The organism is Moritella sp. F3 (assembly GCF_015082335.1).
Taxonomy (GTDB): domain Bacteria; phylum Pseudomonadota; class Gammaproteobacteria; order Enterobacterales; family Moritellaceae; genus Moritella.
Genome location: NZ_BLRL01000003.1, coordinates 461,371 through 518,640, shown reverse-complemented (window position 1 = coordinate 518,640; position 57,270 = coordinate 461,371). Strand labels below are relative to the sequence as shown.

The window sequence follows — 57,270 nt, the reverse complement described above, 5'->3', positions numbered from 1 at the left end:
ATTTTAAATAAAACAATGTTATTTTGGACTTGATTAAGTATACTTGTCATATTAGTGCGAATTAAATTAACAATAAAACAACACGGGGATAATGTATGAAAGTAAGAGATATAATGGCAAGCAATGTAGTTTGTATCAGCCATAAAGCCACGTTAAAAGACGCACACGAACTAATGCAAACACGTGGGGTACGTCACTTACCTGTTATCTCCGAAAATGACGGCACCTTGGTTGGTGTTTTGACGCATAAAAAAATAATCAGCGCTGTCATGTCAATGATTAACAAATACGGCACTGATGCACTTGCGCGCAAAGAACGCGGGCAATTAATCGAAGAGTTAATGGAATCAGACTTTCAAAAGCTCACTGAAGACGAACCGCTTAAAATCGTTGTTGAATACTTTATTGATAATAAGCTCGGCTGTCTTCCGGTGATCGATAATCAAAATAAAGTGATTGGTATTGTCACCTCATCTGATTTTGTAAAATTGTGTGCGCTATTGCTTAATAAATAACGCTACTCAGACAGTCATTAGGCTGATAGTTTATCTAGCAGCCTAATTAACATCATCACATTGCCGAGTGCATTACTAAACATACTACGATTATGTTAACAAGAGTATTAACGAGAATAGCGTCCAGCAAGCACTGCTCCACTCAGGGCGATAACAGACGATAACAGCATTATAATCACCACAGGCAATACCGAACCCATACTAATAAACGCGGATAACGCACTCACCGTACCACCCACTGTATATTGCGTTGCGCCTAAAACAGCTGAAGCCGAACCAGCATTACGCCCAAAGCTTTTCATAAAACAGGCACTCGCATTTGATATAACCGCACCATTCGCTGAAATCGCAATAACAAAGCCAGCAACTGCCACATATAAAGCGTCAGGGATCAACACTGAGGCCGTCACTAATATGATACCGCCAACGACTTGCAAGCTAAGAAAAACTTTTAATAATAGCGCTGGTTCAAATCTCGCCAGCAAAAATGAATTGGCGCGGTTAACAACAACCAAGCCACAAATATTAGCAAAAAACAAGAGTGAAAATTGATGAGCCGTTTGCCCAAAGACTTCCATATACATCATTGATGCATTGGTTAAAAAGATCATCATGACGGAATAAGCAAAAGCTTGCGCGACCATAAAGCCTAACGCTCGTTTTTCACTGAACACCGACAACAAACCAATCTTTGGCTGCGCTTCATCAGCCTGTTTATCGGCAGACTCTTGTACTGAAGAATCTATAGCTGAAGGATCTTTCAGCAATGTGACTTCCACTTTCTTCGTCGCCTTTGGCATAAAGCACGTCACCAAAATAGCCACCAGCACCGCCATGATTGCCAACGTATAAAAAATCCAACGCCAATCCGCCAGTGACATAATGATGGTGCCAACGGTTGGTGCGATCGACGGTGCGATCATCATAATCAGTGCAATCAGTGAGAATAACTTAGCAGCCTCCTTACCACTGCACGTATCGCGGATCGTTGCAGGTACGCCCACCACAGCCATACCACCACCAATAGCCTGAATGACACGCCAAAACCACAAGATTTCAATCTGTGTCGCCGTCGTTAACAACAAGCTCGCTATCGCAAATACAGCCAAACCAGCAATCATGGCATAACTACGGCCTTTTTTGTCAGACAAAGGCCCGCCAATTAATTGCCCTATCGCCAAACCAAAAATATATAAACTGACCGTGACTGACATTAACGAAATATCAACGTCCATTGCTTTTGCCATCGTTGGCATGGCCGGTAAGTAACTATCAATGGTGAATGGGGTTAATGCAAATACAGCAGCCAAGGTTAATATTAGCGTCTTACTCATTTTCCCAGCGGTTTCTTTTTTAGTCTCTGTTTTGCTGTCGCTAATAACCGTATTCATGTCGATTGAGGGGGTATTTTGTTGTGTCATTCTCTCACCTTAATTTATCTTCCTAGAAAGATAATAGCTAGACTTTACCTTTCTAGCAAGATATATTATTGGTTATCTGACAAAACAGGGATTTGTTACCCTGCCACATGGAAATATAAAACATGGCAAATGATATTAGTGACATAGTAAAAATGATGGAAGCTAACTGGCCCGAGTGTGCTGAAACAGTATCACCAGCATTATTACGATTACTGCAAGTGAGTAATCTATGCAATCATCAAATGGAAACATTGGTAGGTAATCATGAATTACAACGTGCTGAATTTGGTGTGTTAGCGACACTAAGACGCAGTCCAGTACCCTACTGCCTATCACCAACTGCATTATATCAATCGATGATATTCAGTTCTGGTGGACTGACTAAGGTACTAAGTCGTTTAAGCCAATCTGAACTGATTGCTAGAATTGATAATCCAGAAGATAAGCGCAGTAAATTGGTACTACTCACCAGTAAAGGCAAGCAGTTGATCGAAACTGTCATGCCCGAGTTGCACCAACAAGAAAAAAGTACTTTCAGTGTATTATCTGCAGATGAGTTACAACAACTCGATTCATTGATGCAACGAGTATTAGCAGGACATAAAAGCGTTTGATAACGATCCTTTCGATCACTGCCGCTTGTTTACAATAAGCGTTACTTAAAAAGCGTTCATCGTCATTGCCACATTTGCATAACTTAATACCTGTAGTGCAGGCAGTGATGGCATTGCCGCTGTGTCGACGTTGTTTTTAACAAACAAAGACACTGGAAACTGTTTTGACGCGGCAAAATAAATCGACAGTAATTGTAAGCCATCATCCTGATGCAATGGCTGGGTTTCTAGCGCTAACGCCTCGAGTTTATCTGCATTTTCTAACCAAGTCAGAAAACCGTTGAAATCATCTTCCAGTACTTCATCACTGGTAAAACTAATGCGTAAAAAATCTAATTCAAGAAAAGACCACAGCGGCTCTATTTCTGATGCATCGCATATATCAACTTCAATATGAATACCATTGATACAATAGCCGTAATGGCTGAGATGACTGATCTGGCTGATATCACAGGCCTGCTTCATATTAGCAATATTAATTTTTGCGTTTGGCGTTTGCTGTAATAGGGTTTCCACTTCTTGGGTGGTTGGCACGTATTCAAACATGACTTCTTTGAGGGGCGATTCCATTGCAATACCTTCTTATCCATTTTAACTGTATTTTATCGTATTTGACTACCTGGACACTCTGTCTCATTTGCCAGACTATTACATATATAAAATACGGTAAATATATCGTTTTCAAGAAACATGAGCTAGACGATATAATAATGGAAATAAAGAGGTAGTTTTGTGATAACCCTTATATATACAGCTATTTACAACGACTAAATGAAATCACTTCACTATTTTACGTAATATTTCCTTCAACCAATTACGCTTTTTCAATACTAATTCAACCTTAATAATTTTCTTCAGCTTTCGCGCATTGATCGTGCCCGCTAATGTCCTGATCTCAGTGCTATCAACAATATCTTCTTTGCTGACTAAAGTGAAACGAGAGTTTCGTGGGAGTAAATATTCAGTGGCCACTTGCTGTCTTGATTCTTGGTATTTCGCGACACAACTGCCTTTTGGACATTTGATAACAACATAATATGCATCTGTATCAGCGCTTTTATGATGCTCATTAAAATACCGACCTAGGCAATTATTTTTGTCCAACGCAGACAGAAACCCTTTATATTCTTCTCCTTGTAACAAAGGCTGTATACCATCACCATAACAAGCTCGATGTAAAATCACTTCCGAGGACAATTTGGCTTTTAAGGTCAGGTTATCGAGGTTGAACAAATGCAGTTGAAACCGTTTTGGGGCCTTTTCATTGTGCTTTAGTTTATGGTTAAGATCGTAAGAAAAGTTGCTGTTATAGCTCGTCCCTGATCGATAAGCTTGAAAAGATTCTTGTTCTTTGTGCGTTAAGCTATTAAAAAATGTCATCCCAACCCCTAAGCAAAAGTTAAATGTTCAGCTTACGAGTATTACAGTATTGAATTTTAAGTACTATATCGTTTTTTAAAAAACGATGCTAAATGATATATTTTACAAAATAAAATAGGTATTTATTAACATGCTTAATAAATACCTATTTAGAGATTGTTAATTTAAGCTAGCCTAAGTAATTAGCCGCCGTGTAAGATCTGCTCCATAACCCAGCTTGTGTGCAAGGCGGTTTTACCACTGGATGGATGCACTACATCATTCAGCAGTTGTTCGCGTATATTAGCGACATGATGTAATTGAATGTTTTCAGGATTATCGATGGTGAATTCTTGACGTTGATTTAATGTTTGCAAAACAATCGCGGCCTCGTCAAACACTGAGAAGCTTATTTCACCTTTACTGCCTGTAATAACAACACGGTCTTCACGTGTGCAGCCTCCAAAATTCCAGCTGCCGATGCCAGTTACACCACTTTTATGCTGCCAGCATGCTGTTACGGCATCCAGAGATGAGTACAAACCTTGTTGATTAGTACCTAGGCCTTTGACAACATCAAACTCACCGAGTAAATAAGCAAACAGGTCAAGTCCATGGCTCGCCAGATCGTCAAAATAACCACCTGCAGCGACAGTTTTATCTGTTCGCCAGTTCAGTTCTCCGGATAAATCTAATGCATTAGCGGGTTTATTTAGAAATGCATTAATCGTTCTTATTTCACCCATTTCACCAGACTCAAGTAACGCTTTTACTTTGTTAAAACGCGGTAATGAACGACGATAATAAGCCACAAATAACGGTACACCCTGTGCTTCAAAGGCATTGACGATTGCCAGACTATCGGCGTAACTCGGTGCAAGGGGTTTTTCAATACAACAGGGTTTACCTGCTGCTGCAACTTGTAACGCATACAATTTGTGACTATCAGGTGGTGTGGCGATATACACAGCATCAATATCATCGTTGTTAATAATATCGGCCGCGTTAGAAGAATACGCCTTCACCTTGTGTCTTTTCGCATAGTCTGCTGCGAGGCTAAGATCACGGCGCATAACAGCGGAGAGTTCGAAGCATGCTGTTTTTTGATAAGCAGGACCACTTTTGAGTTCGGTTACCGAACCACAACCAATAATACCCCAGCGAATAAGCGCTGACTCCGTGTTTTTATTCTGCATAATCTATCCATTACATCGAATGATAAAAATCAGATAGCAATATAGGTGATTAATATAGATAAGAAAAGCACATACACGTGAAAATAAGGTTTTAAAGAGGTTGCTAGGAGTAAGTGGAGTATTAGAGATTAATATTCAATGCTGAATGCTGAAATAGGCTGCATACATAAGTTCATGTATACAACCTCAGCGATGTTATTCGAGCTGCTTAGAAAAAGCTAAACCGTTAATGTTTGTAAACGTTTCAGTGCAGCGTCAACACCAACATCAATTTGCTTAGTGCCAGCCAAATAACGTTCACGGAATACATCAAACCAACAAGAAAGAATATCAGCATTAGCGGCTTCACCATGATGCCCTAGTACTAAGGATGCAACTTCTGCTGTCGCGAGTTGATTTTCTTTTGCTGCTTTACGGATCTGATACTGCGATACGACTTCAGGATCAAATGAGATAACCGGAATATCATGTAACCATGGGCTCTTTTTAAACATTTTCTTCGCTTCGCGCCAGCTACCATCAAGTAAGATGTATAACGGTCGCTTACCCGACTCTATCGTTAATGGGCCAGTTTCTACTCGCTCACGCTCTAACACATACTCTTCAGGGAAGATAATGAACGGCTGCCAACAATCAGCTTTGATAATATCAATCATCTCTTGACTAGGCGCTGTACGCGACCATTGATAAGCAAACGTATCTTCAATAACGTCGGCGATCAAACGGCCTGTATTACTTGGCTTAATCATTTCATAATCAAACATCACCAGCATAAAGCCAGCAGTAGACTCTACCAGCGGTCGATGTTCACAAATACAAAATTGCTTGCCAAGCATGCAGTAATCACAACGAATTAATCGACCACCACGGGCATTAAAAGGCTTAGTACTGTCTGCGAGGCGTTGTATTGCTAATCGATGAACATTATGAATGCGCATAAAGTGATCCACGTTATAAATAATTGCTAAATTGCAGATAAAAAAATGACCCAGTACCAAGACCTATCACCACCGTCGTGGGACAATCCTTGCTACTGGGTCATTTACATAATTAGGTACGCGTCAAGCGTCACTTAATTATGGTGCTTACGATCTTCCAATTCAGATTTAGTCGCTCGAACCTGACGCATAAAGAAATTAGCCATAGATGCAGCAGCAGGTTTCTTTTCTGGTGCTGGTGCTTTTGACGTAATTACACGTGGTTTCGGTGGCGCAACAGGGGCAGCAGCAACAACAGGTCTTGCAACTTCAGGCTTAATAGCCGGTGTTGCAGTCGCATGTACAGGACGAACCTGGTTAGTCGCAAATTGTGACGATGCTACATGCTGTCTTTGTTGTACTTGCTGTGCTTGTTGGTGCACACTTTGTCCATCCGTTTGCGGACGAGTTCGAATAACTTCTATCGAGTAAAGTTTACTTGATACGGAATTTGTTGACTGTGACACTTGTTCACGACGTAAACGCTCACCCGTTGATTTGAATTCTTGGTATTGTACTGCTAACCAATTCTTCAAATGCATTAACATACCCGCTTCAACTAATTCGAGACAAGTTCTGTTATTGTACTCGACTAGCTTCGTTTCTGAAAAATATGTCTTGGCTTCTGCTTCTGAGCCGATGCGTTCGACTAGTTCGAACCATGTTGATAAACCTAAAACTGTGTAATGACTCATTGTCTACCTTGCAGATAACCGGCTACATTTTAGTAGCTTTCTGTAAAAATTAGGAGGCGGATTCTATACCTTTGTCGCCGAAATTAAAAGCATATTTACGAAAAAAACATAAAAATAATGTCACAACTCATAAATATGCACTTTCAACTTCATTTAGACTAGACTAAATAAAATTTTTAGTGTTCTGAGTCCTCAAAAAAATAACATTATTTTTAACCTTGGTGAATACAAATAAATGAGCAACACTATTGTAGCCCTGTCATTGGATGTAAATACTGAATGCAGGTCACTGAATGGAAAATGGAAATTATGGCGCTAGAATTTTTAGTACTGAGTATTATTTGAGTTCCGAGTATTAATAATGAAATGTTAAGTACGGGATGTTGATTACTGATTGCGATTGTTATTTAATTTTGCTTGTGTAGAATCCTGCAAACTAAATGCTTATCTATAAGGAAATACCTATATGTCTGATTGTCCATCCCCACTTATTCCGCAACAATACGCGGTTGAAATATATATAGGTCGAATTAAGCAAAGTTTTGGTTTCGAGACCGCTATTGATAAGCAGCCGGTGAGCAGCTGCATCTACCTTTCTGAACATGGACTTGAAGGTGACGAGACCGCAGATAAAAAATATCACGGTGGTCTAGAGCGTGCTTTACATCAATATCCTGCCGAACATTACACATTTTGGCAGCAAGTATTTTCCTCGCGAACTAACAAGCAGCCACTATTTTCAGCACCAGGCATGGGCGAAAATATAAGTGCACTAGGTATGACGGAAGAAAATGTCTGCATTGGCGATCAATACCAATGGGGTGAAGCCATTATCGAAGTGAGTCAACCTCGCCTGCCTTGCTTTAACCTTAATACCCGCTGGGATGTCGCTGATATTTCAGTGCAAATGCAAGCGCTAAGTCGTTGTGGCTGGTTATATCGTGTCATTAAACCGGGTATGGTGAATCAAGATGATGCGCTAATCCGTATTAAACGGTTAATTCCAGCAACCACGGTAAAACAAGTCTGTGACTTATTCTTCAATAAGCCATCGGACAAAGATAGCTTGAATGCATTAATAGAGATGCCTGCGTTGTCACCATACTGGAGCGAAACAGCTAAGACTCGATTAGCAACCAATACGGTAGAGAATTGGAACTTTAGATTATTAGATCACGCTTAATACCGCGTTGATAAAGTTATGAGCAGTCGTATTTTTTAATCAAATATTGCTGCTCAACTATCTGCCGTTACTCTTTATATGGCCAAGCTAAGCATCTACTTTTAATAATTCCATCACCATTAATTTGCGGATCACGCTAACATACATCACATTAATACCTGCTAGTTTTGCAACGGCAGTTAAGGCATGACCTTCACGTAATAATTGTACTGTGTGCTCTACTTGTTCTTTTCTCATTATATTTCCTAACTCGGTTACGACTAAACTATATAAAAACAGTGCAATAAAATGAAATATAAAATCACAGCCTGTTTATACATAGTTTTATCAAATGACATTGCCGACTAATATAAAGATCAATTAAAAATTAAACTGTCCACTATGGGACACTTGTATTCAATTTTTATAAATCGCGCAAAATAACAGCATATCAAGGGTGCATGAATGGCATGAAAATAACCACCCAGATTGGCCGTTAGCACTTGCCATATTTCCACGCTTAGCTTACCCTCTGACTATCGTTTAACAGTATATTTAATGATTTTTCAAGGCATTAAATATACTGTGTATTCTGTGATGCAAACAGGCTGGTTTATAACCACTAGCAACACCGAAGAACAACCATCTAATTAGATAAAATGAACAAGAACAAGGCGTAGTATGGATAACAATTCTAATAAAGCAGCTGCTGACCAAGCCACTTTTTACTGGCACGATTATGAGACTTTCGGGTTAAGCCCATCACTTGATCGCCCTTCTCAATTTGCTGGTATTCGCACCGACATGGACTTTAACGTGATCGGCGAACCCGATATGTTTTATTGCCGTCAATCCGATGATTATCTGCCTTCGCCAGAAGCTGCCATGATCACGGGTATTACGCCGCAAAAAACCCAAGCTGAAGGTGTCACTGAAGCTGAATTCAGTAAACGTATTGAAGCGCAGTTCAGCCAGAAAAACACCTGTATTATCGGTTACAACAACATCCGCTTTGATGATGAAGTCACGCGTAATATCTTCTATCGTAACTTCCACGACCCGTATGCACATACGTGGAAAGACGGTAACTCACGTTGGGATATCATCGACTTAATGCGCGCTTGTTATGCATTACGCCCAGAAGGGATTGCCTGGCCAGAAAATGATGATGGTCTGCCAAGTATGCGCCTTGAACTGTTAACTAAAGCCAATGGTATCGAACATGCCAATGCCCACGATGCAACATCAGACGTATACGCGACGATTGCAATGGCCAAATTGGTTAAAGATAAGCAGCCAAAATTATTCGATTTCTTATTTAACTTACGCAACAAACGTAAAGTTGAATCACTGATTGATATCATCAACATGACACCATTAGTACACGTGAGCGGCATGTTTGGTGCTGATCGCGGCTTTACAAGCTGGGTTGTGCCACTCGCTTGGCATCCGACGAACAATAACGCCGTGATAGTGGCAGACTTAGCGCAAGACATTACTCCGTTATTAGAGTTAAGCGCTGATGAATTGCGTGAACGTCTGTATACACCAAGAAAAGAACTGGGTGATTTAGCGCCTATTCCATTAAAGCTGATCCATATTAATAAATGCCCAGTACTGGCGCCAGCGAAAACATTATTACCTGAAAATGCCGAACGCCTGGGTATAGATCGTAGCGCCTGTTTAGCAAATCTAAAACGTTTGAAAGAGAGTAAAACACTGCGTGAAAACGTGGTTGGCGTGTATCAGGTAGAACGTGAATATCCAAAAACAAATAATGTTGATGCGATGATTTATGATGGTTTCTTTAGCGCGGGTGACAAAGCCAACTTTGAGATCTTGCGTGAAACTGCGCCAGAGCAATTAGCAGGACTGAAGCTTAAAATCAGTGATGAACGTTTTAACGAATTGTTTTTCCGTTATCGCGCACGCAACTTCCCACATTTACTATCAATGCCAGAGCAACAAAAGTGGCTTAATCATTGCCGTACCGTGCTAGAAGACAGCGCTCCGGCTTATTTTGCTCGTTTAGATGCACTCGCCATTGAAAACAGTCATGACGAACGTAAAATGAAACTATTGCAACAGTTATACCTTTACGGTCAGAAGATTATTGGTGCCTAACGATAGATAAAGGTAAACATCGAAATTAAACACGGTGTAAAAATAGATGAAAAAAAAGCCTGTTAGTTACTTTAATAAGTTAACTAACAGGCTTTTTTATTGTGACGAACAATTAGATATTAAAAGAGTCTATTAAACTCTTTGAATATCTTGTTCTTAAGTTCATCTTTTTTCTCATCTGAACCAAGATACTTATCCATCAGTTTATCTTTTTCCTTTTCAGCAAGTTGTTTGGTAATAGCACCAAAATCAACCTTAATACTTGGCGCTGCAAAACTGCCTTTTACATCAATTGGCAATCGCAAGTCACGTACTTCTTTCATTGTTGAGCTCGACTGACCACCGATATTTTCAGCAACCGCGGCATTAAATGTAAAATCAAGGTTTTCACGAATCAAGTTAGCAGAACCTTTACCATCGACCTTGATCGCAGGAGATGCGAGATCAATCTTAGTCGATGTTAACTTACCACCGCCTAATTTAAAGTTTGCCACCATTGCACTAAAGTCTGTTTGTTCACCTTCATCAGCAGTTGTCTCTGATTTTTTGCTGAACATTGCAATCGCTTTACGCACTTCTTGCGCGACGTTCATACCTAACACTGCGCCATCGGTGAAGCTGGTATTGATTGTACCCTTGGTCGCCGATTTAAGTTTAGTCGTCGTCAGACCCTTACCGCTGATGCGCACATCGACATCGACCAAGCCAGTGAGCATTTTCTTACCCGCTGCGATAGTAACAAGTTGCTCTGATTGTACTTTTTCCAATGTGCTGTTCATATTGAATGTCGCAGGCTGCTTGTTACTATCTAATAATGCTTTCACCATTAACTTACCCTCATACAGATCTGAAGATAGTTTAGTGAGTTGCAATACCCCATCTTTAAGCTCACTTTGTAGCTTAATATTATCTAGGACATATTCGCCCTGTTTAATCTGCGTGATGGTTAACGACCCTTTTTGATTAACACTTGATAAAGCACTTAGATCTGGTTCAACTTCAGGTGCTGGTTTAGTAGCCGTCTGTTTAGCCGTGCCGCTTGTTGCTGCTGAGCCATCTTTTGCTTTAACTGCGGCGCTCTTCGGTAACCAGTCATCAACAACCAGAGTATTCATTGCTAGATTATATTCTAAGCTTGGTTTAGCAAATACATCCACAGCCAAGTCACCCGTGATAGTCAGTTCATCAACATCGAGTTTAAGCCCTGCTAACTTCATTGTTTTATAAGCATTGTCGTATGTCATGTCACCTTGCAATGAAATATTCATTTCTGGACGAGGTAACATAGAGCCCGTTAGTGCAAGTTTATTATCGAGTTTTGCTAATTTTATCTCGCTAAATTGCTCATCAATAGTCAGTACCATGCTGGTGTTTAATTTAGCAGTTAACTCATTAGTACGGTAATTAGCTGCTAATGTAATGGCAACAGGCTTGGCGAAAGCAAACTCCCCGACGGTTAAACTGCTGTCAGACAATTTATGATATGTACCGTCTTGACGATTATTCAATGATAATTGAGCGTTAGTGATACTCACGCCTTGCACTATAAATTGATATTCGCTTTTAGCGAGTTCACCTTCAGGCGTAACCTTGATCGCTTGAATATCTTCATTGGTTATTACTGGTAATTCTGTTTCAGCAGATGCTGCTGGCGGTGTTAATGTAGCCAGTAATTCATCCATATTATTACGACCATCAGCTAACGTTTCCACGTTAACCGTTAAGCCATCCACTTGCACATTCGTGACCACAATCGTTTTAGTCAATAGCGACATCAGCTCAACAGCCGCATGCACATTATTCACTTCAATTTGTTTAGAGTCTGCATATTCATGTTTGTTAAATAAGGTAACTTTGCCTAATTCAAATCCAATTTGTGGATAAAAAGTGAGATTCAAATCACCTTCAATCGTCACATCTTGCTTTGTGAATTGCTTTGCTTGCTTAACCAAATTATCCTTAATTAACTCTTCATTAACGAAAAATTTAATGGCAATAAAACCAGCGATAAAAATTATCGCAATGAGTCCGCCAATACCAAGCAGTACTTTTTTCATCCTGAAACCACCTTATAAAAATACATCTTAATCCATAATGATAGCCTATTGACTATAATACCAATGCTATCTTGCTTAATAATATCATGTAATTAGCAGAACGCTGAAAGATTCACAATAAAATACCTTAACGCATTAAATAATGACTAAGCAGCCATTTCATATTGCGGCCCGTTCACCCTAATGTGAGGAAACACAATCTTTCGCTTAACATTCACCTGACATTTGCTTAAAAAATAAACTTTAAATAAACATTCAAACAACCGCGCAGTTCCATCTTTATTCATAAATATAACCAAAACACGATTACTCAATCATAATTACTGCATATCCATTAAATATCAAAATATAAAACTAGAAAAAACATACTACTCAATATAAAAACCACGCTTTAAAACCTATTTATGTGACCTCGAGCACCTAAAATATCATAAAAAATTTTATTTCCATGACAGCTGACACAGTGTGTTAATAATATGTTTCTAAGATGTATGTTCGCAGTTACTATCTCCAGCAATTGAGTAAATGACAGCTATTAATGCCATTACTTAGCGCAATACAAATGGAATATGGGTGCAACACTGTATATCAACCTGGTTTTCAGTGTCAGCCCTATAAAGGGAAATATTTGATGAAAGATAATAATATTTACGCTGAATCATCGCGTGAGCTAAAAAATACAAACTCAGGTAATAAATCATTACTGCGATTTCTAATACCCTCACTAATCGGTTTGTTTTTATTCATGACGCCGATGAGCTATGAAGGCCAAATGACGATCCCAGTGGCAATTCTAGCCAAAGCGCTATTGTCGTTATTGGACGGCTACCTACTTAACATCATCACCGTGATCATTTCGTTCATGGCTGTGGCCTCTATGTTGGCTGTGCTGCTCAAACCAACATTTATCACTGAGCGTGCATTTCTAAAAGAACTATTCATGCCAACACCGCTTTGGCTAATAGTAAGACTGGTCAGCTGCGTGTTTACTATCGCAACCGTTTTTCAAGTCGGTCCTGAATATATTTGGAATGCCAATACCGGTGGCCTAGTGCTTAATGACTTACTGCCGACGCTGTTCGCAGTATTCATCTTTGCCGGTTTGTTATTACCGCTATTACTTAACTTTGGTTTATTGGAATTATGTGGCGCGTTATGTACTAAAATCATGCGCCCTATTTTCAACCTACCAGGTCGCTCTGCGGTTGACTGTATTGCCTCTTGGTTAGGTGATGGCAGTGTCGGTATCTTGTTAACGGATAAACAATACCAAGAGAAGTTTTATACTCAACGTGAAGCAGCTGTTATTGGCACCACCTTCTCTGCTGTATCAATTACGTTTAGCTTAGTTGTTATCGCTCAGGTTAACTTAGAGCAGTACTTCTTGCCTTACTACATGGCGATCACGTTATCAGGTATCGTGGCAGCTATTATCGTACCTAAGCTACCACCACTATGTTGGAAAAAAGATATCTACATTGATGGCACACCAAAAAAACATGATTTAGAGGCTATCCCGACTGGCCATAGTGTTTTCTCATGGGGTATTGAACAAGCCGTTGACCGTGCATCAAAAGTAACGTCATACAAAACAGTATTTATCGAAGGTCTGAAAAACGCCACGCATATGGTATTTGGTATCTTACCTGTCGTCATGGCAATCGGTACTGTCGGCTTGCTTATCGCTGAATACACATCAGTATTTACCGTGCTTGGTAAACCGTTTATGTATTACCTTGAGTTCATGAACGTACCAGAAGCGGCACTTGCATCTGAATCGTTAGTGGTTGGTTTTGCCGATATGTTTGTACCAAGTATTCTGGCTACATCGATGGAAAGCGACATGACACGTTTCATCATTGCCGGTGTATCTGTATCGCAACTTATCTATATGTCTGAAGTTGGCGCATTATTATTGGGCAGTAAAATCCCGGTAAACATCGTCGATTTATTTATTATTTTCGTACTACGTACTATCATCACATTGCCTATCATCACAGGTGTGGCACATCTTATCTTTTAAGTTGAAATATTGATGTACTAAAACGCAATAGAAAGAAACGTAAGATAAAAAAATGCCCATCACTATCACAGTGATGGGCATTTTTGTATTTTGATTAACGCGATATTAGCATTGGTTGAAGACAATGCCTAAAGACGACTAAGCGTTTTTACTGTCGTTATCGTCTTGGTTAATACGACTTGAATCTGCACCGTGTTGGTTTTTATACTTCGCATCTTTACGTTGATTGTAAGGACGCGCTGCAGGTGCTGTCAGTGTTTCAAAGTTTAACGCTGCAATCGTCATTTTCGGACGTAACGCTAGCGGTAATTTACCACTGTTATAGAATTCCAGAACGATACGACCAGACCAGCCTGGATCAATTCGATGCGCAGTAACATGCACCATCAGACCCAAACGCGCTAATGACGAGCGTCCATCTAACCAACCAACGATATCTGCTGGTAACGTTACTTTTTCAAAAGTCACAGATAAAGCGAATTCGCCTGGGTGTAAAATAAATGCTTCACCCTCAGGTATAACAATTTCATCACTCATTACTTTATCAAGTTGGATAGCCACTTCTTCTTTAGGGCCACTCAAATCAATATAAGGCGCATTGTGTGCTTGAAATACTCGGAATTCATGACCTAAAGTAACATCAACGCTTACGCCGCTAATTTTACTTTGCTCAGGTTTTGGCTCAATCGTAATTCGGCCATCATCTAAGTATTTTTCAATATCTGTATCGCACAGGCGCATTTTTTCTCTCTTTAATAGATGCTGTATTAGTTATAATGCTGTTAGTGTTGATACTTATATACTCAAGTAATATCAGATCTTTAAATCTAAGATTAACCTGAATATAAACTATTACATTAATCGTTTAATAACTGACAAATTTTTGCTTTTAATGTATCAATCGCAAAACGATTTTTACCACCACGTGGCACAATAAGATCTGCGTATTGTTTTGATGGTTCAATGAACTGTAGGAACATTGGACGCACCGTATCATTATATTGTTCAATAACCGATTCCATCGTTCTGCCACGTTCAGCAACATCACGTTGTAAACGACGAACAAAACAAATGTCTAACGGGGTATCCATAAATACACTTGCGTGAATAATGTTACGGATAGCTGGATCTGTCAGTAATAAAATACCTTCTAAAATGATCACTTTTTTCGGTGTCAATTTAGTCGTTTCAGGCATACGCGTATGCTCAGTGTAGCTGTACGTTGGTATTTCTACTGCATTGCCGTCACTCAAACCCTGTAAATGACTGCACAATAATTTATGGTCCATCGCTTGTGGATGGTCATAATTTGTTTTAACTCGGTCTTCCATCTCGAGGTGACTTTGATCACGGTAATAACAATCTTCAGTAATTACTGCAATTTGTGATTCACCAAACTCAGCAACAAGCTCGTTATAGATTGTTGAAGAAAGAAGGCTTTTTCCAGATGCAGAAGCACCTGCGATTGCGATGATCACACAAGAGTTAGATGTATTATTCATTTATTAAATGATCCGTTAGGGCTTAAGACCCCGTTATTATAGAAATTTATAGTCCGTCATTCTAGAGCAAACCGAAAAATACCTATATTAACTTATAAAATAGCGGTATTAAGTTGAAAAATACCTACAATAAGTTAGTAAATTCCACAGTCCGCTATAAAATTAACAAGGTTAAGCGAGCTTAATCGGGATCTCTGTTGATATAGTGTGCGTTTGAAAAAACATTTTACTGACAATATCATTTGCGAGTTGCGCATATACAGCTGAAAATGCGGAATCAGGTCGAGCAGCTACCGTTGGAATACCCGCATCGATATCTGCACGTAAATCGATATGTAACGGTAATTGCGCCACGCATTCGGTATCAAAACGAGCCGCCATTTTAGTCACCCCACCCGTACCAAAAATAGCTTCTTCATGACCACAATTATTACAGATATGGGTACTCATATTTTCGACGACACCCAATACCGGTACTTTCACTTGCCTGAACATGCTGATGCCTTTTGCTGCATCGGCAAGCGCCACGTCTTGCGGTGTTGATACAATTAATGCACCTGTCACCGGAATATTTTGACTTAGCGTTAATTGGATATCACCCGTACCTGGTGGCATATCGATAAACAAATAATCCAGTTCACCCCAATGGGTTTCGCCCAGTAACTGCATTAATGCTTTACTCGCCATTGGTCCACGCCAAATCATAGCCTGATCATTTAAGGCAATAAAACCAATACTATTTACCGCTAAACCATGCGCGTTAATCGCTTGCATGGTATTACCATCATAAGCCTCTGGGCGAGATTCGCTCACCCCCAGCATCAGTGGAATTGATGGTCCGTAAATGTCAGCATCCATGATACCCACTTTGGCGCCCATTTTCGCTAATGCGAGCGCTGTATTAACCGTTGTTGTTGACTTGCCTACCCCACCTTTACCCGATGCAATGGCAATCACATTCTTAACGCCCTTAATCGCAGGCGCATCATTGCAGCGCGCAAGTGTGGCAACGTCTAATTTAATGATCCAGTTAACGCGCTCAACCCCTTTAATTAATAGCACTTTCGCTTCTAGTTTAGTTTTTACTTCTTCTTCAAAATCTAATGATGGAAACGGTAGGCGTATCTGAATTTCAACACAACCATCCTTGTTGCTAATTGTCTCTAATACATTCGTGTCGGCAATATTTTGTAACCAATTTTTAGGTTGAAAAATACCAACAAGCTGAGTGATCTTTGTAATATCCATAACCGCCTCTTAAATTAAGTACGTAAGTGTTTAGCTTTTAAGCATTTATACTTTATTAATCTACTATATCAATCATAAAGTAAAGATTCACAAATAAATACGCTAAAAATAGCAGGGTTTTTAGCCTAACATCTATGCTTTAAAGGCCGTATCAGGTAACATCGGACAACTTTATTTTTAACCACAAGATGAGTCAGAATTTTATGACATCAGAACGCAAGATTTTAGTAACAAGCGCATTACCTTATGCCAATGGTCCTATTCACTTAGGTCATATGCTTGAGTACATCCAGACAGATATCTGGGTTCGTTTCCAAAAGCAACGTGGTCACACATGTACTTATGTATGTGCTGATGATGCCCACGGCACACCAATCATGCTTAAAGCGCAAGAACGTGGCATTACGCCGGAAGCAATGATCGCGCAAACTAAAATTGAGCATATGGCAGATTTTGCTGATTTCAATGTTGGTTTTGATAACTATCATTCAACTCACAGCGATGAAAACCGTGAACTTGCAAGTATGATCTACACGCGTCTACGCGACAATGGTCATATCAAAACACGTGTAATTTCACAGTTGTTTGATCCAGAAAAACAAATGTTCCTACCAGATCGCTTTGTTAAAGGTATCTGCCCTGAATGTAAGAGCGAAGATCAAAATGGCGATAACTGCGACAACTGTGGCGCAACTTATTCTCCTACCGATCTAATCGAACCACGTTCTGTTGTATCAGGTGCTGAACCTGTACTTAAAGATTCTGAGCATTACTTCTTCGACCTACCTGCTTTTGGCGACATGCTAAAAGAATGGACACGTTCTGGTACATTACAAGAAGAAATCGCAAATAAACTAGCAGAATGGTTTGAAGCGGGTCTACAACAGTGGGACATCAGTCGTGATGCTCCTTACTTTGGTTTTGAGATCCCTGATGCACCAGGTAAATTCTTCTACGTTTGGTTAGACGCGCCTATCGGCTACATGGGTAGCTTCAAAAATCTTTGTGATCGCAGCGATGATCTAGACTTTGATGAATACTTCAAGAAAGATTCAACGACTGAGCTTTATCATTTCATTGGTAAAGACATTGTTAACTTCCACAGCCTATTCTGGCCTGCAATGCTTGAAGGTACGGGGTTCCGTAAACCAACAGGCGTATTTGCACACGGTTTTGTTACTGTTAACGGTAAGAAAATGTCTAAATCACGCGGTACATTTATCATGGCGCGTACTTATTTAGATAACTTAAACCCAGAATACCTACGTTATTACTACGCAGCAAAACTAAGCAACAAGATTGTTGATTTAGATTTAAATCTAGAAGATTTTGCACAGCGCGTAAACTCTGACGTTGTTGGTAAAGTTGTGAACCTTGCAAGCCGTACTGCAGGTTTCATCTACAAGCGTTTTGATGCAAAACTAGCAAGCGAAATTTCAGAACCAGCACTACTGGCTGAATTTGTTGCTGCTGGCGATACCATTGCGCAATATTACGAAACACGTGATTTCAGCAAAGCAATTAAAGAAATCATGGCACTGGCTGATAAAGCCAATGCTTATATTGCAGACAAAGCACCGTGGCAATTAATCAAACAAGAAGGCTGTGAAGCTGAAGCACATCTTGTTTGTACTATGGGTATCAATTTATTCCGTATCCTATCGGTTTACTTGAAACCTGTATTACCAGAGATGGTTGCTGAAGTTGAAAAATTCTTAAACGATGAATTCAACTGGGAAAGCTACAAAACAGTATTAACAGACCACGAAATCAACAAGTTCAAACCGTTAATGCAACGTGTTGAAATGGACAAAGTTGAAACAATGGTTGAAGCATCTAAGCAAAACTTAGTGGTTGCTGAAGAAGAAGCGGAAGAAAACGTTGTTGAAGAAACGGCTATCGACCTTGCTTCTGACAAGCACCTTAAAGAAGAGCCAATTGGTGAAATGATCGCATTTGATGATTTCGCAAAAGTTGACTTACGCATTGCTAAAATAGTTAAAGCTGAACATGTTGAAGGCGCTAAGAAATTACTTAAGCTAACCTTAGACGTAGGCGGCGAAACGCGTCAAGTATTTGCTGGTATCAAGTCAGCTTACGAACCAGAGCAACTGCAAGGTCGCTTAACGGTTATGGTTGCTAACTTAGCACCCCGTAAGATGAAGTTTGGTATGTCAGAAGGTATGGTACTTGCTGCGGGCCCTGGTGGCAGCGATATCTTCGTACTAAACCCGGATGAAGGTTCTGAACCTGGCATGCGCGTAATGTAATTAAGTTCGGTTATCAGAAACGTTAATTGAAGCGATTCTAATACTGATTTTTAAAGGGACTCAGCTTGAGTCCCTTTACTATTATATAACGTATGATTTATAACTAAATTAAAAACGATAAGAGATTGAAATGACAGCTCAAATTATTCTTGCTAAAGGCAAAGAAAAAGCACTTAAACGTAGACACCCGTGGATCTTTTCTGGCGCAGTACAGAAAGTAAAAGGCGAAGTAGAAGTTGGCGGCACTGTGGATATCATGAGTGCTGGCGGCGAATGGCTAGCATCTGGCAGCTACTCTCCAGAGTCTCAAATCCGTGTACGTGTATGGCATTACGACCGTGGCGTAGAAATCGACCAAGCATTCTTTGAAAAACGCATCAAACAAGCGCAATCGCTACGTGATGAATTAATCGAAGAGAAAGGTCTTACTGGCTATCGTTTAATCGCAGCTGAATCTGATAGCCTTCCTGGTATCACGATTGACCGTTACAACGATTTCTTAGTATGTCAGCTATTATCAGCGGGTGCAGATTTCCACCGTGAGACATTAGTAGCAGCACTAAGCGTTCTTTACCCAGAATGTAGCATCTACGAACGTTCAGACGTAGCTGTACGTAAAAAAGAAGGCCTAGAGTTAGTACAAGGCGTTCTTAAAGGTGAAGAGCCACCTGAATCAGTTATCATCGAAGAAAACGGTGTTAAAATTGAAGTTGATATTAAAGGTGGCCACAAAACTGGTTTCTATCTTGATCAACGTGATAACCGTAAAGCGGCAGCAAAATACGCGAAAGGCAAAGACGTACTTAACTGCTTCAGCTACACGGGCGGTTTTGGTGTTTACGCACTACAAGCAGGTGCTAAATCAATCACGAACGTTGATTTATCACAACCTGCATTAGACATTGCTAAACGTAATGCTGAGCACAATGGTCTTGACCTATCAAACGCATCTTTCGAACGTGCTGACGTATTCAAAATCTTACGCCAATACCGTGAAGAAGGTCGTACGTTTGATACTATCATTCTTGATCCGCCTAAATTTGCTGAAAGCAAAGCACAAATGAAAGGCGCTTGTCGTGGTTACAAAGATATTAACTTCGTAGCTATGCAAGTACTTAAGCCTGGCGGCACGCTGTTAACATTCTCATGTTCAGGCCTAATGGAAGATGGTTTATTCCAAAAGATCGTTGCTGATGCAGCACTTGATGCAGGCCGTGACGCTTACATCGTAGAGCGTTTATCACAAGCTGGCGATCACCCAACGGCTAGCTTCTACCCAGAAGGTTATTATCTAAACGGTTTAGTACTAAAAGTTTTATAATTTAGAGCTGTAACCTTGTAATAAGTTGGTTTTAGTTGCAAAGTGGCACCCAGATAGAATTTTATTCTCTATTCAGTGCCACTTTTTAACAAGGCCAATTTTTATGAAAACAAACCTCCTTAAAGCACTTACTAGCTTACCAGAATCACTTCAATGCCATGTTCTACCTATAATTTCTAAACCTGATTTTAAAGGTGTTATTCATGCTGGCGATGTTGACTTATTACAACTGCATTCTGCACTAGAAACCCCAGAATTATTACTCAGTTTATTACCGTTAGCCGCAGCCTACTCTGTTGCCCCTATCTCTAATTTTAATGTCGGCGCAATCGCACGAGCTGGATCAGGTAACCTGTATTTTGGTGCCAATTACGAATTTATCAATCAAGCGTTATTCAACAGTGTCCATGCTGAACAAGCCGCGATTAATAATGCCTTTAGCCATCATGAGTCTGCTATTTTAGATGTCACAGTGACAGATAGCCCTTGTGGTCACTGCCGTCAGTTCATGAATGAATTACACTGTGCGCCAACGTTAAGTGTCAACTTAAAAGCAACAGGTGTAAAAAGCCTAGCAACCTTGCTGCCTGATTCTTTCGGTCCAATTGATCTGGGCATTAGCGAATCACTATTAGCCGCTCAGCCTGTTAATTTGAGCTTGCAACAAGAAAACGATTCATCGCTAGTACAAGCTGCATTACAGGCTGCAAATACTAGCTATGCGCCTTACAGCCATTGCCATGCAGGTATTGCCTTAGAAACAACAACAGGTATAGTCATTACTGGTCGTTATATTGAAAATGCAGCCTTTAATCCGTCATTATCTCCACTACAGTCAGTGCTGATTAATTTAAATTTAGCCGGATATGCATTGACAGATATAGCAGCATTGATCTTGGTTGAAAAAGCAGAAACTAAGATGAGCCATGCACAAGCAACGCAAGTGCTTGTATCAGAAATGGGAATTGAACATTATCAGCATGAATATGCTAACTAATGGATTGATAACTAAGGTTATTTAAACAGTTCGTGCTCAGTGACATAATCAATATTGTGCAAGTGTGCAATTATTTTAAAGTTTGTCACCGAGTTTCGTCCTGACTCTTTCGAGTGATAAAGCGCTAAATCGGCTTGCTGGACAAGCTTTGGTATTAAGGTACAACTCTTTAATTCTGTAAAGCCGATACTCATTGTCATACTTTTCGCTTGTGGAAAGTCATAGCCTGCAATCGTCTCTCTTAAACGCTCTAATATGTGTTCAGCGGTGTCTTCATCGGCGCATTTAAACAGTACGCTAAACTCTTCACCGCCATAGCGGAAAATATAATCTTCACTACGAAAATTACATTTCATTAAGCCCGCCATTAATATTAATACCTCATCACCAATGACATGACCAAACCGATCATTCACCTGTTTGAAGTTATCAATATCTAGCATGGCGAGGTACCAAGCACAATGTTCATCAATCTGATCACGGCGCTCATTATGATCATGACCAGTGATGACTTCCATCATTTTATTATTAAAGGTTTGTCTATTTAGTAGTTCAGTCAGTGGATCAAGTCTGTTCTTAAATAAGATATGCTGCTGGTTAGCATAAATGTGTAATAAATTTATCGCTGTATTGAGTTGCTTAGTACTCGCTATATCCCCCAAATCATGAGCGGCAACCACAAAACCAATAACTGACTCTCCATGGCAGATAGGAATGTAACTCACCCTTTCTTCCAACGATTCTGAGATATGGATCTTATTATCCTGCAACTTTTGGTAGAGATCATCGATGGCTTGTGAGGAAAAATCTAAACCAGATAAATTATCACATATTAACGCGGCGCTCTGCTCTTTCAGTACCTTCTTTACAGCAAATACAGCAATACGTGATGTGGCCAAAATAGCCTGCATAGACGCCAACAGAGTGACATCGAGTTTTGCTTCATCTTCCGATTCAGTTAAAGCGATAAACCACTCATGTGCACACCCATTAAATGTTCTTAACATCCACTCATATCCTTTGCGCCCTATTAATAAATGAGTTTAGTTAACAAAACATAAAATTGAGAACAAAAAAAGCGTATAAATGCGCTTCAAGCAGTATGTACATTTATAACAAGAGGTTATTCGTGCTATTTATGATGTTTCACTTTCACTCATCCGACCCCTTAGTATCATTATTTGATTAAACCAATTTAGCACTAAGTATTATAACTACCCTTAACTGGTTATAAAATATGCATGATTACGCTAAAGTCTAATCATTTAAACATAATCATGAGTCTACACCTGCTACTTTCGTCTCATATTATTTTGATCTTGCTCACATAAAAGCTAAAGCTCATTGTGTTTTACGCAAAGCAGTTAACATAAACGAAACAACCTGTTCACTTTGCATATACACGACCGCATTACTATTTCTATAATGTTATTTCTTTATGTTGATTATAAAAAATAAGGTTGGACAGGATGCCAAGAAAAACAATACTTGCCTCGTTAATAATCTCAAGCTTAGCCCTCACAGCTTGCGATTCAGATACTGAAGTATTAGACGTTAAGGAAAACAAACTTTATACCAGCAGCCGCATACAGTTTGATCCATCAAATGGAGTTGTGTCTTTACCTAACGACTTGCTATTTAGCGGCACTACCGACGGTACTTTGCAGCTACCAGATGAATTAACCGCAATCGCAGCAGCTTCAGCGGCTGGTGAAACAATGACTTATGATGATAACACGTATGCTATTGGTGCATTAGATGGGTGGTCAACAACTCAGCCTATCTCCATTGGTGTTGATTTATACGAAAATCGTACGTTAGATGCAGCAAGCATCGAGCAAGCTGGTGCAGTACGCATTTTCCCTGTTGGGCTTGGTGGCCCTCTATCCGCTTCAACTGCTGCTGCTTGTCAAGCTGCTTCAGGACAAGAGTTCGCATTAACAGTTTGCGATATTAACCCAGCAGACGAATTAGAATATGGTCTTGACAAAGATTTTATAACTGCTGTGAATGGTCACTCTATTGCTGTAATACCATTAAAACCGCTTGCTGAGAATGCCAGTTACATGTATTTGACAACTAATTTGATTAAAGACAGTGAAGGTGAATCTGTTAACGGTAGTGTCACTTATCAACTACTGAAAAGAGACTACGCAGAAAATCCTATCGGAGATCCTTCAGATCCGGCCGATGCCAGCGCTATAGGTTTGCAAAAACTAATCAATCATTACGATAGTGATATTATTACTGCTGTTGGTATTGATGCAAGTACTGTTACTCACACGGGTGTTTTTACGACCCAGTCAATATTCAATGTGATTGATACTGCAAAGGGAATGCTCTATAAAGCTAAATTTGATGCATCAAAGGCTCTTATTAATGGAGCTTACCCTAACTTACTACCTGTTGTATCCGCTGCTAATACAACTTTAATAAATTCGGTTTATAATGAAGTTCCAGCCCTTCAAGCAATACCAATTATCAATACTCAAGCGCAAAATACTGATTTATATGCATCAAGTATCACAGTGCCGTATTACCTTGAAGAAAATGTAAATAACAGCTATTGGAAAGCCGCTGGTGATAGCCCAGTAACAATTTTAGGTGCCGTTCAAAAAGGTTTAATAGATGATCCAACGCTAATTGGGGCTTGTGGTATGAGTATTGCTTCGGCAGCAGCTGATACAAGTGGTTTAGTCGGCTGTAATCTAGGTATCGACCCAACCAAGTTACTTACCCGTTTTAACCCTCTTGCTAATCCTATTAACCAACAAACACTTGCGGTTCAGATCACAGTACCAAACAACAAAACTAAGCCCGGTTCTGGTTGGCCTGTCAACATCGCAGTGCATGGGTTAGGAACGTATAAAGAAACAACCCTCATGAATGCAGGTGCCTTAGCTGAACAGGGTCTTGCAACGATTGCGATTGACATGCCACTGCACGGTAGTCGTGGTTATGATGACGGGAGCGGTGGTGATTATGAAATCAGTGCAACTGACTCTTCATTTGGTGTTCCCTATACTAATGGTTCCGTCACAAACTTTGTGAATATAGCCAGTGGTTTAACTGTACGTGATAATTTCCGCCAAGCAATCTCTGATTTACTGGCGCTACGTATGCAGATTTCAGATTTCAAAGACACTGATGGCTCTATATTATTTGATGCGACACAGGTGTCCGTACACGGCTTAAGCCTAGGTGCGATCACTGCGAGTATGTTTACTGCCGTTGCCAATGACCCGACTTTATCTGCTGTATTTGGTGTTAAAAGCGTATCTCTGGTTGCACCAGCGGGTGGATTAACTGGCGTATTCCTTGATAGCCCAGCTTTTGGTCCCGTGGTTATAGATGGACTTGTCGCTCAAATTGCCGAGTCACAAGGATATACCGCAGATCAAATCAAGGGAATAATCTCAGACCGCACATCAGCAGCATATTTAGGTTTTGCAAGTCATGCTGAAGCACTCATACCTGGTTTATTGTTCTCTGTTCAAACTCAAATAGAAGCATCAGACCCGATAAACTACGCAGTAAGACTCGCTGATAATACTGACAACATTCACTTAATTGAAATTATTGGTGATATTACAACGGGAGGTACAAACCCTTCAGACCAAACATTACCTAATCAAGGCACTTCTGGTTCTCTTGTGGGTACAGAGCCATTAATTAAAGCATTAGAACTTGGTTGTATCGACAACAGTGATACAACAACTGTGAATGCAGGCGTGGTTCGTTTCATGAAAGGTCATCACAGCTCTTTAATCAACCCAACATCTTCAGGTATAGCGACAATTAGCGCAACAGCTGCACTTGATGCAACATTAGAGATGCAAAAACAAGTTGCTACACATGCTAAAGCAGCAAGCAATTCACTTGAATTGTCCAATGTAGGTGCTGCCGTGGGTACTACTCCGTTATTTTCAACTTGTCTATAAACAGTCAATAATTTTAAATTAACTTAATCCAAACCAGCACTTCGGTGCTGGTTTTTTTATGCCTAAAACTGACTCTCGATTTACACGCATAAAAAAACCAACTCAATGGAGTTGGTTTTTAGTTTCACTATTAAGTCTTACCGAATTAAAGTACGCCTAACTCACGTAAACGTTCAGTCAAATACTCATCAGCTGTATAACGTTCTGATAATACAACGTCTGCTTTAGGGTGCAAAAACAACGGTAATGATACACGTGCTTTCGTCATATCTGCGCCTTCAGGATTAATTACACGGTGTGTGGTCGATGGGAAATAACCACCAGACGCTTCTTGTAGCATGTCACCAATATTAATAATAATGTTACCAAAATCACTTGGTACATCTAACCAAGAACCATCTTGCTTAAGTACTTGTAAACCAGGTTCGTTAGCCGCAGGAAGTACAGTTAACATATTAATATCTTCATGCGCAGCAGCGCGGATAGCCCCCACTTCTTCATTACCTGTCATTGGCGGGTAATGTAAAACACGTAATAACGTACGTGTGCTTGCTTCAACCATCTTCGATAGTGGCATGCTGTAGTTTGCTGATACATCCGCTGGAGAGAATTCTTCAACCCAATCAAGTAACTCAGCAGCAAGTGCATTGGCTTGCTCGTAATACGCAAGAATATTTTCTTTTAATGACTCAGGGATACGACCCCAAGTGTATACATGGAAATATTCTTTAATATCTTTAACACTATGACCTTTTGCGGTTTCAGACACTGTTGCAGGAAAAAAACCATCTTGCGTTTCAGGCTTGAACAAAAATCCATGCTTCTCTTCAGTTTCAAAGAATGCTTGCCATTCAGTGTAAATAGTTTGAACTAGCTCAGGGTTAATCGGGTGATTCGTTAATACACCAAAACCTGTTTCACGAAGCGACTTTACGAACGCTTCAGCACTGTTTTCAGCGCGATAATCAATTGCTGCTAATGTCATTTTGTATACTTCTTTATCGAAAATTGTAGCGATAATAAAATTCATTAGCTGTAATGTCTACTGTTATCAACTAATTCCCCCCTATAATTTATCAATCGATATACAAACATCTTCATTTAAGTTCACAAACGATACGATCTACTTTTGAATGAAAGTGGATACAAAAAAGGAGCGGTTTAGAAACCACTCCTTCAAAAGTAATACGCTGATGTTTTAATGTGTATTACTCAAAATAACCTAGCTAAGCGATTACCTAGATTATTTATCTAAATTATTTATCTAAATTATTCAAATAAGTAATTGTTGCTGCTAGCTCTTCTAATGTTTTATGTGCACCAGAATTTACCAAGTATTTACCTTGCACTAAGAACGCAGGCACAGAGGCAATATTAGCATTCGTCACAACAGTTTCAGCTTTAACCATTTCTTGATACACAGATTCGTGTTGAGCTTCGCTTAAGTCGATAGGGCTTTTCATATCGTATTTGTTGAAGATGCTAATCATTTCAGCTTTTTTCTCTGCTGGCGTCATTGCTACTTCAGGCTCTTCTTCTACTTTACCTTCACCGTGATCATGATTGTCTGCACCATTGCCACCTTGCGTATACGTGAATAGGTCAGTCATCATTTCGTGACTCGGTTTACCGTTGTTTTGAATCGCCGCAGCATAATAAACATAAGCTGAACGTTGCGCACTTTCATTAAACGTTACATGGGTTTTGGCAATATCAATTTTAGTCATCTCTTCAATAGCAGGAATCATCGTTTCCATGCCTTTACAATTACCACACGCCAGCGAGAATATCTCTACTACATCCGGTAAGTCAGCCATTGGTGTTGGGATAACGGCGTATTCATTGCCTTCCTTAGGATTATTGTCTTCGCTGCAGCCACTTAGCGCAATTAACGATACAAACACGAATAACAACGGTTTAAAGATAGATTTCATAATAATATTGGGACCATTAGTTTAAGAAGGAAATTGAAAAGATCGAGAGGTTATAATGAATAATTACCTCTGTCGAATAATATTACTTAGCTTTACTTTCATGATGATTTAGATCAATTAAGCAGAAGTATTTTGATACTCACTCCAATAAACACATAAAAAGCACAGTTAAATAAGTCTAAATAAAACGAGATACCCAAGCATTAATGGTCATTAAACGCGCACCTTTATAAAATAGTAGAATTAACGATAAAGAAAGCAATCAATAAAGGTGATCCAGATACAGCTTATTATACAAACAAATATACAACAAATAACCTTATAGCTATCATCCAGCGATCTTGCTCCACTCCATAAACATACAATAGAATAATGCTCTGAAGGATTAAGTAACGTGAATTTTTTATCTAGTTTTAAAGGACGTATCATTACAGTTGTAATGCTACTTGTTATTTCATCGCTGGTGATTGCTAGTTTTATTTCTTATCGACAATTATCTACTTCTATTGTAGGTAACATTGATAAATATTCACACTTACAAGTTGATAGTACCGCAAATAAAATAAACAGCTGGTTTCAAAGCATTAAAAAAGGCCTTATAACGACCGCACCAGACTTTGCAGTACCACGTGATGATACCCAGCTATTACTTATGGTGAAACAATTATCCCTCGCTACTGACGCTAATGACATATTGGCCGCTTATGAAGATGGTACAGCCATTACAGCAATAGACGGAAAACTAAGTTTAGATAGCTATGATCCACGAGTCCGCGACTGGTATAAAGACGCGAAACAAAAAGGTTCGACAATCATAACAGGGATCTACAGTGACGCGACAACGGGTGGATTGATGATCAGTATCGCTGAACCTTTTTATTATAATAGTCAATTTACTGGTGTGTTATTAGCTGATATCCGCTTAGAGACTGTCAGCAACTTTATTCAAAATTCCACATTTGAAAATACCACGCTTAATTTATACGACATGACAGGCATGACGATTGCGTCAACAGATAATCGTCAAGTTGTAGGTAAGCCTTTAGACTCTGCTAATGCTGCCTTTACCCCATTTAAAAACACGCTATCAAATAATCAAAAAGGCACGTTTGAATTTAACCAGGGTCAGGTAACAACACTTGCTTATTTCACGACATTAAACCTAGATGATAGTATTTCTTGGAAAGTAGCGATCACAGTAGACAAGTCATCTCACTTCATCGAAATAGCCGAAAGTTTAGACAGTGCATTCATTACTGGGCTTATCCTTGTCATCTTGGCCTGCATTATCATTTTAGTGGCGTTAAACCGTTTATATCAACCTATCTTATCGTTAAAAGAAACCATTGTAGATTTAGCTGAGGGTAACGCCGACTTAACCCGCCGAATTAAGGTTCAGAGTAACGATGATTTGGGTCAAATAGCTGAAGCAGTAAACAAATTTACCGCTAATTTACAAAGTATGATGTTAGAAATATCCCAGTCAACAGAGTACATATCCGGTGGTATTAATGCGCTGCGTTCGCAAACAGAGCATAATAATAATGTCCTGCTAGATCACGCCAGTGAAACTGAACAAATTGTTGTTGCGATCACCGAGATGAGTTCGACAGCTGATAGTGTTGCTCAGAGTGCAGCTCAGTCTGCAACCTTTACACAAAAATCAACAGATGAAGCGAAACGCTCAAAAGAAGTAGTTCAAGGTGCTGTCTATGGTGTGGCAGAGCTTGTGACGGAGGTTGACACTATGGCTTTCAGTATCCAAACCATGAATGAAGATACCAATAAGATCAGTTCAGTACTCAGTGTCATTGGTGAAATCGCCGACCAAACTAACTTGCTTGCACTAAACGCCGCTATTGAAGCAGCCCGCGCAGGTGATCAAGGTCGTGGCTTTGCTGTTGTTGCTGATGAAGTAAGAACATTAGCGGCAAGAACACAGCAAAGTACATCAGAAATTAATGACATGCTAACGCGTTTACGTAATGGTGCAGATTCCGTTGTGAAAGCAATGCATACAACAAAAGCAAGCTGTGAGCAAACAGCTGAAACGACTGAAAGTGTTAATCTCAGTTTAGATTCAATGACTGAGTCGGTATTACAAATTAATGACCTTGGCATTCAGATTGCAACAGCAGCCGAAGAACAAAGTTCAGTCACAGAAGAAATTAACCGTAATATGACATCAATTCAAACCATGGTGCATCAGTTAACAAATAACAGTGACAAAACGCTTACTAGCTCGCATGATCTTGCAAAGAACAATGCTCATTTAATGGCGATAGTAAGTCAGTTTAAATTAAAATAATTCCCCCCTACTTATCACTGGTGTTGCCCCTACCGCGAGGGTCAACACCACTTTTCTTATTTAACATCCATGACCATAACAACTTCAAATCGTATAATAGTCCCTTTCCGTCCTATCAGAATTTATTACTTAATGGTTATAATCGTTAAATTTGTGTGATCAAAGTCACCTATTTATAACTTTAAATGCGATATTACATTTTCCGGTCGATAAGCTAATAACAATGTAATTGCGATAGTGTTATCGCTGTTTAACGCGAGTCTACACTCTCGATTTTATTTATTATAAGGATGTCCCACGTGAATTTTTTATCAAGTTTTAAAGGCCGGATAATTACAGTAATTATGTTACTGCTCATCACGACGCTAGCAATATCGAATTTTCTGTCTTATCGCCAACTATCAACATTAATGAAGGCTGACATAGATAACTATTCAACTCTAAAGGTTAGTAGTACATCAGATAAAGTTAATGCATGGTTTCAAACAATCAAAGATGGTCTAGTGGGTACAGCGCCTGACTTTGCTATTTCTCGCAGTGATGACCAGATCAATCTCATGGTGCAGCAAATCAACGCATCAACCAAAGCAACCGATATTCTTGTTGGCTTTGAAGACGGTGGTTCTTACAGCGCACTATCCGGTAAACGTTTTGTAAGCGATTACGACCCTCGTGGCCGTGATTGGTACATAGAAGCAAAACGCCAAGGAAAAACCATCATAACCCCTATGTATAAAGATGCTTTCACCCAAAACTTGCTCGTCAGCATTGCTGAACCTTTCTACAAGAATGGTCAATTACAAGGTGTATTACTTGCCGATATCGAATTGAATATTCTGGAAGACATAGTCAAAGCATCCGCGTTTGCACATGCAACTACCAGTTTGTTTGACGAATATGGTACGGCTATCGCATCAACAGATAAAATTGAAAAGCCAGGTGAATCTAAACTTGCTGACGAAGTCGCCTTTACACAACTACAGCAAAAAATGTTAGCTGAAGATCACGGTAAATTAACCTTATCTGTAAATGGTAAGGACAAGATCAGCTATTTTGAGTCCGTTAAGCTCAACGATAAATTAAGCTGGCACATCCTCGTTACATTAGATAAACAAGGTCACCATGCTGTTATCGACGAAAGCTTGGAAGATTCAATAATGACTGCGGTTATTTTAATTATTATCGTATCGCTACTAATATATGTTGCTCTTAATAAGCTTTACCAACCTATTATTGCATTAAAATCGACGATTCAAGATCTCGCACAAGGTAACGGTGATTTAACGCAGCGCTTGCAAGTAACCAGTAAAGATGATTTAGGTCAGATAGCTGAAGGTGTAAATACCTTTATTATCAACCTACAAACCATCATGCTAGATATATCGCAATCGACAACACATATTTCGGCAGGCATTGAACAGTTACGCTCACAAACAGAACATAACAACACCGTGTTAATCGATCATGCAAGTGAAACAGATCAGGTTGTTGTGGCTGTAACAGAGATGAGTTCGACAGCAGACAGTGTTGCGCAAAGTGCTGCCCAAAGCGCTACCTTCACACAAAAATCAACCGATGAAGCGCACCAATCTAAAAGTGTCGTAGAAGGGGCTGTAAGGGGTGTAGCCGACTTGGTTAATGAAGTTGAAGCGATGGCATTGAATATCCAAACCATGAATGAAGACACCCATAAAATCAGTACTGTATTAAGTGTCATCGGTGAAATTGCAGATCAAACTAACCTACTTGCACTAAACGCAGCGATTGAAGCAGCGCGTGCGGGTGAACAAGGTCGAGGTTTCGCTGTTGTTGCAGATGAAGTGCGCACGCTTGCCGCAAGAACGCAGCAAAGTACCTCTGAAATTAATGAAATGCTAACGCGCTTACGTGGTGGTGCGGATACTGTTGTAAAAGCAATGGATATAACCAAAGCAAGTTGCCAACAAACAGCGGATACAACAGCCAGTGTCAATGATAGTCTTGATTCAATGACGAATTCGGTCATGCAAATTAATGACCTCGGTATTCAGATTGCTACTGCCGCAGAAGAACAAAGTTCAGTTACCGAAGAAATAAACCGTAACATGACCATGATTCAGAATATGGTCGCGCAATTAACTGAAAATGGTGACAAGACTATGGACAGTACCCATACGCTTGCGAGTTCAAACGAGCAGCTTGTGGCTATCGTGGCACAATTTAAATTGCGCTAAATTCCCGCTTAACTATCCTCTAACTCCCCCTATTATTAGGAGGTGATTTTGAGTATTGTCTTTGGCATTAAGTTAATGCCAAAGACAATTTAAACCACCTCATTAGTACCCTCTTAACTACACAATTAGCCACATCACTCACAACGCTATTTAACCTGAATATCCTTGTACTGTTTTACCTCACATTTAGTATATTTGAAATCACTAGGTAAATAGTTGTTTTACATTGTATTTTATACCGACAACTGAGCGAAATAAGTCAACTCGTTTATTATCAACAGCTTACATGTCAAAGTTTAATTTAATAATTAAATAAAACTTTGTTCGGTAGGTGATTAGATAGCTTGTCCTATATAATATTGGCATTATAATCTGTGCTAATAATTAAGGAATATTTGTTGTGAATTCACTGTTAAGTTTTAAAGGTAAAATTATTGCAAGCGTAATACTTTTACTCACCATTTCGCTGGTCATTTCTGCTGTTATTTCCAATAAGCAAATGTCCGCTTCAATGGTATCGAGTATTGATAAATACTCTAAGCTAAACGTATCGACAACAACCGATAGAATTACAACGTGGTTTAGCACAATGAAAACAGGCCTTAAAAAAAGTGCGCCCGATTTTGCCATTCGTCATGACGATAGTGAAACACTGCGCATGGTCAAACAGATTGAATTTGCCACGCAAGCTAACGATGTTGTTGCAAGTTATGAAGATGGCAGTTTATACAGTGCCTTACATGGTAAAGTTGATATCGACGCACGTGAACTAGCTTGGTATAAAGATGCAAAAATGCAGCGAGAAACCGTTGTTACCAATATTTATAAACATTCAACGACAGGTGAATTGTTGATCAGTATTGCTGAACCATTTTTTACCGAAGGTCAATTTTCGGGTGTGCTGCTTGCCGATATAAAATTAGATGTGTTACAAGAAATGGTAGAGCGCTCTGTACTTGAAGATTCAGTTACGACACTCTATAACGAAGACACAATGGCAATAGCCACCACTGACCCACTAGAAATCGTTGGTCAGAGAGCACCAAATCGTAATAAAGAATATACCCAACTAAAAACACATATTGAAAGTAACGATCAAGGTATGATCGAGTTAGATGACTATGGTTTTGCTAAAATCGTCTATTTCTCAACATTGGTATTAGATGATAATACCGTGTGGAAAATCATTATCACGCTAGATAAAAAGTCTCATTTGGCCGCAGTGAATGAAAGTTCACAAATACTATTGCTCTCGAGTATTGTACTGGTATTACTTTCATCGCTTGTGATTTACATGAGCTTGTCACGTCTATACGCCCCTATTCTGGCATTAAAAGAGATGATTAACGACCTTGCACGAGGAGACGGTGATTTGACCCAGCGCCTCGATGTCACACGCAACGATGACTTGGGTGAAATAGCCGAAGCTGTTAATCGCTTCATTATTAACTTACAAGAAATGATGCTTAAAATTGCGAATTCAACAGTGCATATCTCGACAGGCATCAGTGAACTACGAAACCAAACAGAACAGAATAACCAAGTATTAACTGAACACGCAAACGAAACAGAGCAAGTCGTTGTAGCTATCACAGAGATGAGTTCAACCGCTGACAGTGTTGCGCAAAGTGCAGCGAAATCAGCAAGCTTTACTCAGCAAACAACCGAGCAAGCCAATCAATCAAAAGTTGTCGTTGATACCGCAGTATCAGGTGTTGCAGACTTAGTGAATGAAGTCGAGTGTATGGCAACAAACATTCAAACCATGAATAACGACACCAAAAAAATCAGTGCTGTATTAGGCATCATCGGGGGGATCGCAGATCAGACAAATCTACTTGCATTAAACGCCGCGATTGAAGCTGCTCGCGCCGGTGAGCAAGGGCGTGGATTCGCGGTGGTAGCTGATGAAGTGCGAACATTGGCAGCACGTACACAGCAAAGTACCTCAGAAATTAACGAAATGCTTACTAATCTAAACCGTGGCACAGACAGCGTAGTAAACGCAATGGACGCAACACGCATGAGTTGTGAACAGACGGCAAATACCACCGCAAGTGTAAATGAAAGTCTCGATTGTATGACGAACTCCATTGTACAAATCAATGACCTTGGCATCCAGATCGCAACGGCAGCAGAAGAGCAAAGTTCTGTCACCGAAGAGATTAACCGTAATATGACAGCGATCCGTACCATGGTGTCACAGCTTACTCAAAACGGAAACAAGACGATGGATAGCACACATAACCTATCGAATTGTAATGATGAACTAACGCAGATCATTAGCCAATTTAAGCTTCAATAAATAGTCCAACATCGATAAAACATTAAGTTAAAATATCAGGCTTTATATTACTTTATATCAACTTATAGATATAAAGTCTGATTGTTTATTAACAAAAAATTATTTTCCATCCAACTTTACGTTACAATCGCTTACAAAATCCTATTCCAGCTTTCATATGAATGATAGGATATGCAAAAAATAGTATAAAGCTGAATATATAACCAAAAATCAGCTTTATAGCAACATTTATAACCATTAAAGGGTATTTGTTAACGTGAATTTTATATCAAGTTTTAAAGGGCGAATAATCTCAGTCATTATTTTGCTTTTAATAACGACTTTAACTATTTCTAACTTCTTTTCTTATCGCCAACTATCTTCTTCAATGTCGAGTAATATCAATGATTACTCTATGCTAAAAGTTGATACCACGTCGGCAAAGATCAACGTTTGGTTTCAAACGATTAAAGAAGGTTTAATCGCGACTGCGCCTGACTTTTCGCAAACGCGTGATGATGAACAGTTACATTTAATGGTTCGACAAATCACAGCAGCTACAAAAGCGAGCGATATTGTGGTCGGCTTTGCTGATGGTCGCTCTTATGGCGCGGCAAGTGGTAAACGCGACCTTGCGAGTTATGACCCCCGTACTCGTGATTGGTATACACTCGCACAACAAAAACGTGGCACGATCGTAACAGCCATGTATAAAGATGCCCTGACTAAGCAGTTACTGATTAGTATCGCTGAACCCTTTTATAAAAATGGTCGCCTGGAAGGTGTATTACTTGCTGATATCGAGCTAGGTGTATTGAATGATATGGTGCGTGATTCGGCATTTGCCAATGCTGTAACAAGTCTATACGACAATCAAGGTACGGCCATCGCATCGACAGTACAAATTAATAATCCAGGTCAAAGCAAATTAGCTGACGACATGGGTTATGCGAAACTGCAACAGAAAATGCTTAATAATGATGAAGGTGTCTCTGAGTTCAGCGTCAATGGCGCAGATAAAGTAAGCTACTTTGAAAGCATCAAACTTGATGATTCAATGAGCTGGCATTTAGTTATTACCGTAGATCAATCAGCACACTACGCGACTGTAAAAGAGTTATTAGAAGAAACGCTGCTTGGCGCCCTGCTGCTTATTATTATCGCGTCTGCAATTGTATATGCCGCACTTAACCAGCTTTATCGCCCTATTCTCGCGTTGAAATCAACCGTCGTTGATCTTGCCCATGGTAATGCCGATTTAACGCAACGCCTTGCAGTAACGAGTAATGATGATTTAGGTCAGATAGCCGAAGCTGTTAACCGCTTCGTGATCAACTTGCAAGATATGATGTTAGAGATCTCTCAATCTACCGATCATATTTCAGCAGGTATCGAGCAATTAAAATCGCAGACTGAACACAACAACGCGGTATTAGTGGATCACGCTAGTGAGACTGACCAAGTTGTTGTTGCTGTTACTGAAATGAGTTCAACAGCAGACAGTGTTGCGCAAAATGCCGCACAATCAGCAACCTTTACGCAGCAATCTGCCGATGAAGCACATAAATCAAAAGCCGTTGTTGAAGGTGCTGTACATGGTGTTGCAGACTTAGTAAACGAAGTTGAAGCGATGGCGCTGAACATTCAAACAATGAATGAAGATACTCACAAAATCAGCACAGTATTAAGTGTGATTGGTGACATTGCCGACCAAACGAACCTACTTGCACTGAACGCAGCTATCGAAGCGGCGCGTGCTGGTGAGCAAGGTCGTGGTTTTGCCGTTGTAGCAGATGAAGTACGAACGCTTGCAGCAAGAACCCAGCAAAGTACGTCTGAGATTAATGAAATGTTAGCCCGCCTACGTAACGGCGCTGATATGGTTGTTCGCGCAATGGATATCACTAAGGCTAGTTGCCAACAAACGGCAACAACGACAGCAAGTGTGAATGATAATCTTGACTCAATGACAACCTCTGTTATGCAAATTAACGATCTTGGTATTCAGATTGCTACTGCGGCAGAGGAACAAAGTTCTGTGACGGAAGAAATCAACCGTAACATGACAATGATCCAGAGCATGGTTAATCAGCTTACTGATAATGGTGATAAAACCATGGACAGTACCCGTGAACTTGCTAGTTCAAACGAGCAGTTAGTCGCGATTGTTGGTCAGTTTAAATTAAAATAATACCTTATATCTAAATATTTTATATGCGCAACATGTTGGCTTTTAACCCGTTTAAAAGCCAACATTATATGTTAAGTCTTATGTATAAATAGAAACTGCGGTTTAAATAGAAAGCCTTGTACATAATCAATATTTAGCGACTTTGCAAACAACAGATCCCCCTCTGTTTCCACGCCCTCCAAAATCGTTTTCTTACCTGCGGCTCTAGCATAAGCAATCAAGGCTCTAATCAATAATAAAAATTGGGCATTATGCTGATTCAATACCACAAAACGATCAAATTTAATAAAATTAACTTGTTCTAACACTGCGGTAGAGAGCATCGACTGTTCGTTACAAACATCATCAATTGCAGTTCTTATATTATATGACGCCATTAATTTGATCATGTTAATACTCATTTTGGCGTCGATTATCTCGGAGTTTTCAATCAACTCAACAACTACTTCATTGTCCTTATGATCTAAAAACAACTGAATGAAGGGATTTAATTGTTTCGTGACTATCGACAAATCTGCGATATCATCGCCATAAGCAAAATATGAATCTTGATCTAAATTAACAAACAATTTGATATTTTTTGGAGCGTGTTGAAGCTGTAATTTTTTCTGTGCATACTCCACCTGAAATAGAGATAGCGGATTATCATGCAATGCCTTATATACTTGATCTGGGGGGATGGCATTACTTTGATCATCATAGAAACGTGATAACGCTTCATAAGCAAATATTTCAAGTGTATCAAGTGCTATGATAGGTTGGTATTCAACACCATAATTTTCTGATTTTAAAATATATAATAGTAACTTAGGTGGTATAACTTGCTCTATACTAGTCAAATCCATTAACTCTAGCTTAAAAACGATTAAGTATACTAACACCTAATAGTAATAATTCTCAATATCACTTATTCGTTGCAAATGTAAAAAAGAGTGATACCGAACACAAAAAAGCCTTTAGTATTGACTTATTCATCATGAATAAATCATCTAAAGGCCTTTATTATGCATTAAATTTTTATCTAGCGACTCAGTGGACTAAATAGCTAACTAAGTTGCAACAGAATTAATCGCATCCGTTAGGATTGCCACAACCACATCAATTTCTTCAGATTGGATAATCAGTGGCGGTAACATGCGGATAGTAGAACCAAAACGCCCACCTAATTCAATAATCAAACCACGACGTAATGCTGCTTGTTGAATCTCTTTCGCACGTTCGCCATCTTGTGGCAAGTTACCTAATACATCACGCTCGCCATTAGGATCAACAATCTCGATACCTAACATCAAACCACGACCACGGACATCACCGATAACGTCACTATCAATCGCTTCTAAGTCATGCTTTAACTTAGCACCCATTGCACCTGCATGCAGATGTAATTGGTTTTCCGCAAGATGACGCATCACTACCATACCTGATGCCATTGCTAGCTGGTTACCACGGAATGTACCTGCATGAGCACCAGGATTCCACTTATCAAAATCGCTGTGATACACAATCGCAGCGAGCGGTTGACCGCCACCTAACGCTTTAGATACTACGATCACATCAGGTTCAATGTCTGCATGTTCAAATGCAAATACTTTACCGGTACGACCCATACCCGCTTGAATTTCATCAATAATAAGCACGATACCGTGACGCTTAGTAATATCACGTAAACCGCGTAACCAGCTTGGATCTGCAGGTAATGAGCCTGCTTCACCCTGCACTGCTTCAACGATAATTGCCGCGGGTTTAGCCACGCCAGATTCAGGATCAGTTAGCATTGTTTCTAACTGATAAAGGCTGGCTTTAATGCCCGTTTCACCGAGGCCATAAGGACAGCGTGGTGCATACGGGAATGGCATAATTTGCACATCCGCGCCCGTCATGCTCAAGGCTGATTTAGGGCCTAAATTACCCATCATTGCTAACGCGCCATGCGTCATGCCGTGATAAGCCCCCGAGAATGCTAAAACAGAACGACGACCAGTGGCAATTTTAGCCAGCTTTAATGCCGCTTCAACTGCATCAGAGCCACAAGGGCTACACATTTGAATGCGTGCATTTTCAGCCATATTACCCGGTAGTAGATCCAATAACAGCGTCATAAACTGATCTTTGACTGGGGTCATCAGATCTAACGTTTGCATTGGTACTTCTGACTGCACAGCTTCGATCAACGCAGCTGTTACATCAGCGTGGCTATGACCCAGCGCCAGCGTACCTGCAGCAGCTAAACAATCAATAAAGATCTGTTGCTGAGTATCTTCAACAAAGATACCTTGGCCGCGTTTTAACGCAAATGGCAAACGACGCGGATAACTGCGAGCATTTGACTCACGTTGTTCTTGGCGTTGTAAATAGCTATTAGTCGCTAGCACACGTGCTGGCTGACTAAGAAACGAATCCAAGTTTAACGCGGTAGGCATTACTGCGCGCGTCACTGGTTTATCGTTATTCATTTCAGTCACATAATTTAAAACTTCGCTCACGTCGTTTTCAACCTTCTTTGATCTTTTATTCATAATTGCCACCTTGTGAAAGGTATCATTCATATTGTTGCTGACACTCGGCAAGATTAAGCTTTGCCCAAGGTCGCCTTGAAATCCTGATAATCAAACTGATTTAGGGTCTCAATCTCTCCACTCACGCCATTAACATCTGCACGTTGAAAATAGATGCTTGGCATTTTTAGGCCATTGAACCAGTTCAGTTTCACCATGGTGTAACCGGCTGAATCTTTAATCGTTAGACGATCGCCAATGTGTAATGCCTGTGGGAAATTGGCTTCGCCAAATACATCCCCAGCCAAACATGAACAACTGCCTATGATGTAAGGGTGTTCGCCCTCTGCCGTTGCTTCCGCAAAACTCGCTGGTTCGTTATAGATAAGGGTATCTAAACGATGCGCTTCAGTTGCGCTGTCTACGATTGCTGTTTTTTTATCGTTTTCAACAACGTCTAATACCGATACCACAAGGTCGGTCGTATCTGTAATAACCGCTTCACCCGGTTCAAGATACAACTGCACTTGGTGTTTTTCAGCAAAGGCTTTCAATGCTAATGCTAATTCAGCCACTGGATAACCCGGATAAGTGAAAAACAAACCACCACCCAAACTCACCCAAGATACTTGCTCTAGGTGTACTGAAAACTGCTCTGAAATGGTGCTTAGGATGCTGTTATAAGCAACAAAATCCTTGTTTTCACAATTCATGTGGAACATCAAACCATCAAGTTTAGCCACAGTTTCAGCCGTTAGACCTGCTTGTTTAACACCTAAGCGAGAATAAGCACGCGCAGGATCAGCGAGATCTTGCCCTGCGTAACTGACTTCAGGGTTAATACGCAAGCCAACGCTGCTTGAATCGGGCAACAAAGGCTGCATGCGTTCCAGTTGTGATACCGAATTAAAAATGATTTTATCGGCTATATCACGCACCGCAATCACGTCATCTTCGCTGTAACCCACGCTGTAAGCATGTGTTTCACCGGGAAATGTTTCGTGACCTAGCTGTACTTCATACGGACCACTACTGGTTGTACCGTCTAAATATTTACTGATGGTATCGAACGTTCCCCATGTAGAGAAACATTTCAACGCTAACACCAATTTCACATCAGATAGATCTTTTAACTGCTTGCAGATCTCGAGATTGCGCAGCAGTTTGTCTTCATGGATCATGAAATACGGTGTTTTCAGAGGCGCACTAAGCGCCCCTGTTACAGTTGTATTAACTGCCGACATTACTCGCAGTCCAGCTCTTGAACTTCCCATGTTAGACCGATACGTGGCATCAATTCTAAGAAGTCATCTGGGTTTAACTGCTCTACGTTAAATAGCCCTGCTTCGCTCCACTTACCTTGGAAGTAAAGTAGTGCAGCAGTAATTGCTGGTACGCCTGTTGTATAAGAAATAGCTTGATGCTCAACTTCTTTATATGCTTCTTCGTGATCGCAGATGTTATATACGAATACGCTGCGCGGCTTGCCAGCTTTAGTACCACGAACCCATGTACCGATACATGTTTTGCCCGTGTAGCCAGCTGCTAGTGATGTTGGATCTGGTAAGATCGCTTTTAATACTTTCAGTGGTTCAACCGTAATACCGTCAGTCGTTGTAACAGGTACTTGGCTTAATAAACCAATATCGCGCATTACGTTGAAGTATTTAAGATAGTTATCAGAGAAACCCATCCAGAATTCAATACGTTTTGCAGGAATGAATTCTGCTAATGAACGTACTTCATCGTGCGCCATTGAGTAAACTTTTTGTTGTCCAACAACAGGGAAATCAAATTCCATTACACGGCTGTGGCAAGGTACTTGGTGCCATTCTTTGTTCTCAAAGTAGAACGAATCACCTAAGATCTCTAACATGTTTGTTTCTGGATCAAAGTTAGTTGCAAAGCGTTGACCGTGATCACCCGCGTTTACATCCATTACGTCGATGCTGTCAATTTCATCAAACAAATGCTTGTATGCATATGTTGCGAATACGCTTACTACACCTGGATCAAAACCAGCACCAAGAATACCTGTGATACCCGCTTTTTCGAAGTCGTCGCGGAATGCCCATTGTGGATCATAAGCTTCTGGTACTTGCTGGCCTTCACTGCATAAATCAGTGGCAACAGAGGTATCTAGGTAAGCAGTTTTAGTTGCTACACACGCAGCCATGATCGCTACGTTTACCCATGGAGGACCGGCATTAATTACTAAATCTGGATTTACTTCTTCGATTAATGCGATTAGCTCATCTTTGTTATCAACGTTGATTTCACGTGATACTAAGCTGCGCGTCTTGTCTTTTAAGTTGTCTCGGTTATGAACACTGGTAATTATTTTGTCACATTTAGCGATAGTACGTGAAGCGATTGTAATATCACCAAACACGTCATTGTTTTGAGCACATTTATGCGCAATAACCCAACCAACACCACCAGCACCAATTTGTAATACAGACATATCTATTCCTTAAACTTATTCTTTATTGTTATTTTATAAATGGCTGATCTATTTGAAACTGATCAACCACTGTTATATTTATTGCTATAAACGCTAAGCTAGCGTTATTTGATATAACTTTGAAGTTCAGCAAAATCAGCGATCTTGCTAAACAAGCTTTCAAAATCACTTAACTGTAAACACGGATTCAAAATTGTCAGTTTTAGGCAGGTATAACCATTAATTTTGGTTTCGCCTAATACTGCTTGTCCTGCTGTTAGCAGATCCAAACGTAAACGCTGATTGATCATGCAGATCTGTTCTTCACGCTCAGCACTTACGTCGCTACTTGTTATTAGATCGTTATATCTGAACAACACAGTGCTTAGTTGTGGCAGAGCCAACAATTCAAACTTGTCAGTCGCTTTGACTAACGCACCTACATCTTGAGTTAGGCTGATAAGATGATCGTACATCGCACCAAATTTATCCGTACCCAACGCTTGCATAGACATCAGCAGTTTTAGTGCATCAAAACGCTTGGTCGTGGCGATTGATTTATCCACCAAGTTCGGTAGTTCGTCAGTTTCACGATTTAAGTAGTCAGCATGGTGTAGCAGGTATTTGAAGTTGTGATTATCACGAATTAATAATGCGCCACAGCTAATCGGTTGGAAGAACAACTTGTGGAAATCGGTACTGATCGAATCAGCCAGTTCGATTCCCGCCAAACGATCTTTGTGTGAACTCAAGATCAATGCCCCGCCGTATGCGCCATCAACGTGAAACCACATATTGTGTTGTTCGCTGATTGCCGCTATCGCTTGTAAGTCATCAATCGCACCAAGGTCGGTCGTGCCCGCAGTACCCACAACACAGAATGGGATCAAGTCTTGCGACTGAAGATCTGCAATCGTGGTGTTTAATGCGTTCATATCTAAACAACCGAACTCATCCGTTGCAACAGTCACAACTGCGCGTTCACCCAACCCCATTAACGAGGCTGACTTTTGCACGGTAAAATGACTTGTTTGTGAACACAGAATGCGAAGTTTTTTCGCGTAACTTGGTAAGCCGTCTTTCTGAACACTTTCACCCGAAATTTGTTCAACAGCGCGATCGCGTGCCAACAACAGACCCATTAAGTTGCTTTGCGTTCCGCCACTGGTAAATACACCGTCAGCGCCATTATTGGTCGCTGATTGCTCAAGGTCATAACCGAAGAGTTCACACAACCAATTCGTCATTTTCTGTTCTACGTAGGTAGCAGAAGATGCTTGGTCCCATGAGTCCATTGATTGGTTTAACGCAGAAATAATGGTTTCAGCTGCCAATGCAGGAATTAACGGTGGCGTGTGTAGATGCGCAATACAATGCGGATGCTGGACAATAATCGAGTTTTTGCCAATAACGTCCACATTGTTTGAAATGATTTCAGCAAGCGGCGCAATTGGCGTTTTACCAATTGGCATTGCCATGATTTTCTCATTCAACGCTGCTGGTTCTAGCCCTGAATATGGTGCATCAACAGCGGTAAACATCGCTGATAATTCACGTGCAGAATGCTCGATTGCGTTAAGGTAATGCGGTTGTGCTTTAGGATCAAGATGTACGAATACATCAGACCAATCACTGTTGTGATTTGAATTTTGGTTTGAGTTTTTCATCATTCTTCAAATTTTAAATAAAAAAATGCGTATTCGAATGTTTAATAATGCTAAAACGGTTAAATCGCGTTAGAGCGGAAGTAAACAAGCGAACAGGTAAGCTGCGTAGGCAACAAATAGAAAATGCTAAATTTTAGGCGAAGCTGTAAAGCGCTCGCGCTAATCAGAGATCAGAAGTACGGTAGGGAAATACGAAATGTGTGATTAATGATTTGTATCACTGTATTTTAAAGTCCATATAAAAAACAAAATAATCGAGTAGCTCGATTTAATGACGGCAATTTAATTTAAATGTTATCAAGATGCAAGTAATTTATTTCACTTATATTATAAATTAATCTGTAAATACAAACAGGTTTAGTTATAACTAATGAATAGTAGGTAGTTTGGACTCTATCTAGCTTCTGTTAGTGACAATGTATATCTCAGTCTTAATCGCTGTAGATAATTATAGGCGACACGGTTAATACAATGTTGATAATAATAAGCGGACAGCCCTAAGCCATATTTGGACAGAAACAAGTTAGAGTACTAGTTCTAACTTGTAATATTCATATTAGTTTTAATATGGAAAATGAATATTATGCCTTCGATTTAACCTGCACAACAAGAAAGTTCTTTGACATCTTTATTGAAGGTTTGGGCACACAACTTTAAGCCTTCAACCATAGTAAGATATGGAAAAAGTTGATCGGCTAACTCGTTCACTGTCATTTTATTGTGAATAGCTAACGCAGCACTTTGAATTAACTCACCACCTTCATGAGCAAGAATTTGCGCACCAATGAGCTGCTGTGAATCTACATTTATCACTAATTTTATAAAGCCGTCAGTTTCGAAGTTAGCTAATGCCCGTGGTACATTTTCCATGTCTAATACTCTAGAGTCAGTCACTATGCCTTGGGTTTCTGCTTGCGCTTCGGTTAACCCAACCGTTGCGACTTGTGGGTCAGTAAAAATGACAGCTGGCATTGACGATAAATTAAGCTTTGCGTTCCCTCCCGTCATATTGATCCCCGCACGACTACCTGCCGCAGCGGCAACATACACGTATTGAGGCATATTGCAGCAATCCCCAGCAGCATAAATATTAGGCGCAGACGTTTCCATTCGAGAATTAACTTCTATGCAGCCATTGCAGTCTGTATTAACACCGACCATATCAAGATTTAGTCTGCCAGTATTCGCATGACGCCCCGTACTCACCAGTAATTTATCGCAATTAATTTGACCACTGCTACTTGAAAGAGTGAAAGACTTACCATCAAAGCTTACCTGACTAGCTTGTGTCTGGTTCAGAACTCGAATCCCCTCATTTTCAAAAGACTGACATAAGCGCTCCCCCAGAATGGGGTCTTCTCTATACAGTAAGGTATGTCTTGATAGTACCGTAACTTCGGAACCCAAGCGACGATAGGCTTGAGCGATTTCCAGAGCGACTACTGATGATCCAATCACAACTATATGCTCAGGTGTTTCCTCTGAAAATAATGCCTCTGTCGAAGTCCAATAAGGCGTATCAACTAAACCAGCAATAGGTGGAATAGCTGGTGTTGAGCCTGTTGCGATTAAAATGCGGTTTGCGACAACCTCGATTTCCTGTCCATTCTCAGAGGTAACAGTTAAAGTATTTGGATCTTTAAAGCAGGCATACCCCTTAATTAAACTCAATGATGGGTTACTATCTAAAATATGCTGGTATTTAGCCGCTCTCAATTCGTCAACACGCGATGTTTGCTGTTTAGCCAATAATGAACGGTTAATAATTGGAGTCTGGTTCTCCAGCCCTGCAAACGGATTATCTCGTTGCTGCTTAGCTAATTGTGCTGCGCGGATTAATATTTTTGATGGCACACAGCCGACATTGACACAACAACCGCCAATGACATCTCCCGCCTCTATAATTGTTACTCTCGATCCACCCTCTGCTGCTTTTATAGCACAGGCAAACGCCGCTGAGCCACTACCTATAATGGCAACATGAACATTGTCTTGTGATGTATTCTGCTGCTTATTCGAATCGCACTTATTCATTTATTTTCCCCCATCCTTTGAACTTAGATGACAAGAATCGGACTTATTTTTTTTCTTACTTTTAAACAATGCGTAAAACGTCAACCCAATAAAAAAAGCGAGTGCTGGCAGTAAAACATAATCTAAATAACCAAGCATGCCAGAGAGCCCTACAACCCCTAGAACGATGACCAGAATAGGGGTAAAACAACACAGTGCTGCAATCACAGTACCTGTAATTCCCCATTTTAATAGTGGACGTTTTTTATTCATATAAACCTACTTTTTTAAGTTTGAGGGGTAGCCAGCATTCGTTGTCGCATCAATAAGTGTTTGTATATTTGTATATTCGTATATTCGTATATTCGTATATTCGTATATTCGTATATTCGTACTTTCGTCATCAAAATCAACCTGTGCCAATTTTTTTCGTACAACACCTCAACATCAGTCACACCATCGACTTGTTCAAGAGACTTTGTTACGGTAATTGGACAAACAGGGCAATTCATTGTTGGTAGCTCTAAAGTCACAATCTGAGGCTTAGCTATAGATCCAAAAGTGATCAAAGACACTCCGAGCAGTAATAATATTTTATTCAAAATAAGCATGTTTTTATCCTTATCTTTTTAAGTAATCCATAGAACCCAGTAATTACTGGAGATTAAAATCAGGGCAATAAGGGAAGCTAACCAGAACGTGATTTTTCGACGAGTTTGCACTTGCGGGACTGCACAGGGTGTGCCTTGTTGGCATTCAATTTGTGGACGGTAGAGTTTCCAGCCTGACCAGCTAAACAGTCCAACAACAGCAAGAATGAAGAAGGGGCGATAGGGTTCAAAGAGGGTAAAATTCCCAATCCAAGAACCACCTATGCCGAGCAGCAGTAGCACAAGAGGGCCTGCGCAGCAGAGACCTGCCCCAATTGCAGCAACAAGACCACCCATTAAAGGAAGGTTACTTGCTTTATTTTCCATGACTTACTCCACTTTTTTTGTTAGTAAAGTAAGTATAAACCCCGTACCTAAGTACAGAGTCAAATATATTAGCTGTTTTTTTTCGGTAAAAGACTCTCTACTATAGGACAAGCAGAGTCAGTGTTGTTGCATCTGCATTGAGTGACTAAATTGGCTAATACGTTTTCAAGGCGTTTTAAATCAGCTAGCTTTTCTCTCACATTAGCAAGTTTTTTCTCTGCAATTTCTTGCACCGAAAAGCAGTTTTCTTCCCCTAATAGAAGTAAGTTAGCGACTTCATTTAATGTAAACCCAAGCTCTTGAGAACGCTTAATAAACTGGACTCGTTCGAGTGTTTTATCAGGATATTCACGATAGCCCTGCTCAGGCGTAACGGGTTGTTCGATCAAACCAATGCGCTCGTAGTAACGAATTGTCTCAATATTTACGTTAGCTAGATTCGCCAACTTTCCTATTTTCATTTTGTCACCCTTAACATTTGTCTCTTTTCACAATATGAGGCCAGATTTTCCATTTGGCAATATTTCAATTTCTCAGGCGCAAATAAATCAAAATTATGAAATGCACCTCACAATCTAGTCTATTTGCAAAATTACCAGTTCATCCAGCATTAGCTAAAGTACGGAAAATTATCATGTACAAAATGTGAATGAGTAGAAGCACTAACAAAGAAAGGGGCATGTTTGGCCTTCAACTATAGTGGTTGAAGACCAGAACTAAACTTAACTATCCGTTTCCTCAGATAACTTCAGGGCATCTTCAATCTCAATGCCCAAGTATCGAATGGTATTATCTACTTTTGTATGGCCTAAAAGCAGCTGCACTGCACGTATATTTTTAGTGCGGGCATATATCAACGTAGCTTTGGTTCGTCTCATCGAATGCGTGCCATATAAGTTATCATCCAGCCCTAAGCTTAGCGCCCACGACTTGATAATCTTTGAATAGTAAGAATAACTAATCGGTTTGCCTATTCTACGAAGACTGGGAAATAGGTAGCTCTCAGTTCCAAGGCTTGCCGAAAAGATCCACCTACTGATGCTTTGTTGACTTCTAGGTGTTATTTCAAATTGAACGTCATTACCTGTTTTACTTTGATTAAGCTGTACTCGTGGGTGAACGATACCTTGGGAAGAAACATCTCCAACTTTCATTCTAAGTAAATCACATGAACGTAGTTTGCTATCTATAGCCAAGTTTAAGAGATCTAGTTGCATTGGGTTATCATTAATTTGGAGTCTGGTTCGAATGCCCCAAATTTCTTCTAGTCTAAATGGCTTCTTAGCACCATGTACGTGATTTGAGTTCTTTACAATCATCATGACTTCCTATTGCAGATAATAGTCATGATGATTGTAGAATGGAACAGGTACAGAGCTTGGAAATGGACAGGAATGGCTTAGTGCTTATGCTTTAAAGAGCACGGTTCGCATAACATAAAGTATGGCTAATTATAATCCACATTATACACAACGCTTGGTATGAGTTTATTATCTAGTTTACTAGATGGTTGACCTTTATTTGGGTCATAGAAAACGCCCCCGATAAAGGTGATGTAGTGCCAGTATCCATCAGTATGCCTAGCATAAATAATTGCATCTCCTTTCTCAGCTAAAAATTTTTTAGAGTAAGAGGAATTTATATCAAGCAGGCCAATCTGAATCAGTTTAAACTTCATATTCCTGTGAAGAATAAACCTCGTTTTATGTTGGCGTACATCTTTCATTATTTCGTCAGCTTCTTCATAAGTTTTTCTAGCAATAGTTGCAAACGCGGCGACGCCACAATCATCGTCATATCGCTGTGTTACATGTTCAGCTTCCATCTAAACTCCTTTTATATTACCTAGAAAAACTAAAAGCTCTACACATAATGCGTGCATGAGGAAATCTAGGTCAAATGATACTTCAAGGTATTGGGTGCTAAAAAAATGCTAACGCAAAATGGGGGACAAAGCGAATTAGAAACTTTGGGCCAACAGTTTAAAAAATGGTTATTTTCACCCATTCACTACTCCTGTATTTTTAAAGCATCCCCCCACACTAACATAACCTTACTTATCGTGTGTGTAAATATTTAGGCACTATACTTTGTGTTAGGGGAATCACGACTTCATCCGAATCAATCTGGAAAGAATATGCGGCTGAATACAAAGCCGTGGACACATTTACTTGATCATTACAGTACAAATAAACAGGTAAAAGGAAACTGTCAAAATGAAATGCAAATTTAGTCAATGCTTGTTGGTTATCGTTACACTCGTCCTTACCACTGGATGTGCCACAACACAAAGCGAGTTGTTGCTAGCGACAGGGGCTGGCAAAATCGATACCGTGCAAACCCTGCTTATTGAAGGCGCTGACGTAAATGCGAAAAACAGCAAGGGCCTTACATCCCTTATGGTTGCTTCGGGAAAGGGACGTGTTGACATTGTGAAAGTTTTACTTACCAGTGGTGCAGATGTAAATGCACAAATGAAAAATGGTTATACGGCATTAATGTATGCTGCACTAGCTGGTTATACTGATACAGCAAAGGTTTTGATTGAAAAAGGTGCGGATGTAAATGCACAAAACAAGCTTGGCATGACAGTCTTGGTGTTTACGTTGGTTAAAGGTCATCGCGACACTTTAAAAGTATTGCTTGATAATGGTGCTTTTGTTGATGGGAAAGGTGATAGTGATTTTACTCCCCTGATGGCAGCGGCTAGTGATGGGCAATTGGAAATAGTTAATCTTCTACTTTCTAATGGAGCAAATGTAAATGAGAAAAGTGATTATGGTGTAACAGCACTCATGTCAACATTGCTGAACGGCCATTACGACATTGCGAAGTCACTGGCGCAGGCTAAAGATATTAATGTGAATGCAGAAAATGATGACGGTATCACTGCCCTTATGTTAGCTGCACGGGCAGGACAAATAGAAATTGTTGACGTTTTACTGGGCAGTGGTGCTGAGGTGAACGCAAAAACTAAGGGAAATGGTACGACAGCTTTGACCCTAGCGGCACAAGAGGGGCAGCTAAAGGTCGTAACAGCCTTACTTGCTAAAGGCGCTGACGTAAATGCTAAATCAATTGAGGGGCAACCAGCGCTTGAGCATGCAGCCTTTGGAGGGTATAACGAGACTGTAAAACTTCTCCTTAAAGAGGGAGCAAATGTGAATAAAAAAAACAATTATGGCACGACTGCTTTGATGCTTGCAGCGGAAGAAGGTCACCTTAGTACCGTTAAAACACTAATTAACAATGGCGCAGATGTAAATACGGAAGATAATCGTGGAGGAACAGCTTTGAAATTTGCGAAAAAATCGAGACATAACGCTATTCTCCAATTGCTCAAGGAATCTGGGGCTAAGTAATACTGGCCACCGTTTTCGACTCATTCCTGTAAATTATGTGATATGGCAACTACTCCCATTCCTCACATGAGGAAAAGTATAGCAAACTGATATGAATATATTGTATATGAGTAACCGCTCTAACAAGAATAAGGGGCAATTTTGGCTTAGAGCGTCACGCTGGACAAAACCTCGTTAGTTTAAGCCCTAAGGGGCACGGTTCACATTACAAAAATCATTGCTATATTCGGCATATTTAAGAGGCTAACCTGTAAGAAGTAAGCTGTTAATAGATCATTTTAATCGAGTGGGGTTTTGACTCTGCGCATTATCATCTTCATGTTTAATAAACTACATTGACGATTTATCACGAGATCAAAAAGCCTCTAATTAGGAGGTTTAATTCAGTGGATTGTAGCTCTTAACCGCAGCTTTTATAATTTGATTCTAAACATTCTCTCGACATGCTTTGCGCTTCACTTATGCTTCTTGATGTCATTTTCCGTGTTATGAAATCAAATACCTCTTTAGTATCGTAACCATTATGTTTTGCCAAATTAAACCACATATATGCAAGTTTATAATCTTGCCGCACGCCTTCTCCCAATATATACATCACACCTAGGTTATTTTGGGCTTCAGCATGACCCTGCTCAACGGACTTGCGAAATAATTGAAGTGCTTGTTTATAATCTTGTCTCACACCTTTACCTAGTCTATACATCACACCTAGATTATTCTGGGCGTTAGCATGATCTTGTTTAGCAGCTTTGCGGTACCAATCAGTTGCTTGCTTGTCGTTTTTACGCACGCCTTTACCCAATCTATACATCACTCCTAGGTTATTTTGGGCATCTGCATAACCTTGATCAGCGGCTTTATGGTACCAGTGCACAGCTTGTTTATAATCTTGGCGGACGCCTTCACCATAAAAATACATCAGACCTAGATGAAATTGAGCATCTGCATAACCTTGCTCAGCGGCTTTGCTGTACCAATGCACTGCTTGTTTATGATCTTGACGCACACCTAGGCCATTGTTATACATCACTCCTAGGTTAAATTGAGCGTTAGCATGGTCCTGTTCAGCGGCTTTACGATTCCAATGCGCTTCTTGCTTATCATCTTGGAGGACACCTTTACCAAATTTATACCTCTCACCTAGGTTAAATTGAGCATCAGCATAGCCTTGTTCTGCCGCATTACGGAACCAATATACTGCTTGCTTATCGTCTTGAGGCACACCTTGACCCAATCTATACATCACGCCTAGACTATTTTGAGCCATAGCATGGCCCTGTTCAGCGGCTTTACGGTACCAATAAACTGCTTGATTATCATCTTGACGCACGCCTTTACCATTGAGATACATATTACCTAGGTTAAATTGAGCGTCTGCATGATCCTGTTTTGCGGATTTGTTAAACCAATACACAGCTTGCTTATCGTCTTCGGGAATGCTTTTTCCTTTGTCATACATAACACCTAGGTTATTTTGAGCTGCAGCATCTCCCTGCTCTGAAGCTTTACGGAACCAGAGTTCTGCTTGCTTATAGTCTTGCCGCACACCTTTACCCAATATGTACATAACTCCTAGGTTATTTTGGGCATCATCATCGCCCAGCTCAGCAGCTTTGATGTACCAATATACTGCTTGTTTATCATCTTTACGCACGCCTTCACCCAATCTATACATCACACCTAGACTATTTTGGGCATCAGCATAGCCCAGCTCTGCAGATTTACGGAACCAATGCACTGCTTGTTTATAATCTTGACTCACACCTTCACCCAATCGATACATCAAACCTAGGCTGTTTTGAGCATTAGCATGCCCCTGCTCTGCGGCTTTCCGGTACCAATGCGCTGCTTGTTTATAATTTTGGCGCACGCCTTCACCATTGTCATACTTCACACCGAGGTTATTTTGAGCATCTGCACCGCCCTGCTCAGCGGCTTTCCGGTACCAATGCACTGCTTGTTTATGATCTTGGCGCACGCCTAGGCCATTGTTATACATCACACCTAGGTTATTTTGAGCATCTGCACCGCCCTGCTCAGCGGCTTTGCGGTACCAATGCACTGCTTGTTTATGATCTTGGCGCACGCCTAGGCCATTGTTATACATCACACCTAGGTAGAATTGAGCGGTAACATGGCCCTGCTCAGCGGCTTTGCGGTACCAATACACTGCTTGCTTATCATCTTGGCTCACACCTTCACCATTGATATACATCAGACCTAGGTAGAATTGAGCGGCAACATGACCCTGTTCTGCGGCTTTGCGGTACCAATGCACTGCTTGCTCATAATCTTGACGCACACCTTCACCATTGATATACATCAGACCGAGGTGGAATTGAGCGTCAGCATACTCCAGCTCTGCTGCTTTGCGGAACCAATGCATTGCTTGGTTATAATCTTGGCGCGCGCCTTCACCATTGATATACATCAGACCTAGGTTATTTTGAGCGTTAGCATGACCCTGCTCTGCGGCTTTCCGATACCAATGCGCTGCTTGTTTATAATCTTGGCGCACGCCTTCACCATGGTCATACATCACTCCTAGGTTGAATTGAGCGTTAGCATGGCCCAGCTCTGCGAGTGGGTGTAACTCTTTATAGGCTGTTTTGACATCACCGCCATAGAATGCATCCATGCCTTTCTGAAAGTCTGCCGATTGCACCATAGAGGCAAATAAAATAAGAGTCACACCAATAATATTTTTCATTATTCACCTAATAATTATATTTCAGGTCATATTGACAGACAGAAGCACTCGGGTTGAAGTGTAGAGGCTAAACAATAGTGGCCAGCAATTTAGATTCACTATTGCTAATTATAAGACATGAGGAACACCTCACTATTCTTGCATAAGAAAATGTATGGCAAGACGTAATAAATAAAATATGAGTGAGTAAAAGTTCTAACGCGAAATGGGGCAAGTTTGGCTTAGTAACTTAATCCCGGTAGTTACAACTCGCCCCTCCTCACGTCAGGTGCCACATTTCAATACGGCCATGTTCGGGGCGCTCTTGAAACCACAAGCACCAATAATTTGAGTATTTTATTTAATTAAGTCAATAGCTAAGCTTTCTTAACAAACTTAGCTGTTACCATCATCTCGCCTACACCATCCACTTTACAGTCAAGTTGATGATCCTTGCCTTCAATAATGCGTTTAATCACCGCTTTTGTGCCGACTTTAAGTATTAGCGAGCTGCCTTTCACTTTAAGATCTTTAGCTAACGTTAACTTATCACCTTCTTGCAATTGCGTACCGTTAGCATCTTTTACGATAAATATATCTTCAAGTAATTCAGATGGGTTCCACTCATTTGCACATTCAGGGCAAATGAGCTGGTTTTGATCTTGGTAAACAAATTCAGATTTACATTTTGGACAAGGAGGAAGAGACATACATGATACTTCTTTAAATTAGGTTGAAATGCATAGTAATAGGTCTATTTGACCTTTACGAGTATATTCTAACGAATTAACAGATTCCGTTTCTATGACGATGACAAGTTAACCAACGAGTTCAAAACGATACAACCCATCATGTTCTGCATTAACACGACTCTCCTGACCATTAATAATAATACTCAATTTGTGTGTACCTAAATGAAACACACGGGTACTAATTATTTTAAAGCTTTGGTGGCGTGTTATCTGTTCTTGTGTATTCCCAGCAATAACGCGTTCAGTAATTTTAAATACTTTTCGCGCCAAGGTTCCATTCTTTTTAAGATAATAAAGACCATATTCCAAACGTAATTTTTGTGGGCAACTACTCGTATTATCAATCGTGAAATTAAACGTCAGCTTGTCCCCTACTTTTACAACCGGTGTCGTGACCGCCATGTCGGTTAACGTTATTAAGTCTTGTTTAAAGCCAAACAGTGCCATGATATCTGGCTGAGCTTGCTTGAGTAATGTACGGCACGCATGTTTGACTAATTTGTCTGTGTGTTCGTTATCACCTAACCATTGCGTTGCAATCTGCACTACTACATCGCAGTTATCTTTAGCAATGTCATTGAGGTTATTCGCTACACTGCGCCTCACAACTTCACAGTCATCGCATTTCAATGCTGTTAAAATAGGTAACAAAGGCCTGGGATCATGTTTAAACTCAGGTAACGCCATTGCCCACGGGAGTCGAGGCCGAGAGCCTTCACTAGCTAAGCGGCGGACATGGCGGCTTTCGTGTTGCGTCCATGCTTGTAGCTGCACCAACATTTTAGCGGGATAACGTATGATGAATGGTCTAACTGCAAATTCACAACTGGTATATTGTGTCACACATTCAAAGCCATCCACCGCACAGTCATAATCTTCAAGCCCATACATTTCGATATAAGCAGGCAAAAACATAAATTCAATACTCTGCTCTTTAATACCTTGAGCACGCAATTCAGCAATAATGCACTTAAGTACTGAAATAGCATCACTAAAATCAGTAGGCATAAAGTGATGTAGCACGTCCGCTGTATGATGCATACGTTGTTTAAGCTCATATCCAACAAAATGCTCATTAAAGATAAGTTGGTTAAATTTAACCGCATCAAACTCAGGTAGTACCTTCGTTAACACATCTGAAAATTGGTTATAAAATGCAGGGCAATAAATGTCTTTGAATAACTCAGCCATAAGTAAACTTCATCCTAATGTAATCAATAAATAATTGAATCGTACGGTTATCCTGTGTATCTTGTTTTCATTATAAAGTTAGAACGATTTTATCGTCAATGACGATAACTATATATAAGTAATTGGTGAAAAATCTGTTAGTTATCTTGGAGTATTTAAAATGAACAGCATTGATGTTTTTGTAAAAAACTGGGGCAGTAAAAATGCCATGGTGCCAATCAATGGTGATGATATTGTAGAGCTTGAATCAAAATTAAACGGCGTGTTACCTGACTCGTATAAATATTTAATCTCAACATACGGCTTAGTTCACACGCCAAATGTATTAACTAAAATTTGTGATTTAAATTCCGACATTTCTGAAGTACAAGATTTCTTAAGCCTAGACGATGTCGCGTCACTATCGCAGTTGTATGAAATGAGCGGTATGCCCAAGGGACACATTTTGTTTGCGTCTGACTGTAAGGGCAATATGTTTTGTTTCAAGCTCAGCGATTGCACGACTCAGCAAGCGGATGCGACTGTATGGTTTTTTAATTATGCAGCCTGTACGGTTACGCAAGTATCAAACTCGTTCACCGAATGGCTAGACCAGTTTAATGAACTTTAGCAGCTAAGAATAATCTCTACAGGCAGTTTTAGTGGCAAGGCTGCTTTAAGTTACATAAACTTAACGCAGTAGATCTCGAACATAATGCACGACGTAGATCGCTTAACATAATACACATATTGGTGATGCACCAAGACAGCGTGGTATTGATATTATTCAACCCACAAAGGATCTCGAAAATGGAAAAGAGTCTTTTTCAGTTTATCTGGAAATATTCAAAACGGAATCAGTTGATTCTATCGGCTATCACCCTTCTCACGTTTCCGATCCTCTATGTATCGCTGGAGCTACCTAAACGCATAATAAATGATGCCATTGGCGGCACCGGCGAAGATGTCACGGTACTCGGTGTACTGCTTAATCAGACAGAATTTTTGATGGTGCTTTGTGTTGGTTTCTTAGTTGCTGTATTAGCCAATGGCTTATTGAAGATGAAGTTAAACACCATGAAAGGTGTCTTAGCTGAACGTTTATTACGACGATTTCGTTTTCAAATGGTTACCCGAATTTTAAGATTCCCTCGTTCATATTTCCGCACTACAAGTCAGGGTGAACTCGTATCTATGGTGACCTCTGAAGCGGAACCGATGGGATCATTAATGGGCGATATGCTGTCACGCCCGATTCTTCAAGCAGGGCAAATGTTAACCATTCTTGCCTTCTTATTTGCCCAAAGCTTCTGGTTTGGTCTCGCATCTATCACCCTTATCCCATTACAAGCATGGATAATTCCCAAGTTACAGCGTCAGATTAACTTATTGAATAAAGCTAGAATTCAAGAAATTCGTAAGCTAGCCGCAGATATCGGCGAAACGGCAGCAGGCGTCAGTGATATTCGAACTAACGGTGGAGTACGTCATCGACTGTCATTATTTTCCAATCGTTTAGGTAAACTGTTCGGTATCCGCTTCGAAATTTACCAAAAGAAATTCTTCATGAAGTTCCTGAACAACTTCATTAACCAATTAACCCCCTTCTTTTTCTATTCAGTTGGTGGCTATTTAGCGATTCAAGGCGAGATCACTGTCGGCGCGCTCGTTGCCGCGTTAGCAGCATACAAAGATCTATCATCACCTTGGAAAGAATTGCTGACTTATTACAATCAAACCCAAGATATGGCGCTACGCTGGGAAGTCGTCACCGAACGCTTCTCATCGAAGACATTAGTTGACGATACTTTATTTGATGGCGAACCAGATACCGAGACCAGCCTTAACGGTGACATTGAACTGAAAAACATTACCGTACGTGATGAAGATGGACATGCAATTTTAGAAGACATCAACCTGACAATTCCCAAAGGTGCTCGTGTTGCGATTAAGACCAATAATGAGTCTAGCGCCCTCGCTTTTGCAGATTTGTTAACACGTGAGGTTATTCCATATCGCGGGTCACTGACGATAGCCGGAAATGAGATGAACGGTTTACATCAGACAGTGGTTGCCAATCGTATCGGTTATGCCAATTCCAAACCGTATATTTTTAAAGGCACGCTTGGTGAAAACCTGCTGATGCCATTTAACTATCAGCCAATTCTGGGTACCGATATTTCCGTAGATGTCACGGATTGGCAAATCGAATCAGCCCGAGCAGGTAACAGTGTCGATCCATTTAAACCAAATTGGGTTGTCCCAGAAACAGCGGGGTTCCAGTCATACGATGAGATCAAAGACTGGTGGTTCCAGTTAGTTGAAGCCATGGGTACCGACGATCTCATTGTGCGCCGAGGGTTACGCTCACGACTTGATCCTGATACGCAAAGCGAACTAGTAGAAGCCATTGTGCAGTTACGACCTGAAATAGCCAAACGATTGGCCAAAGCGGGACTTGATGACATTGTGCATACCTTTGATCCTGAAAAGTTCAATCCAGTCTCGCCGCTGGGCAGCAATTTACTCTATGCAGTGCCTACTAAAATGCTTACGCAACTAAGCTTGTCACAAGAAGATAACTTTGTGCAAATGCTACAAGATGAAGGCATTGCGGACTATTTAGCGCACATGTCCGCCAACCTCATCGAAGGTCTCACAGAAACGTTTGGCACTGATGGTACTGACCACCCACTATTTCGCCGTTTAAATATGGACGAAGATCTTTACCATCAACTTCGAGTCATCGTAGCAAAACGCCGTTTAGTAGGTCAAAGTGGCTTATCTGCTGAAGATTTCGCACTCATGTTGACCGTACCTTTTGCGTTTTCTGCCGAACAGATAGGTCCATTGTTCACCGATTTGTTCAAACAACGGATCTTACAAATTCGCATGAAGAGTGCCGCCGAAATGGTGGCGAAATTAGACGGCCTATTTAAACCCATCGACCCACAGCAATATTTTCCTGTTATGTCAGTGCTTGGTAATGCCATTTTCGGTCGTATTTCCAGTTTGGCTGGTGCACGAGAAAAGTTAATTGAAGATATTATTGTTGATGTCCTAAAAGAACACGGATTAAGAAGGTTAGTCGCGCAATCTTTATATGATGTTGCGACAACGCAAGGCGGGGAAAACCTACCCGCTATCTTCAGAGAGCGTTTAGCATTTAGCCGAGCTGGCATCAAAAAACCTGATATTCTGATCCTAAGAAATGCACTCGCTAGCCACGAAGGTGACGCACGCGCGTTAACGCGACGACGTATTAGTGAATTAATGCCAGATAGTACTCAAATCTTTATCGAAAATCACTTCCTTAGCCCAGAAAGCTACGATTTATTCGTCGAAATTGT

The 57,270-nt window shown here is 40.3% G+C and carries 44 protein-coding genes and 1 pseudogene (1 of these 45 only partly in view); 16 read left to right on the top strand and 29 right to left on the bottom strand.

The genetic code is table 11. The features are described 5' to 3' along the window. Positions 1 to 95 precede the first annotated feature (95 nt). Positions 96 to 515 (top strand): HPP family protein, encoded by a 420-nt coding sequence (locus tag JFU56_RS08550; RefSeq protein ID WP_198436855.1) that lies wholly within the window; start codon positions 96 to 98, stop codon positions 513 to 515. A gap of 107 nt (positions 516 to 622) precedes the next feature. Here the strand turns inward: JFU56_RS08550 and JFU56_RS08545 are convergent, their stop codons facing one another. Further along, positions 623 to 1,936, bottom strand: coding sequence for a multidrug effflux MFS transporter (locus JFU56_RS08545; protein WP_198436854.1), 1,314 nt, complete (start codon positions 1,934 to 1,936; stop codon positions 623 to 625). 122 nt (positions 1,937 to 2,058) lie between these two features. Between JFU56_RS08545 and JFU56_RS08540 the strand changes: the two genes are divergently transcribed. Next, positions 2,059 to 2,550, top strand: coding sequence for a MarR family winged helix-turn-helix transcriptional regulator (locus tag JFU56_RS08540; protein WP_198436853.1), 492 nt, complete (start codon positions 2,059 to 2,061; stop codon positions 2,548 to 2,550). A gap of 45 nt (positions 2,551 to 2,595) precedes the next feature. Here the strand turns inward: JFU56_RS08540 and JFU56_RS08535 are convergent, their stop codons facing one another. From JFU56_RS08535 to JFU56_RS08515, 5 genes are all read right to left on the bottom strand, one after another. Then, positions 2,596 to 3,120: a hypothetical protein gene (locus JFU56_RS08535; RefSeq protein WP_198436852.1), complete on the bottom strand. Its 525-nt coding sequence runs from the start codon at positions 3,118 to 3,120 to the stop codon at positions 2,596 to 2,598. A gap of 207 nt (positions 3,121 to 3,327) precedes the next feature. Further along, complete coding sequence (locus JFU56_RS08530) at positions 3,328 to 3,930, bottom strand: hypothetical protein (protein WP_198436851.1); 603 nt, start codon at positions 3,928 to 3,930, stop codon at positions 3,328 to 3,330. Between the two features lie 182 nt (positions 3,931 to 4,112). After that, positions 4,113 to 5,105: a Gfo/Idh/MocA family protein gene (locus JFU56_RS08525; protein ID WP_198436850.1), complete on the bottom strand. Its 993-nt coding sequence runs from the start codon at positions 5,103 to 5,105 to the stop codon at positions 4,113 to 4,115. A gap of 218 nt (positions 5,106 to 5,323) precedes the next feature. Continuing rightward, on the bottom strand, positions 5,324 to 6,043 hold the full coding sequence (locus tag JFU56_RS08520) for a tRNA-uridine aminocarboxypropyltransferase (RefSeq protein WP_198436849.1): 720 nt from the start codon (positions 6,041 to 6,043) through the stop codon (positions 5,324 to 5,326). Between the two features lie 134 nt (positions 6,044 to 6,177). Beyond that, entirely contained in the window at positions 6,178 to 6,777 is a 600-nt protein-coding gene (locus tag JFU56_RS08515) for a hypothetical protein (RefSeq protein WP_198436848.1), read from the bottom strand. Between the two features lie 466 nt (positions 6,778 to 7,243). Between JFU56_RS08515 and JFU56_RS08510 the strand changes: the two genes are divergently transcribed. After that, on the top strand, positions 7,244 to 7,960 hold the full coding sequence (locus JFU56_RS08510) for an MOSC domain-containing protein (protein ID WP_198436847.1): 717 nt from the start codon (positions 7,244 to 7,246) through the stop codon (positions 7,958 to 7,960). 87 nt (positions 7,961 to 8,047) lie between these two features. Here JFU56_RS08510 and JFU56_RS08505 read toward each other — a convergent pair whose 3' ends face one another. Beyond that, positions 8,048 to 8,197 (bottom strand): hypothetical protein, encoded by a 150-nt coding sequence (locus JFU56_RS08505; RefSeq protein WP_198436846.1) that lies wholly within the window; start codon positions 8,195 to 8,197, stop codon positions 8,048 to 8,050. Between the two features lie 423 nt (positions 8,198 to 8,620). On the opposite strand from JFU56_RS08505, the gene sbcB reads away from it, so the two are divergent. Next, positions 8,621 to 10,063 carry an exodeoxyribonuclease I gene (sbcB, locus tag JFU56_RS08500; protein WP_198436845.1) on the top strand — a complete coding sequence of 481 codons (1,443 nt, stop codon included), beginning with the start codon at positions 8,621 to 8,623 and terminating at the stop codon, positions 10,061 to 10,063. A 119-nt stretch (positions 10,064 to 10,182) separates the two neighbouring features. Here the strand turns inward: sbcB and JFU56_RS08495 are convergent, their stop codons facing one another. Continuing rightward, positions 10,183 to 12,120: an AsmA family protein gene (locus JFU56_RS08495; protein ID WP_198436844.1), complete on the bottom strand. Its 1,938-nt coding sequence runs from the start codon at positions 12,118 to 12,120 to the stop codon at positions 10,183 to 10,185. A 631-nt stretch (positions 12,121 to 12,751) separates the two neighbouring features. On the opposite strand from JFU56_RS08495, the gene JFU56_RS08490 reads away from it, so the two are divergent. Then, on the top strand, positions 12,752 to 14,143 hold the full coding sequence (locus JFU56_RS08490) for a YjiH family protein (RefSeq protein WP_198436843.1): 1,392 nt from the start codon (positions 12,752 to 12,754) through the stop codon (positions 14,141 to 14,143). 138 nt (positions 14,144 to 14,281) lie between these two features. Here the strand turns inward: JFU56_RS08490 and dcd are convergent, their stop codons facing one another. The 3 genes from dcd to apbC all read right to left on the bottom strand — a co-directional run bounded on the left by dcd (position 14,282) and on the right by apbC (position 16,893). Beyond that, positions 14,282 to 14,884 carry a dCTP deaminase gene (gene dcd / locus JFU56_RS08485; protein WP_198436842.1) on the bottom strand — a complete coding sequence of 201 codons (603 nt, stop codon included), beginning with the start codon at positions 14,882 to 14,884 and terminating at the stop codon, positions 14,282 to 14,284. 116 nt (positions 14,885 to 15,000) lie between these two features. Further along, positions 15,001 to 15,645 carry a uridine kinase gene (gene udk, locus JFU56_RS08480; RefSeq protein WP_198436841.1) on the bottom strand — a complete coding sequence of 215 codons (645 nt, stop codon included), beginning with the start codon at positions 15,643 to 15,645 and terminating at the stop codon, positions 15,001 to 15,003. A gap of 171 nt (positions 15,646 to 15,816) precedes the next feature. Next, positions 15,817 to 16,893, bottom strand: a complete 1,077-nt coding sequence (gene apbC, locus JFU56_RS08475) for an iron-sulfur cluster carrier protein ApbC (protein WP_198436840.1) — start codon at positions 16,891 to 16,893, stop codon at positions 15,817 to 15,819. Positions 16,894 to 17,096: 203 nt separating this feature from the next. On the opposite strand from apbC, the gene metG reads away from it, so the two are divergent. The 3 genes from metG to cdd all read left to right on the top strand — a co-directional run bounded on the left by metG (position 17,097) and on the right by cdd (position 21,481). Further along, positions 17,097 to 19,163 (top strand): methionine--tRNA ligase, encoded by a 2,067-nt coding sequence (gene metG / locus JFU56_RS08470; RefSeq protein ID WP_198436839.1) that lies wholly within the window; start codon positions 17,097 to 17,099, stop codon positions 19,161 to 19,163. A gap of 130 nt (positions 19,164 to 19,293) precedes the next feature. After that, entirely contained in the window at positions 19,294 to 20,484 is a 1,191-nt protein-coding gene (locus JFU56_RS08465; RefSeq protein WP_198436838.1) for a class I SAM-dependent methyltransferase, read from the top strand. 103 nt (positions 20,485 to 20,587) lie between these two features. Next, on the top strand, positions 20,588 to 21,481 hold the full coding sequence (gene cdd, locus JFU56_RS08460) for a cytidine deaminase (RefSeq protein WP_198436837.1): 894 nt from the start codon (positions 20,588 to 20,590) through the stop codon (positions 21,479 to 21,481). Positions 21,482 to 21,498: 17 nt separating this feature from the next. On the opposite strand, the gene JFU56_RS08455 is transcribed toward cdd, so the two are convergent. Next, positions 21,499 to 22,488: a GGDEF domain-containing protein gene (locus tag JFU56_RS08455; RefSeq protein WP_198436836.1), complete on the bottom strand. Its 990-nt coding sequence runs from the start codon at positions 22,486 to 22,488 to the stop codon at positions 21,499 to 21,501. Between the two features lie 462 nt (positions 22,489 to 22,950). Here JFU56_RS08455 and JFU56_RS08450 point away from each other — a divergent pair, with 462 nt between their 5' ends. After that, positions 22,951 to 25,422, top strand: a complete 2,472-nt coding sequence (locus JFU56_RS08450; RefSeq protein ID WP_198436835.1) for a VolA/Pla-1 family phospholipase — start codon at positions 22,951 to 22,953, stop codon at positions 25,420 to 25,422. A gap of 145 nt (positions 25,423 to 25,567) precedes the next feature. On the opposite strand, the gene JFU56_RS08445 is transcribed toward JFU56_RS08450, so the two are convergent. Next, positions 25,568 to 26,407, bottom strand: coding sequence for an isopenicillin N synthase family oxygenase (locus tag JFU56_RS08445; protein ID WP_198436834.1), 840 nt, complete (start codon positions 26,405 to 26,407; stop codon positions 25,568 to 25,570). Positions 26,408 to 26,678: 271 nt separating this feature from the next. After that, the gene (locus tag JFU56_RS08440) at positions 26,679 to 27,356 is read right to left on the bottom strand and encodes a thiol:disulfide interchange protein DsbA/DsbL (RefSeq protein ID WP_242065920.1); all 678 of its coding nucleotides are present in this window, start codon (positions 27,354 to 27,356) and stop codon (positions 26,679 to 26,681) included. Between the two features lie 394 nt (positions 27,357 to 27,750). Here JFU56_RS08440 and JFU56_RS08435 point away from each other — a divergent pair, with 394 nt between their 5' ends. The 4 genes from JFU56_RS08435 (at position 27,751) to JFU56_RS08420 (ending at position 36,352) form a co-directional block, all read left to right on the top strand. Further along, complete coding sequence (locus JFU56_RS08435; protein ID WP_198436833.1) at positions 27,751 to 29,664, top strand: methyl-accepting chemotaxis protein; 1,914 nt, start codon at positions 27,751 to 27,753, stop codon at positions 29,662 to 29,664. A gap of 299 nt (positions 29,665 to 29,963) precedes the next feature. Continuing rightward, positions 29,964 to 31,877 (top strand): methyl-accepting chemotaxis protein, encoded by a 1,914-nt coding sequence (locus JFU56_RS08430; RefSeq protein WP_198436832.1) that lies wholly within the window; start codon positions 29,964 to 29,966, stop codon positions 31,875 to 31,877. A gap of 400 nt (positions 31,878 to 32,277) precedes the next feature. Then, positions 32,278 to 34,182 carry a methyl-accepting chemotaxis protein gene (locus JFU56_RS08425; protein WP_198436831.1) on the top strand — a complete coding sequence of 635 codons (1,905 nt, stop codon included), beginning with the start codon at positions 32,278 to 32,280 and terminating at the stop codon, positions 34,180 to 34,182. Between the two features lie 256 nt (positions 34,183 to 34,438). Then, positions 34,439 to 36,352 (top strand): methyl-accepting chemotaxis protein, encoded by a 1,914-nt coding sequence (locus JFU56_RS08420; protein WP_198436830.1) that lies wholly within the window; start codon positions 34,439 to 34,441, stop codon positions 36,350 to 36,352. A gap of 71 nt (positions 36,353 to 36,423) precedes the next feature. Here the strand turns inward: JFU56_RS08420 and JFU56_RS08415 are convergent, their stop codons facing one another. From JFU56_RS08415 to JFU56_RS08365, 12 genes and pseudogenes are all read right to left on the bottom strand, one after another. After that, positions 36,424 to 37,197, bottom strand: coding sequence for an EAL domain-containing protein (locus tag JFU56_RS08415; RefSeq protein ID WP_198436829.1), 774 nt, complete (start codon positions 37,195 to 37,197; stop codon positions 36,424 to 36,426). Between the two features lie 204 nt (positions 37,198 to 37,401). Next, the gene (locus tag JFU56_RS08410; RefSeq protein WP_198436828.1) at positions 37,402 to 38,868 is read right to left on the bottom strand and encodes a diaminobutyrate--2-oxoglutarate transaminase family protein; all 1,467 of its coding nucleotides are present in this window, start codon (positions 38,866 to 38,868) and stop codon (positions 37,402 to 37,404) included. A gap of 53 nt (positions 38,869 to 38,921) precedes the next feature. Next, complete coding sequence (nspC, locus tag JFU56_RS08405) at positions 38,922 to 40,091, bottom strand: carboxynorspermidine decarboxylase (RefSeq protein ID WP_198436827.1); 1,170 nt, start codon at positions 40,089 to 40,091, stop codon at positions 38,922 to 38,924. Next, positions 40,091 to 41,311: a carboxynorspermidine synthase gene (locus JFU56_RS08400; protein WP_198436826.1), complete on the bottom strand. Its 1,221-nt coding sequence runs from the start codon at positions 41,309 to 41,311 to the stop codon at positions 40,091 to 40,093. The genes nspC and JFU56_RS08400 overlap by 1 nt, the downstream gene beginning before the upstream one ends. Positions 41,312 to 41,415: 104 nt before the next feature. Beyond that, positions 41,416 to 42,960: an aspartate aminotransferase family protein gene (locus JFU56_RS08395; protein ID WP_198436825.1), complete on the bottom strand. Its 1,545-nt coding sequence runs from the start codon at positions 42,958 to 42,960 to the stop codon at positions 41,416 to 41,418. A gap of 591 nt (positions 42,961 to 43,551) precedes the next feature. Continuing rightward, positions 43,552 to 44,991 carry a mercury(II) reductase gene (gene merA, locus JFU56_RS08390; RefSeq protein ID WP_198436824.1) on the bottom strand — a complete coding sequence of 480 codons (1,440 nt, stop codon included), beginning with the start codon at positions 44,989 to 44,991 and terminating at the stop codon, positions 43,552 to 43,554. Then, positions 44,992 to 45,243: a mercury resistance system transport protein MerF gene (gene merF, locus JFU56_RS08385; RefSeq protein ID WP_198436823.1), complete on the bottom strand. Its 252-nt coding sequence runs from the start codon at positions 45,241 to 45,243 to the stop codon at positions 44,992 to 44,994. A 6-nt stretch (positions 45,244 to 45,249) separates the two neighbouring features. Next, positions 45,250 to 45,572, bottom strand: a pseudogene (locus tag JFU56_RS23230) (cation transporter). A 27-nt stretch (positions 45,573 to 45,599) separates the two neighbouring features. Continuing rightward, the gene (locus JFU56_RS08380; protein WP_198436822.1) at positions 45,600 to 45,947 is read right to left on the bottom strand and encodes a mercuric transporter MerT family protein; all 348 of its coding nucleotides are present in this window, start codon (positions 45,945 to 45,947) and stop codon (positions 45,600 to 45,602) included. 68 nt (positions 45,948 to 46,015) lie between these two features. After that, positions 46,016 to 46,408: an Hg(II)-responsive transcriptional regulator gene (gene merR / locus JFU56_RS08375; RefSeq protein WP_198436821.1), complete on the bottom strand. Its 393-nt coding sequence runs from the start codon at positions 46,406 to 46,408 to the stop codon at positions 46,016 to 46,018. Between the two features lie 261 nt (positions 46,409 to 46,669). After that, a complete protein-coding gene (locus JFU56_RS08370) occupies positions 46,670 to 47,266 on the bottom strand; it encodes a tyrosine-type recombinase/integrase (protein ID WP_198436881.1) in 597 nt (198 codons plus the stop codon). Between the two features lie 128 nt (positions 47,267 to 47,394). After that, a complete protein-coding gene (locus JFU56_RS08365) occupies positions 47,395 to 47,772 on the bottom strand; it encodes a hypothetical protein (RefSeq protein ID WP_198436820.1) in 378 nt (125 codons plus the stop codon). Between the two features lie 391 nt (positions 47,773 to 48,163). Here JFU56_RS08365 and JFU56_RS08360 point away from each other — a divergent pair, with 391 nt between their 5' ends. Continuing rightward, a complete protein-coding gene (locus JFU56_RS08360) occupies positions 48,164 to 49,309 on the top strand; it encodes an ankyrin repeat domain-containing protein (RefSeq protein ID WP_198436819.1) in 1,146 nt (381 codons plus the stop codon). Positions 49,310 to 49,709: 400 nt separating this feature from the next. Here JFU56_RS08360 and JFU56_RS08355 read toward each other — a convergent pair whose 3' ends face one another. The 3 genes from JFU56_RS08355 to JFU56_RS08345 form a co-directional block, all read right to left on the bottom strand. Beyond that, positions 49,710 to 52,019, bottom strand: a complete 2,310-nt coding sequence (locus JFU56_RS08355; RefSeq protein WP_198436818.1) for a tetratricopeptide repeat protein — start codon at positions 52,017 to 52,019, stop codon at positions 49,710 to 49,712. A gap of 356 nt (positions 52,020 to 52,375) precedes the next feature. Further along, positions 52,376 to 52,708 carry a zinc ribbon domain-containing protein YjdM gene (locus tag JFU56_RS08350; RefSeq protein WP_198436817.1) on the bottom strand — a complete coding sequence of 111 codons (333 nt, stop codon included), beginning with the start codon at positions 52,706 to 52,708 and terminating at the stop codon, positions 52,376 to 52,378. Positions 52,709 to 52,816: 108 nt separating this feature from the next. Beyond that, entirely contained in the window at positions 52,817 to 53,941 is a 1,125-nt protein-coding gene (locus tag JFU56_RS08345; protein WP_198436816.1) for a DNA alkylation repair protein, read from the bottom strand. 160 nt (positions 53,942 to 54,101) lie between these two features. Here JFU56_RS08345 and JFU56_RS08340 point away from each other — a divergent pair, with 160 nt between their 5' ends. Both JFU56_RS08340 and JFU56_RS08335 read left to right on the top strand, forming a co-directional pair. Next, a complete protein-coding gene (locus tag JFU56_RS08340; protein ID WP_198436815.1) occupies positions 54,102 to 54,551 on the top strand; it encodes an SMI1/KNR4 family protein in 450 nt (149 codons plus the stop codon). Between the two features lie 179 nt (positions 54,552 to 54,730). Beyond that, on the top strand, positions 54,731 to 57,270 hold the 5' portion of the coding sequence (locus tag JFU56_RS08335) for an ABC transporter transmembrane domain-containing protein (protein WP_198436814.1). Its footprint extends 568 nt past the window's final position; 2,540 of the gene's 3,108 nt are visible here — the first part of the coding sequence; the start codon lies at positions 54,731 to 54,733; its stop codon lies off the right edge, out of view.

Excerpts from the sequence above, each read along its gene's own strand:
- JFU56_RS08445 (WP_198436834.1), bottom strand. The coding sequence starts at position 26,407 with ATGACATTAGCAGCAATTGATTATCGCGCTGAAAACAGTGCTGAAGCG.
- JFU56_RS08495 (WP_198436844.1), bottom strand. The coding sequence starts at position 12,120 with ATGAAAAAAGTACTGCTTGGTATTGGCGGACTCATTGCGATAATTTTT.
- JFU56_RS08535 (WP_198436852.1), bottom strand. The coding sequence starts at position 3,120 with ATGGAATCGCCCCTCAAAGAAGTCATGTTTGAATACGTGCCAACCACC.
- JFU56_RS08510 (WP_198436847.1), top strand. The coding sequence starts at position 7,244 with ATGTCTGATTGTCCATCCCCACTTATTCCGCAACAATACGCGGTTGAA.
- JFU56_RS08550 (WP_198436855.1), top strand. The coding sequence starts at position 96 with ATGAAAGTAAGAGATATAATGGCAAGCAATGTAGTTTGTATCAGCCAT.
- merF (WP_198436823.1), bottom strand. The coding sequence starts at position 45,243 with ATGAATAAAAAACGTCCACTATTAAAATGGGGAATTACAGGTACTGTG.
- JFU56_RS08365 (WP_198436820.1), bottom strand. The coding sequence starts at position 47,772 with ATGGAAGCTGAACATGTAACACAGCGATATGACGATGATTGTGGCGTC.
- dcd (WP_198436842.1), bottom strand. The coding sequence starts at position 14,884 with ATGCGCCTGTGCGATACAGATATTGAAAAATACTTAGATGATGGCCGA.
- cdd (WP_198436837.1), top strand. The coding sequence starts at position 20,588 with ATGAAAACAAACCTCCTTAAAGCACTTACTAGCTTACCAGAATCACTT.
- JFU56_RS08370 (WP_198436881.1), bottom strand. The coding sequence starts at position 47,266 with ATGATTGTAAAGAACTCAAATCACGTACATGGTGCTAAGAAGCCATTT.
- sbcB (WP_198436845.1), top strand. The coding sequence starts at position 8,621 with ATGGATAACAATTCTAATAAAGCAGCTGCTGACCAAGCCACTTTTTAC.
- nspC (WP_198436827.1), bottom strand. The coding sequence starts at position 40,091 with ATGTCGGCAGTTAATACAACTGTAACAGGGGCGCTTAGTGCGCCTCTG.
- JFU56_RS08380 (WP_198436822.1), bottom strand. The coding sequence starts at position 45,947 with ATGGAAAATAAAGCAAGTAACCTTCCTTTAATGGGTGGTCTTGTTGCT.
- JFU56_RS08520 (WP_198436849.1), bottom strand. The coding sequence starts at position 6,043 with ATGCGCATTCATAATGTTCATCGATTAGCAATACAACGCCTCGCAGAC.
- JFU56_RS08340 (WP_198436815.1), top strand. The coding sequence starts at position 54,102 with ATGAACAGCATTGATGTTTTTGTAAAAAACTGGGGCAGTAAAAATGCC.
- JFU56_RS08450 (WP_198436835.1), top strand. The coding sequence starts at position 22,951 with ATGCCAAGAAAAACAATACTTGCCTCGTTAATAATCTCAAGCTTAGCC.
- JFU56_RS08540 (WP_198436853.1), top strand. The coding sequence starts at position 2,059 with ATGGCAAATGATATTAGTGACATAGTAAAAATGATGGAAGCTAACTGG.
- udk (WP_198436841.1), bottom strand. The coding sequence starts at position 15,645 with ATGAATAATACATCTAACTCTTGTGTGATCATCGCAATCGCAGGTGCT.
- merR (WP_198436821.1), bottom strand. The coding sequence starts at position 46,408 with ATGAAAATAGGAAAGTTGGCGAATCTAGCTAACGTAAATATTGAGACA.
- JFU56_RS08465 (WP_198436838.1), top strand. The coding sequence starts at position 19,294 with ATGACAGCTCAAATTATTCTTGCTAAAGGCAAAGAAAAAGCACTTAAA.
- JFU56_RS08525 (WP_198436850.1), bottom strand. The coding sequence starts at position 5,105 with ATGCAGAATAAAAACACGGAGTCAGCGCTTATTCGCTGGGGTATTATT.
- JFU56_RS08415 (WP_198436829.1), bottom strand. The coding sequence starts at position 37,197 with ATGGATTTGACTAGTATAGAGCAAGTTATACCACCTAAGTTACTATTA.
- merA (WP_198436824.1), bottom strand. The coding sequence starts at position 44,991 with ATGAATAAGTGCGATTCGAATAAGCAGCAGAATACATCACAAGACAAT.
- JFU56_RS08410 (WP_198436828.1), bottom strand. The coding sequence starts at position 38,868 with ATGAATAAAAGATCAAAGAAGGTTGAAAACGACGTGAGCGAAGTTTTA.
- JFU56_RS08455 (WP_198436836.1), bottom strand. The coding sequence starts at position 22,488 with ATGTTAAGAACATTTAATGGGTGTGCACATGAGTGGTTTATCGCTTTA.
- JFU56_RS08350 (WP_198436817.1), bottom strand. The coding sequence starts at position 52,708 with ATGTCTCTTCCTCCTTGTCCAAAATGTAAATCTGAATTTGTTTACCAA.
- JFU56_RS08355 (WP_198436818.1), bottom strand. The coding sequence starts at position 52,019 with ATGAAAAATATTATTGGTGTGACTCTTATTTTATTTGCCTCTATGGTG.
- apbC (WP_198436840.1), bottom strand. The coding sequence starts at position 16,893 with ATGGATATTACAAAGATCACTCAGCTTGTTGGTATTTTTCAACCTAAA.
- JFU56_RS08395 (WP_198436825.1), bottom strand. The coding sequence starts at position 42,960 with ATGATGAAAAACTCAAACCAAAATTCAAATCACAACAGTGATTGGTCT.
- JFU56_RS08360 (WP_198436819.1), top strand. The coding sequence starts at position 48,164 with ATGAAATGCAAATTTAGTCAATGCTTGTTGGTTATCGTTACACTCGTC.
- JFU56_RS08490 (WP_198436843.1), top strand. The coding sequence starts at position 12,752 with ATGAAAGATAATAATATTTACGCTGAATCATCGCGTGAGCTAAAAAAT.
- metG (WP_198436839.1), top strand. The coding sequence starts at position 17,097 with ATGACATCAGAACGCAAGATTTTAGTAACAAGCGCATTACCTTATGCC.
- JFU56_RS08515 (WP_198436848.1), bottom strand. The coding sequence starts at position 6,777 with ATGAGTCATTACACAGTTTTAGGTTTATCAACATGGTTCGAACTAGTC.
- JFU56_RS08545 (WP_198436854.1), bottom strand. The coding sequence starts at position 1,936 with ATGACACAACAAAATACCCCCTCAATCGACATGAATACGGTTATTAGC.
- JFU56_RS08345 (WP_198436816.1), bottom strand. The coding sequence starts at position 53,941 with ATGGCTGAGTTATTCAAAGACATTTATTGCCCTGCATTTTATAACCAA.
- JFU56_RS08505 (WP_198436846.1), bottom strand. The coding sequence starts at position 8,197 with ATGAGAAAAGAACAAGTAGAGCACACAGTACAATTATTACGTGAAGGT.
- JFU56_RS08400 (WP_198436826.1), bottom strand. The coding sequence starts at position 41,311 with ATGTCTGTATTACAAATTGGTGCTGGTGGTGTTGGTTGGGTTATTGCG.
- JFU56_RS08440 (WP_242065920.1), bottom strand. The coding sequence starts at position 27,356 with ATGAAATCTATCTTTAAACCGTTGTTATTCGTGTTTGTATCGTTAATT.
- JFU56_RS08530 (WP_198436851.1), bottom strand. The coding sequence starts at position 3,930 with ATGACATTTTTTAATAGCTTAACGCACAAAGAACAAGAATCTTTTCAA.